Raw genomic sequence first — 41,645 nt, 5'->3', positions numbered from 1 at the left:
CGACCGTCGCACTGCTCTGCGGCGTCTCGATGATGCTGATGTCGGGTGCGTGCTCGGAAAAGAAGGCGCGGACGGAAGCGAGGCTCATCCCATCATCCTACCGAACATCCAGGCGATGACCAGCGCCGCCAGCGCCGGCACGCCGAAGACGACGAGCCCGATCGGCAATTCCTCCATCACGCTGTAGCCGGCACGGCTGACGCCGATCCAGAGATTGACCAGCGCAGCGACGAGCCAGAGCGGGATGAACAGCTTGACCGCAAACGCGATCGGATTGCCCCCGGCGATGCCGAGCCGCGGCGCCAGGACAAGCAGGACGCCGAGCAAGGCGAAGCCGCCGGCAATGACCTTGATGGTGTGCATGGGCTCAGGCCTCCTTCGGTCGCAGGGACAGGGCTTCCCAGGCTGCGACGAGCACGAGAATGGCTGTTGCCGCGAGGCTGAAGGCCAGCGGCGGCAGAACGCCCGGGAACAGCGTCAGCAAAGCCAGCAGGCCGAGCCCGACCATATGCGAGAGCGGATACCAGCCGGCCGTGACCTTCTTGAACAGCAGATTGCCGAGCAGGTAGAGGCCGGGCCCGCCAATGACGGCAATAGTGACCTTCGCCTCGGTGTGCCCGCCGGGATGGGCCAGCACGAACTCGTCGCCGACGGCGACCAGGATGATGCCGGCGACCAGCAGCAGATGGATATAGGTGTACGCGATGCGGGCGATTGCCCCGGGGTCGTGGGAATGGGCGATCCGCTCGCTGCCGCGCTCGGCGCCGATATGGAAATAGATCCACCACATCGCGATCGAGCTCAGAAATGCGTTGGCGAAGGCCAGCATATTGGCCGGGGTGGCGGCGAGCTTCGCCGCGGTCGCGCCGGTCACCAGGATGGATTCCCCGAGCGCGATGATGATGAACAGCGCACAGCGCTCGGCCAGATGGGCCCCCTCGACATTCCAGTCGCTGGTCGTCGAACGGCCGAGGCCGGGAACGCGGAAGCCGAGCGCGGGACCGGCATACTCGATGGCCAGCGCCAGCGCCCAGAGCCCGAAGCGCATCTCGCCATGCGCCAGTCCCCCAGTGATCCAGAACAGCCCGGACAGGCCGAGCCAGAGCGTGATGCGCTGAAAATTGCGGAAATTCGCCGGGCTATGGGCTCTCAGGCTCAGCATGGTGAAAATGCTGCGCCCGAGCTGCATTGCCACATAGGCGCAGGCGAAGATCAGGCCGCGCCCCTCGAAGGCTTCCGGCAGGGAGGTCGAGAGAACCAGGCCGGCGAACATCAATGCGAACAGCATCAACCGCACCGGCGTCGTCTCGGGGTCGAGCCAGTTGGTCGCCCAGCTCGTATAGACCCAGACCCACCAGACCGCGCCGAGCAGCAGCACCGCCTGGGCGAGGCCGAGCGGCGAAAAATGCTCCAGCAGCGTGTGCGAGATCTGAGTGATCGCGAAGACGAAGACGAGATCGAAGAACAGCTCGACGAACGAGACCTTGTTGTGCTGATGCGCGACGCGTTCGCGCAGCAGCGTCCGTCCTCCATGGTCCTGCGTCATGCCGCCCTCATCCCCTTGCAGGGAGAGTAGTGCCCTGTCGGGAGCGGCGTCGAGCCCCTCGTCAAGAACGCGCCGTCATCCTGGGCGACCCCGGCCACAGCACGTCATGGTCGGGCTTGCCCCGACCATCTCGTAAACCAGAGCGCTCTGGTCATGAGATTCTCAGGGCACAAGCCCGAGAATGACGCTCTCCGATGGATCCCGGATCAGCGCCGCGGAGCCTGTCCTTGGGCCGGCCGAAGGCCGGACCCGAGGGCGGCTTGTCCGGGATGACGACGTGGGCTTGCTGAGAGCTGATGCTGCCTCAGTGCCGGAAGTGGCGGTGTCCGGTGAAGACCATGGCGAGGCCGGCCTCGTCGGCGGCCTTGATGACCTCGTCATCGCGCAGCGAGCCGCCGGGCTGGATCACCGCCGTCGCGCCGGCCTCGGCCGCCGCCAGCAGGCCGTCGGCGAAGGGGAAGAAGGCGTCCGAGGCGACGACAGAGCCCTTGGCCAGGCTCTCGGTCGAACCCAATGCCTTGGCGGCCTCGCCGGCCTTCCAGGCCGCGATGCGCGAGGAATCGACCCGGCTCATCTGGCCGGCGCCGATGCCGACGGTCGCGCCGTCCTTGACGTAGACGATGGCGTTCGACTTGACATGCTTGGCGACGCGAAAGGCGAAGCGCAGATCGGCAAGTTCGGCCTCACTCGGCTGGCGCTTGGTGACGACCTTGAGCTCCATGTCGTCGACGACGGCGTTGTCGCGAGCCTGGGCGAGGAAGCCGCCCGAGACGGTACGCAGGGACAGGCCGCTGGCCCGTGGGTTCGACAAGCCGCCGGTCACCAGCAAGCGCAGATTCTTCTTCCCGGCGATGACCGCGATCGCCTCCTCATCGGCGTCGGGCGCGATGATCACTTCGGTGAGGATCTTGACGATCTCGCGGGCGGTCGCCCCGTCCAGCTTGCGATTGAAGGCGATGATCCCGCCAAAGGCCGAGACGGGGTCGCAGGCCAGAGCGCGGGCATAGGCCTCACCGAGCGTGGTGCCGGTCGCGACGCCGCAAGGGTTGGCGTGCTTGATGATGGCGCAGGCAGCCGAGATCGTCGGGTCGAATTCCGAGACGCATTCGAAGGCGGCGTCGGTGTCGTTGATGTTGTTGTAGGAGAGCTGCTTGCCCTGGAGTTGGCGTGCGGTCGCGACGCCGGGACGTTGGTCGGGGGTGCGATAGAACGCCGCCCATTGATGCGGGTTCTCGCCATAGCGCATCGTCTCGGCGAGCGCGCCGCCGAGCGCGCGATAGGCCGGCGCCGTGTCGCCGAGCTCATTGGCGAACCAGTTCGAGATCGCCGCATCATAGGCGCCGGTGCGGGCATAGGCCTTCTGGGCGAGCTTGCGGCGCAGCGTCAGCGTGGTCGCGCCCTTATGCGCCTCGAGATCGCTCAGCACGGCGGCGTAATCGGCCGGCTCGACCACGACGGCAACGTCGTTGTGGTTCTTGGCGGCGGCGCGGATCATCGCCGGCCCACCGATATCGATGTTCTCGATGCAGTCGTCATAAGGCTTACCGGCCGCGACCGTCGCCTCGAAGGGATAGAGATTGACGACGAGCAGGTCGATCGGCGCGATGCCGTGGCCGAGCATCGAGGCCTGGTGCTCGGGATGGGAGCGAATGGCGAGCAGGCCGCCATGCACCTTCGGGTGCAGCGTCTTGACGCGCCCGTCCATCATCTCGGGAAAGCCGGTCAGGTCCGAGACATCGGTCACGGGCAGGCCGGCTTCGGCGATCGCCTTGGCGGTGCCGCCGGTCGAGACCAGGGCGATCCCGAGGCGGTTCAGGGCGCGGGCGAAATCGATCAACCCGCTTTTGTCGGAGACGGAAAGGAGGGCGCGTTCGACGCGGCGAAGCTCTGTCGGCATCTGGGTTAAGTCCGGTGCTGGCTTAAAAACTGTTGCGCGCGAGCTATCATGCTGCAGCGCGCAAAGCAAAGTTCGTCGCTGTGAAAGCTCAGGCCTCGGCCGGCGGGGCGAGCGGCAATTCGACCGGAGCCGGCTCGCTGCGGAGGCGCGCGCTGCGCGGCGGGGCGGCGCTGACGCGGCTGAAACGCCAGATGATCTGCGGCGTCGCCACGGCGTCGAAATCGATGCAGAGCTGCTCGCTGCGGCGCCCGCCATCGGCCGAGGCGAGGAAGATGCTCTCCTCGATCGTCACGCGCAGGCCGCCGGCGTCGAAGGCCCAGACCTCGCCGGAGGGCAGCGCCAGCAGCGCGCCCTCACCCTCGCGGATCAGGCTCGGCTTGACGCCGGGGTGGAGATGGAAGCGCGCCACCGCCGGCAGCGTGTCGCGCTCGGTGGACAAGGCGATCTCGTCCTCGCCCACGAGCGATGCGCCGTCCTTGGCGAGCATCAATCGGCGCGTATGCACGGCGCCCAGGCTGCGGCGATAGCCGTCATGGCTTGCGACCCATTCCGGGCCGGCTTGCGTGTCCTGGCGCGCGACCCGCACATCCTGCGGGCCGGCGATGATCCGCCGTTCGCCGAGCACCAACCCGAAGGTCGCGCTGGAGCGCTCGTCGAGCGTGAGCGTCGAATGCGCCGCGGTGCTGCGCATGGCAAGGCGCAATTCCGGCGGACCGAAGCGGCTCGTGCCGCAATTGACGACGATGCGCTGGCCGGCGCTGGAGAACTCGAAGGCGAGACAGCCGGCATGCGCCTCGATCGACTGCGCGCCGCGTGGCGCCGCACCGGCATCGACCACGACGATGCTGCGGTCTCCCGACAGCCGGCTGTAGCCGGAATAGGCCGCCTGCTCGATCGGCCGGGCGCGGGCGTCGTCATAGGCGGCAAGCGTCGCCATCAGATCGGGCGGCGTCGTGCCCATGCCGTTGAACAAGGCGAGCGCGCCGTCGCCATGCCGGAACAGTCTGAGATGCGGCATCATCCGCTCGATCGCCATCAGCACGCCGCGCGGCGGCTCCAGCCCGCGCGCCGCGAAGGTCTCGCGTAGCGGCAGGAGATCGAGCAGAAGCTCGATCAATTGCCGGGGATTGCGGCTGAGATGCCCGCCATCGGGCAGAATCTGGTGATCGAGTTCGTCGGAGAGCGCCAGATCATAGCGCCGGCGGCGCGCATCCTGCCCATCCAGGCAAATCGTGGCGAAGGAGACCGCGGTCAGGCATTGCAGCCTGGCCACCCCATCGACCGCGCCGGCCAGGGCCAAAGTCAGCTGGTCGGTCAGGCGCGAGATATGGCGCAGGAAGCGCTCATAGAAGGCGTGGTCGGCGCCCTCAAGCAGCAGCGGCGAATGCGACAGGAAGGAGATCAGTCGCCTCGCGGCGACATGGGGGCGGCGCGAGACCTCGTTACGGTCGCGCTTCCTGGCAATGAAATCCTCGACCAGAGCGCGCGCATTGGCGCGTGCAATCGCGGTGTCGGCGGAGCGCATATGGCGCAGCCAGCCGAAGCCATGCAGCGTCTCGGCCCAGGCATCGCTCGGCGGTGCGCTATCGAAGGGCGATTCGCCATGGGTGCGCAAGGTGCGGCCGGCGAAGGCGTAATAGCCGGAATAGATGTCGCCTGCCGTCGTCGGGTCGGCGGTGCGCAAATCATGCGGCGCAAATAAAAGCCGTGTCGCGGGGGCTCTGCCGAACGGCCAAGCCTTGCGCGCCGCGCCGACGAGGTGGCCACGGGTCCGCCGCGCCGCCCGTCCGATCGCAGCCCGGGCAAGTCCTCGTCGCTCAGACCAGCCGCTCAATGCCCACGCACGCCCCGTCCCCGCGCATGGCGTCCCACCATGCGAATCTCGGCTTCGTCATAGAGCATGATGCCGAAAAGGGGAAACCGGTCTTCGGCCGGCATCATGCTCTAAGCTTTTGATAAGAGGCGGATTCAGGCAACAAACAGAATCGCTTGGCGTATCTATTCGTTGTGATCCGGCTCTCGCCTGATCAGGCGGCATGCGTAAAATCCCGCCCATCCCGACAAACGGGGACCGTCATGTTTCAGCTGGTGCGGCAGGGTCCGCAGATCGCCATGGCGGTCGATCGCACCTTCCACACCGCCGATCTCGTCGGCGGTGATGGGCGAGCGCTCGAAATCAGGATTCTCCGCCAGGAAAACCTCGATCTGCTGTTCGCCCTCCTGCGGTTCGAGCGAGCAGGTGCAGTAGATCAGGCGTCCGCCGGGCTTGGTCAGGCGCGCGGCGGCTTCCAGCAGGCGCGCCTGCAGGGCGGCGAGCTTGTCGCGGTCTTCCGGCGTCTTGGTCCAGGCGACGTCGGGATGGCGGCGGATCGTGCCGGTGGCGCTGCAAGGCGCATCGAGCAGAACGGCGTCGAAGGGCTCCGCCTGCCAGAGCGCCGCGTCCTTGGTGACGATCTCGGCGCAGAGTCCGAGCCGCTCCAGATTGGCCCTGAGGCGGCGCAGGCGTGGCCCCGAACGATCGACGGCGGTGACATGGGCGCCCGCCGCGGCGATCTGGGCGGTCTTGCCGCCAGGTGCGGCGCAGAGATCGGCGATGCGCTCACCGGGCTTGGGCGCCAGCAGGCGAACAGGCAGGGCGGCTGCGGCGTCCTGCACCCACCAGGCGCCCTCATCGAAGCCGGGCAGGCCGGTGATGCTCTGGCGTTCGCGCAGACGGACCGAGCCGGTCGGCAGCAGGAGCCCGTCGAGCTTCCCGGCCCAGCCGGTCGCGTCGTCCTTGACGCTGATGTCGAGCGGCGGCTCGTCGCGATGGCTGGCGGCGATGGCGGCGGCGGTCTCTTCGCCATAGCTCTCGATCCAGCTCTCGGCGAGCCATTCCGGCGTGTCGAGGAAGGGGTCGAGCGCCTCGCTGAGGATCGCGTCGCGTTCGCGGGCGAGCCGGCGCAGCAGAGCGTTGCCGAGCGAGACATAGCGCGAGGAGCGCGCATCCTCATGGAGATGGCGGATGGCGAGATCGACGGCGGCATGGTCGGGCACGTCGAGGAAGAGAATCTGGGCTGCCGCGGCGACGAGGATCGGCTCGAAGGGGCCCGAATTGCGCGGGCTGCCGCGTTCGAGCCTGGCATTGATCGCATGCTGGATCGTGCCGAGGCGGCGGAAGGCGGTGATCGCGATGGCGCGCGCCAGCGCGGCGTCGGCGGCATCGAGCCCGAATTCCGGCGCGAGCCGCTCATAGGTCTCGTCCAGCGCGAGCCGGGCCTTGAGCACCTCGTCGATCAGCGTCGCGGCAAGGCGGCGCGCCGGCAGGCCCGGCACGGGCTCGCTTGTCTGCGCCGTGGTCTCGTTCAGTTCCGGGCTCAGATCTGCTTGCTTGATCATGTCAGCCCCAGGGACCGGGTGTGCGGTCGCTGTTCCAGGGGCTCTGGCTGGCCTGGCCGGTGAAGCCGCCGGCGCGGCCGAGGCCCATTGTGCCAACGCCCATGGCACGGGCCTGCTCCATCAGTGCGGCAATGCGACTGCCGGTGTCGGGGTGGGTCGAAAACAGGGAATCCATGCCGCGTCCGCTCAGGGGATTGATGATGAACATGTGCGCCGTAGCAGGCTTCGCCTCCGCCGTCTCGTTGGGAATATGCGCGACGCCGCCCGCGATCTTGGCCAGAGCGTCGGCCAGCCTGGCCGGATTGCCGGCGATTTCGCCGCCGAGCCGGTCGGCCTCGTATTCGCGCGAGCGCGAGATCGCCATCTGGATCACCATGGCGGCCAGCGGCGCGAGCACCGAAATCAGGATCTGGACGATGAGCCCGGGGCGGTTCTCGCGCGAGCCGAAGAACATGCCGAAGGTGGTGAGCGAGGAGATCGCGCCGGCCATGGTCGCGGTGATCGTCATGGTCAGCGTGTCGTGGTTCTTGATGTGGGCGAGCTCATGCGCCATCACGCCGGCCAGCTCCTCATAGGTCAGCGTGCGCAGGATGCCGGTCGTCGCGGCGACGGCGGCGTTCTGCGGATTGCGGCCGGTGGCGAAGGCGTTGGGCTGGTCCTCCTGGATCAGATAGACGCGCGGCATCGGCATGTTGGCGCGGGCGGCGAGGTCGCGGACCATGCCATACAGCTCGGGTGCGCTCGCTTCATCGACTTCCTGCGCATTATGGGCGGCGAGCGCCAGCCTGTCGGAATTCCAGTAGCTGAAGAGATTGGTCGCAGCCGCGATGGCGAGCGCCACCAGCATGCCGCCCGGGCCGCCCAGCAGATAGCCGACCACGGCGAAGAGCGCGGTGAGGCCAGCCATCAGCATGAAGGTGCGGACGTAGTTCATCATGGCTCCCTTGCGGATCATGCGGGCCAGAGGCGCTGCGCCCCTCCCGCGATGCGGATTCCTGCCTTATGTGGTGAAGTGGATGCCGATCCTGCAAGAGATGATGCCGCCAATGACCGAAAAGCCCGTCGACCAGCTCCCCGCCACCGCGCAGGAAGCCACGCCTGCCAAGCCGCTTTCGCCGGCGGCGCAGCGCGCCCTTGCGGAGGCGCAGGCGCGGCGCGCCGAGATCGACGCCCACGCGACTGAGGTCGCCCGGGACAAGGAGATCAATGGCCGCGGCGGCCTGGAGCCGGCGCGCTACAATGATTGGGAGGTGAAGGGGATCGCGAGCGATTTCTGAGGATGCGCCAGAACGCACTCTCGATGACGCGTAGTTGCCAATTCGCGCCGCTGCGGCCAAAGACGACGTCCATATGTCACGGATTTCTCGGATGAACAGCGACGACAAGCGTCTCGCCGCGTTGCGGCGGCTTTTGACCGAGGCGCATCAGAAGCTCGGGCTCAAGCTCGGCTTCCGGCTCTGGGACGGCTCGCATGTGCCGGCCGACTGGCCGCAGAGCGGGCTGGCCATCGCCATCCGCGACCCCGGCGTCGTCGCCGCGCTGCTGCGCAAGCCCAAGCTCGACACGCTTTTGAACCTCCACGTCACCGACCGGATTTCGCTGCTCAACGGCTCGATCTTCGATCTCGCGGCGGCGCGGCCGGAGGGCAAGGTCGGCAGGCTGGCGCGCGGCATTTCGAAGGCGGCCGCCTTCGATGTCGTCCGCCGCTTCCTGTTTGCGCCGGGTGAGGCGCCGAGCGCCGTGGCCCATATCAAGGGCGACGAGATCGCTCGCGATGGCGCACCTGCCACCAACAAGGCCAATATCGCCTATCACTACGACGTCTCGAACGCCTTCTACCGGCTCTTCCTTGATGAGGAGATGGTCTACACCTGCGCCTACTTCACGGAGGATCATGGCGATCTCGAGCGCGCCCAGCGCGACAAGCTCGACATGATCTGCCGCAAGCTGCGGCTGAAACCCGGCGACCGCCTGCTCGATATCGGCTGCGGCTGGGGCGCGCTGATCTGCCATGCCGCGCAACATTACGGTGTCGAGGCGCATGGCGTGACGCTGGCCGAGGAGCAGCTGGCCCTGGCGCGCGAGAAAGTGGCGCGGCTCGGCCTCGAGGGGAAGGTCACGCTCCATCTCAAGGATTTCACCCAGATGGAGGGCGAGTTCGACAAGATCTCGTCGATCGGCATGTTCGAGCATGTCGGCATCGCCAACCACCCGGCCTATTTCAAGGCGGTGAACCGGCTCTTGCGCCCGCGCGGCTTGTATCTGCACCACACGATCTCGCGCCGCGCCAAGAAGACCGAGAAGGCTTTCAACAAGATGCCCGCGGAATACCGTGCTCTGGTGCGCTACATCTTCCCCGGCGGCGAGCTCGACCATCTCGGCATGTCGATCGCCAATCTCGAGCGAAACGGCTTCGAGGTGCATGATGTCGAGGGCTGGCGTGAGCACTACCAGCGCACGACGCGGCTCTGGTGGGAGCGGCTGGAGGCCCGCAAGGCCGAGGCCGAGGCCGAGATCGGCCCCGAGCGCACCCGGATGTGGCTGCTTTATCTCGCCGGCTGCTCGCTGGCGTTCGAGCGCGGCGGCGCGCTGGTCAACCAGACGCTGGTCTCCAAGCGCCGCAAGGGCGCCTCGGGACTGCCGCTGACGCGTGAGGATCTGTATTCGCGGGCAGGCTGAGATCATGGCCGGTCTTGGGCCGGCCGTCTCCCCGTCGCCCGTCTCGCCGTGAAATGGCCGGCGCGAGGCCGGCCGCGACGCGGCTGGCGCGTTACTTCTTCACGAAGAGATCCAGCTTTCCGTAATGCTCGGCCAGCAGATAGTAGAAGGTCAGGCGCGACTTGGTCTTGTCGGCCTTCATATGCTCGCATGCCGCCTTGATCGAGGCGTCGAGATCGGCGGTCTTCAGGCCGAGCTTCTTCTTCAGAAAATTCTCGCGAACGCGATCCAGCTCGGCAGGGTCGGAGCAGGCGACGTAGCGCGTGTCGGCCTTGCCCATGACGAGGGCGTAGGATTTCGACATTCCGGCAAACGCCGCCTCATTCAACGGCTTCTTGGCGAATTTCTTGACGTCAGCGAGATGATCCATCTGTAGCCCCTTGTGAGCCCGGCGCTTGCGCGCTTGGCGTGTGTCTGATGTCGAGCGGGCAAACGTTAACGCGCTTTTTTGTCGCAGGCGAGGGGCGAAAAAGCCGTGGCTGGGCTTTTTCCATGTTGCGCCGCATCAATCATGGGCCCCTCGCTCTGCGTGGGCGATATGTCCGTTGTCGCTCCAGGACGGGTTGAGGTGCGGCTCCTGGAATGCTGCGATGCAATGCGCATGAACTCGGCGCATGAACCGGAGATTGCAGACCGATGAAGCCGACGATCCTGATGGCGCCGCGCATGCCCGCGCGCCTCGTCGAGCGCCTGCAGGAGCGCTATGTGCTGCTGGGCCCAATGGAGCGTTCCACGCCCGACGCCCTGCCGGAGGGAGCCGAGGCCGCGCAGGCGCTGCTCACCATGGGTTCGCTGAAGACCGACGCCGCGCTGATCGATGCGCTGCCGAAGCTCGGATTGATCTCCTGCTACGGCACGGGCATCGAGGGGGTCGACCGGGCCTGTGCGAAGGCACGCGGCATCAGGCTGTGCAATGCCGCCGACGCCAATGCGACGAGCGTCGCCGAATTCGCCATGGGCCTGCTGCTGGCCTCCGCCCGCCAGATCGGCGCCGCCGAGCGTTTCGTGCGGGCCGGGCGCTGGCAGGGCAATTCGATCGAGCGCATGGCCAATGTGCCGGGTTTGGCCGGTCGTAAGCTCGGAATCTATGGGCTGGGGGCCATCGGCGCCCGCATCGCCAGCCGCGCGGCCGCCTTCGACATGACGATCGGCTATCACAACCGTTCGCAGCGGCCGGAGCTGCCCTATCTCTATCACGACAGCCTGCTCGGGCTCGCAAGCTGGGCCGATATGCTGATCGTCGCGGTGCGCGCTAGCATCGAGACCCGCCACGCCATCAACGCGCAGGTGCTGCGCGCGCTCGGGCCGGAGGGCCATCTCATCAACATCTCGCGCGGCATCGCGGTCGATGAGGAGGCCCTGTGCGAGGCCCTGGAGACGAAGCTGATCGCGGGTGCGGCGCTGGATGTCTACGAGCACGAGCCGCAGGTGCCCGATCGGCTCAAGGTGCTCGAGAACGTCGTGCTGACGCCGCATATCGCCGCCAATGCGGAATCGGCTCAGCTTGCCCAGCAGGATCTGCTGGTCGGCAATCTGGAGGCCTATTTCGCGGGCAAGCCGCTGCTCTCGCCGGTCGCGCTGTAAGGCTTTCAACTTTCAGAAGCGATTATGTTTTTTCGCATTCGGGCGGCGGAACCGTCCGAATGCGACCTGATCAGGGCAGGACGACGACGGGCGTGCCCATGCGGACGCGCTGGTAGAGATCGACGACATCCTCGTTATGCATGCGAAAGCAGCCATAGGAGGCGAAGGTGCCGACCGTCTTGGGCATATTGGTGCCATGGATCGCATATTCGCCGCCCGGTCCGAGCCCGATGACGCGCGCGCCCATCGGGTTGCGCGGCGAGCCGCCGGGGATGACGTCGGGCAGGTTCGGGTTGTCGCGCTTGACCGAGGCGGGCGGGCTCCAGGCCGGATCGACCTGCAATTCCTCGACATATTTGACGCCGCGCCATTGCTTGCCGGCCTTGCCGACGGCGATCTGGTAGCGGATCGCGGTGCCCGGCGCGTTGACGAAATAGAGCCGGCGCTCGGCCGTGCGGATCACGATCGTGCCGGGCAGGTAGCGCGCATCGGGCGCCTCGACGAGGTCGCGCGCCAGCGCCGGCCGGCTGGCGAAGGCGATGAAGAGCAGCGGCATGGCCGCGGCGAAGAGCAGGGCGATCGGAGTATGGCGTCTGGTCACGATTGAACCTCCCGCAATCCAGGTTGCGGCAGATCTCGCGCGGCGCCGGTGAATCAGCGGTTGAGCGATATGGTGAAGCCTGGATTCAGGATGAATCGTGGGTGAACTGCTCGGATTCCACGACTTGCGAGCCTACTGGAATCTTAACGCTCACCTTCAGGCCTGGCCCGAAATGAAGCCGAAGATTTCAATGGCTCGGTCTTGATCACCTACGCGTCGTCATTCCGGACGCAGCGAAGCGGAGATCCGGAATCCATCGTAGAGTTCGATGGCCTCCGATGGATTCCGGATCTGCGCCGCTAAAGCGGCTTGTCCGGAATGACGGCGTGGGGGATGGCAAGCGGCTGGAGATACTTGATAGCGCTCGATCCATTTCGGATCAGCCTCTCAGGATGAGGGCGGCACGGCAGTCCCGGGCAGTCCTTCAGCTCCGCAGCGCCTTCATCCGCTCCAATGCGGCGTCGATGTCACTCTCCGACAGCGCCAGGCCGAAGCCGAAACGCAGCACGTCGCCGCGATGGTCGGTGGCGATATCGAGCTTCGCCAATGCGGCCTCAAATGCCGCAGCGGCGGGCGTCCTGAAGGCCAGGAAATTGCCGTGACCGGCGGGGTCGTGCAGCGGCGTGATGATAGCGTCGTGGCTGAGCCCGGGGAGGTCCAGCGCATCGAGCCCGGCGAGGAAGCGCTGCATCAGGGCAATTGCATGCGCGTGGATGCGCGCGGCATCGAGCGCCTCCGCCTGCATCCAGTCGAGCACGGCGCGCATGCGGTAGAGGCCGGATGGGTCGAAGGTCGCGCCGAGGAAGCGCCCGCCATCGGTGGGGTAGCCGACGCTGCTGCCGGCCGGCGCTGCGAGCGCCCCGAAGGCTGCAAACCAGCCGGTGTCACGCGGGCGCGGGCCAAAGCCCGGCGGGCAATGCATGAAGCAGCTGCCCTCGCCGGCCATGGCGTATTTATAGCCGCCTGCGATGTAGAAGGCGCGCTCAGCGATGGTGGAAAGGTCTGTCGGCAAAGCGAGATAGCCGTGATAGCCGTCGATGGCGATGAAGGTCTCGGGCGAGGGCACGGCACCGACGAGAGCGGCGAGATCGCCGCTGGTCGCGCCGGAATTGAACAGGACCTGGCTGAGATAGATCAGGTCGTGCCCGCCGGCTGCGATCGCCGCCCTGAGCCGTTCAGGCAGGCTCGACAAGGGTTCGGCCGCGACCTCCTCCAGCGTGATCAGCCCCGCTTCGGCCAGCCGCGAGAGCTGCCGCCGCGCGGTGTGGAACTCTGCCCCGGTGGTCAATATGCGGGGCAGCCTCGCCGTCGGCAGGCAGGAGAGCAGGCGGCGCAGGAATTCATGCGTGTTGGGCGCAAAAGCGATCGTCGCCGGATCGGGCAAGGCGAGATGCCGGGCGATGCCGGCCTGGACTGCCGGAATGATCTCGCCGAAGACGACATCCCATTTGTCGCCGGCGCGCTGTGCCGCATCCAGCCACGCCATCCCCTGCGCCGCGAAGGTGACGTCGGGCCAGTCATGATGGCTGTGCGCGGCGAGGTTGATGCGCTCGCGGGCGGCGCCGCGAAAGCGCAGGAAATGCTGCGTCCAGTCGCCTGCCCCCGCCATCAGGCCGCCCCGTAGCTGAAGCCCATGCGCCGCCGCAAGGCGTCGGGCAGGGCCGGCAGGTCGCGCGGGCCGAGCAGATAGGTCGAGAGGTGGAAGAGATCGATGAAGATGCGGTGCTTCTCCGCCGTCGCCTTGAGATAGCCGGAGCCCGATGAGCCGCCGGTGCCGGGCCTGACGCCGATCATGCGTTCGACCATCAAGGCATGGCGCAGGCGCCAGAGCGTCAGGCTCTCATCGATGTCCATCAGCGCCTGCAGCAGCCGGAAGGGCAGTTGCAGCACCGGCATGTCGCGATAGAGCGAGATGAACAGGGCCGCTTCGATGGCACGAGCCGACATCCGCCAGGTCGAGGTCGTGGCGTCGGGCTCGAACAGGGCCCGGAAGCGGGCGAGAGCCTGCTCGATCGCGGCCGCATCGGCCTGCCGCTGCGGCTCGGGCAAGGCGGGGTCTGCGCTGATGCTGGTGGCGTCGCGCTGCAGCGCGGCGATCACCGCGGCCCGGTAGCTCTCGCGAAAGCTGTAGTCGCCCAGCGCCACGAAGGGCGTGCGCGCCAGCCAGGCGTCGAGCTGTGAGAGCAGCGAGGGATTTGTGTCCGCGCTCAGCTTGTCGCGGTCTTCCGGCGCGAGCCGCTCGCGCATGCTCTGCTCGTCGATGCGGATGCGGGCGTCGTCATGCAGGCCGAGCCGCGCCTCGATCAATCGGAACTGCACGGACTGGAAGCCGGAGGCCGGCGTCAGCAAGTCTCGGAACTCGAGGAAGCCTGCCGGCGTCATCGTCTCCAGCACATCGAGCTGCCCGACCAGCAGCTTCAGGATCTCGTGGATGCGGCTGAGCCCGGCATTGATGCGGCCGAGATGCTCGTCGGCGACCGTGCGCGCCGCGAAATCGGCCTGGATCCGGTCGAGCTCGTGCAGGATCTGCCGGAACCAGAGCTCATAGGCCTGGTGGACGATGATGAAGAGCATCTCGTCATGCGCCGGCGCGCCGGTCTTCAGGCTTTCCGGCTCCTGGCAGGAGAGCAGCCGGTCGACCTGGAGATAGCTGCCATAGGACAGTCTGCGGGGCGCTTCCGACATGATCTCAGTCCCGATTCCAGAACTCCAATATTTTAAGCTTAAAATAATGCAGCCACGCGATCAAGACGGACTCGCCGGCGCAATCGCGCCCGCCTCGCGGATTCGTGACAGCCGCCAGGGGCCGAGCGACACCTCACCCGCCCGCTGACAGGTTCTGGCAGCGCGCGGGATTAAACCTCGCGCCAAGCCGTCTCATGGAACGGGCGCGCCGTGTCGGCGTTGCCTGCAGGAGACGCGAAGCCCTGAGAGGATTTGCGATGACTATACGCGCCATGGTTTTGTCCGCTCCCACGGCTTCCGTGGCTGATTTCACGCGCTTCAGCACGCTGCAGGATTGGCGGCGGCAGATCGCCGATCTCTATGCGCAGGTGAGGGCGCTACCGCCGCAGGCCGGCTGGCAGCAGTGGCGGGCGGCGCGCGACAGGCTGTTTCGCGAGCATCCGCAATCGCCTTTGGCGCCGGAGAGGCGAGCCGAATTCACTGGCATCGCCTGTTTCCCCTATGATCCTGTCCTGCGTTTCGAGGTTGGCCTCGTGCCTGCCGTCGATCGCGAGGCGATTCCGGTCGAGGCCGGCAAGGATGGGCTGATGAGGCTCGTTCCCTACGCGTCGACCGATGGTTTGGCGGGCCCGCTCGGCCGCGAGCTGACGCTGTACTGGATCGCGGGCTATGGCGGCGGCACCTTCCTGCCCTTCGGCGATGCCAGCAATGGCTGCGACACATTCGCTGGCGGCCGCTATCTGCTCGACACGATCAAGAGCGCCGATCTCGGCGCGAAGCCGGATGGTCGGCTGATCCTCGATTTTAATTTCGCCTATTACCCGTCCTGCGCCTATTCCGAAGCCTGGGTCTGTCCGCTCTCTCCTCACGAGAACCGTCTTGCCGTGCCGATTCGCGGCGGCGAGCGCAATCGCATCGATTGAATCGGTCCTGAAAGCCGGGAGCGAAGGAGGTTTTCGGAATTGGCCCTGAAGACGGCGGCAGACCCCAGCCGCTCCGTTTCCGAACGATGATGACGCTAGGGTAGACTTTCCCAAATTTCGCCGGTGGCACTCATTTTATGCACGTTTTCCGAGCAAAACGGCGCGATTTCGCCTAACGCAGCGTCAAATTTCGCCATTTTTTGGCCACGGACTTGACAGAGAGCCCTGTTCTCTCTGGGGCATGCTTCCGTGGTCGTTCGCCTGCATAAGAATTAGTTAACCATGAAGGCGCACCGTGTCTCGGGCAGAGCTGTGTTCCGTGATCAGACCTCCTGATCCGCTGACGGCTGCGTCCTCTCGTCGTGACCTCCGGGAAGCCAGCGGCGATGACCTGTCCGATATCCCGAGCATGGATGTGGATATGGCCACGCACCTGATCCTCGAGCGGACGGCGTTCCCGGTCGGCGTCGCGCCGTCGGCGCCTGCCGAGGAGATCGCGGCCGAGGACTCTGCCGCCTCCCGGGCCGGATTGGCCTCGGGGCTGATGCTGGCCCTGCGCTTCGTCCAGGCACGGTTTCTCTCCGTCTGGGGCCTGCTTGCGGCCGCGGCCTTGTGCCCGGCGCAGGTCTTCGCCGATTTCGCGCTGTTTTCGGCGCTCGCCAATTTTATCTCGATCGCGACGCTGCTGCGTTTCGAGGCGGTGTTCTTCCAGAGCAGCGACCAGGACAGGCTGGCGCGGGCGTTCCGGCTGGCGCTTTCGGCAGGGGGCGCCTTCCTCACTGTGGCCGCACTGGCCATCGCCGTGGCGGGCGCGGCCGGCTGGGTGGTCGCGACCTATGGGGCCTTGTTCCTGGTGTCGCTCGCCGGGCGGGCGGTGATCCGGCTGGTCTCTTCGGAGGCGACGGCGGAAGGGGATTTTGCCGCGATCGGCAACAGCAATGTCGTTCAGGCGCTGGTCCAGCCCGGCATGATGGTCCTGCTGATCTGGCCGTTGGGCGCAACCTCGGTCGCGCTGTTCGCTGCCGACGCGATCGGCCATGTCGTCTCGGCCTGCTATCTGGTCTGGCGCCGGCGCGCGGCGCTGGCGGGTCTGGTGCGGCGCGAAGCCTGGTCACGGCTCGAGCTGAGCGAATCGGCGAGCCGCTGGCGCACCGCGCCGCGTTTCCTCTTGCCCTCCGCGCTCCTGTCCTTCGGCTTCATGGTGGCGCCGCTGCTCGCCTTGCCCTATGCGAGCAACCCACTGCTGGCGGCCCATGTCGCGCTGGCGATGCGCCTGCTCGAGGTGCCGACCCAGATGTTCTCCGCGGTCTCGGTGCCGCTCGTGCTGTCGAGCCTGCGTGCGCGCGCCGCCGAGAGCCGGCAATCCTGGGTCCGTTTCGTGACGCTTGGCCTGATGGCCGCGGCGGCGGCGCTGTTTGCCGCCATCGCCTTCGTCGCCATCGGTGCCGATGCTGTGCTGCTGGACGGCACGCAATGGGAGGGCGTTGGCGAGACCGTCGCGATCATGGCGCTGTTCTATGGCGGCATCGCGCTGGTCACGCCCCTGCACGAGATCGCTTCGCTCTCGCGCTATCCGCGCCGCCAGGTCCTCACCAACGCCGTCGCGCTCCTGGCCGCCGGGCTCGTCATGGCCTGGTTCGGCACTTTGTCGCTGGCGCTGCTCGGCGCGATCGGCCTGGTCTCGCTGGCGCGGATGCTGGCGCATGTCCAGTTCGCCTGGACACGCTTCGGCGTGGACGGGTTTGCCGTCGCACGGGGATGAGCGCTTCCAAAAGTCGAGAGCATTGCTCTTGCGAAAAACCGGTACCCACTTTTTCGCGCAAGGCTCTAGGCTCGGCTATTCCCGCCGGATCAGCCTGTCGGCGATCAGCGAGGACAGGAAGCCCGGCTTGAATTCTCGCTCCAGCCGGTCGGGGTCGTAGTCTTTCGCGACCCAATCGAGGAAGGGCATGCCCTTGGCGTGGCCCTCGCGGCGATAGGCTTCGAAGAAAGCGTCGAGAATCCCGGTCTTGGCGAAGCGGAAATGGCCGTAGCGCAGCGAGAGCTGGCGGGTCGCTTCCTCAAGCGGCCGCTCCTCATGGATCAGCAGATAGAGCGCCGCGAAGAAGCCGGCGCGGTCGGCGCCCGATTTGCAATGCACCAGCGCAGGCTCCGTCAGGCCGGCGAAGAAGGCCTTGGCGCCCAGGATGGTCTCGCGTTCGGGCGCGCCGCGCGAGCGCAGCACGAAGTCGACCAGGGTGATGCCGTGGCGTTCGCAGGCCTCGCGCTGCAATGGCCAGGAGCCGTGCTCGCGCCCGCCGCGCAGATTGACGATGGTCTTGACGCCTTCGCGCGCGAATTTCGCGATCTGGCCCGGCGCAGGCTGGGCCGCGCGCCAGAGCTGTGGTGTGACGCGATGGGCGTTGAGATAGGCGAGCCGGAAGATGCCGTGATCGACCAGCAGCATATTGGCCCAGGCGCGCAGGCGGTCGGCTTTGCCGCCGATCGGCCGGTCCCAGCGTGCGATGCGGGCCATGCGGCGCGCATAACGGTCCTCGTCGGGGCGCAAGCGGTTCAGCAAGGACGGGTCTCGCGGGTGCTGGTCTGATCGATCTTCATAGCGCGCCCGATACCAGTGCCGGGCGCGCGGTGCAAATATCGGGTCTATCGCGAGGTGCGGCTGGGCCTGGATGTAGCGAGCGAGAGGGCCAGCGCGCGAGTCTTGGGCGCACGGCGCGACTCGGCTAGGGATAGGGCCATGGTCTCCTCCTCACCCGCGCGATTGCTCGCCGAGCTGACGCTGACCCGCTCGGCCGTCGAGGCGCTGGCGGCGGAAGGGCCGGCGCTGCTCGTGGGTTGCGATATCGAGGGCGTCGATCTCGCTGGCCTCAACCTGGCCGGCTGGGCGTTTGAGCGCTGCCTGCTGCGCCGGACCAGCTTCAAGGGCGCCCGCCTCGACGGCTCGCGCTGGTCGGGCTGTCGGGGCGCTTTCGCCGATTTCAGCGGCTGCACCCTGACCGAGGCGGTCTTTCAAGCCGGCGACTTCAACAATGCGAGCTTTCGGCGCTCGCTGCTGGCTTCCGCGGCTTTCCGGAGCTGCAAGCTGACGGGAGCGGATGTGTCCGAGGCCAAGACATTGGGCGCGAGTTTCGAGGAGACGCTGTTGGTTGCCGCGAAGCTGCCGGGTTTCTCCTTTCGGAAGATGCGGCTGCAGCGGCTCGATTTCAGCCAGGCCGATCTCAGGAAAGCCGATTTTCGCGAAGCGGTGCTGGAGGATTGCAGCCTGCGCGACGCCAACCTCACCGGCGCTCGCTTCGAAGGTGCCGATTTGCGCGGCGCGGATCTCGGCGGCTTGCGGCTCGGCGATGCCGCGTTGTTCCGCGGCGCGACGATTTCACGGCAGCAGGCCGGGCAGATGCTGGCCGAACTCGGCCTTAGGGTGAGCTGAGCCGGACCCGGCTTCTAATCTCGACTTGGATTTTTGCGTCCAAACCCGCATAAGACCCGCCGGTTTCCATCTCCACAGGTCAAGACTTATGCGCCTCGACGCCATTTCCATCGGCAAGAACCCTCCCGACGAAGTCAACGTCGTCATCGAAGTGGCCATCGGCGGGGAGCCGATCAAATACGAGATGGACAAGGAGGCGGGCACGCTCTTCGTCGACCGTTTCCTCTATACGCCGATGCGCTATCCCGGGAATTACGGCTTCATCCCGCATACGCTGTCCGAGGATGGCGATCCCTGCGACGTGCTGGTCGCCAACACCCGCCCGCTGATCCCCGGCTCCTATATCGCCGTGCGGCCGATCGGCGTGATGATGATGGAGGACGAGGCCGGCGGCGACGAGAAGATCATCGCCGTGCCGGTGCCCAAGCTGACCAAGCGCTACGAGAACGTGCACAACTACACCGATCTGCCGAAGATCACGCTCGACCAGATCCAGCACTTCTTCGAGCACTACAAGGATCTCGAGCCCGGCAAATGGGTGAAGCTCACCGGCTGGGGCGACGCCGCCAAGGCCAAGCAGCTCATCCTCGAGGCGATGGATCGCGCCAAGGCGGCGAAGAAGGCGTAAAACCCTTCTCCCCACCAAGATCGGGCTTGCCCGATCTTGGCAAAGCTTATGCCCATGTCGGAAACATCCGACATGGGTGGGAGAAGGTGTCTGCGGAGCAGACGGATGAGGAGAGGGTCGCGTTAGCGGCCCTTTTTCTTTTGTGGATGAGGGACTTCCCTCATCCGTCAGCACTTCGTGCTGCCACCTTCTCCCAGCCATCTCGGGCTTGCCCGAGATGGGCAACCCAAAGTGTCAAAGTCGGCAACAGCCGACTTTGATGGGGGAGAAGGATCAGGCCCCGATCGCCTCGCCCAGCGCCACCACGCGCTTGGCCATCTCGGCATGCAGCCGCTCGACCATGCGGCCGTCGAGCTGGATCGCGCCCTTGTCGGCGTTCTCCGGCTGATCGAAGGCGGTGATGATCGCCCTCGCCCGCGAGAGTTCGATGTCGTCGGGTGCGAAGACCGCGTTGGCGGTCGCGACCTGGCCGGGATGGATCAGCGTCTTGCCGTCGAAGCCGAGATCGCGGCCCTGCTCGCATTCCGCCGTGAAGCCGGCCTCGTCCTTGAGGTCGTTATAGACGCCGTCGACGATGTCGATGCCATAGGCGCGGGCGGCGAGGATCGCCGTCGCCAGCCAGGGCAGCATCGGCGCGCGGCCGGGCACGAAGCGGGCGCGCGTCTCCTTGGCGAGGTCGTTGGTGCCCATCACGAAACAGGCCAGCCGCGTCCGGCGGTCCTGCACTGCGCGTGCGATGCGCTCGGCGTCGAGGATGGCGAGCGGCGTCTCGATCATCGCCCAGATGCGGATCTCGGGGGCGGCCCAGAGGCCGTCGAGCAAGGTGCCGATCTGCTGCAAGGTTTCGGGCGAGGAGACTTTCGGGATCAGGATGGCATCGGGCCTGGCCTCTGCGGCGGCGGCAAGATCGGCCGCGAACCAGGGTGTCTCGAGGCCGTTGGTGCGGATCACGAGCTCGCGCCGGCCATAGCCGCCGGCCTTCACGGCGGCGCAGACCTGGGCGCGGGCGGTCTCCTTGGCGTCGGGCGCGACGGCGTCTTCGAGGTCGAGGATCAGGGCGTCGGCAGCGATCTCACGGGCCTTCTCGAGCGCGCGGGCGTTGGAGCCGGGCATGTAGAGGACGCTGCGGCGTGGGCGGATTGTGGTCATGGCATTCTCTCAAATCTAACGCGGGACTCGCGCGAAAGGCCGGTTATCGCTGTTTCGCATCCAGCTCGGGCGGCATTGTCGCCGCTCTTCGCTGCACTGCACACTAGACGCGACGCACATGCAACGTCAGTTCTGCAAAAGGCGGATGCGGGAGGGCGCGCGGATGGCGTGGATCGCGGGGGTGGATGGCTGCAAGGCGGGCTGGATCGCAGCGCTTGTCGACACTGCCGCCCAGGAGCCGCCCTCGCTGCGCGTGGTTTCGAAACTGGCCGATCTGTTCGCCGGTGAAGACCCGCCGACGATCCTGGCCGTGGACATGCCGATCGGGTTGCCGGACCGGGTTTCCGGTGCGGGGCGGGGGCCCGAGCGCCTCGTCAGGCCGCTGCTGGGCGAGCGGCAATCCTCGGTGTTCTCGATTCCGGCGCGGTCTGCCGTCTATTGCGCGGATTATCGCGAGGCCTGTCGGTTGGCGCTCGAAACCTCGGAGCCGCCGCGAAAGGTCTCCAAGCAGGGCTTCCATCTGTTTCCGCGGATCCGCGAGATCGACACCCTGCTCAGGACGGAGCCCACGCTTCGGGAGCGCATCTTCGAGGTCCATCCCGAGCTCGCCTTCCGCACCATGCGCGGCGCGCCGCTGACGCAGCCCAAAAAGATCAAGGGCGTGATCAATCCCCTCGGCATGGCCGAGCGCCGGGCACTCTTGATCGCGGCAGGGCTGCCGGCTGCGATCGTCGAGGCCCGTCCGCCGAAAGGTGCTGGCGCCGATGACGCGCTCGATGCGCTTGCCGCTTTGGTCGTCGCCCAGCACATCCTGGCCGGGCGTGGAGCGCCCTTTCCCGATCCGCCGGGACGCGATAGCCATGGGCTCCCCATCGCGATCTGGAGCTTTGCGCCGGCTCGCTGTCCTTCCCCTAAAGACCTGCCTACACAGGACACCGTCATGACCGATCGCCCCGTGCCGCGCCCGATGATCGAGGCGGCTGCAGACCGCATTGCCGGCCATGCCCGCGTCACGCCCGTGATGCGGCTCGGGGCCGGCGCTTTCGGCTCGCCGGCGGCGATCTCGCTGAAGCTCGAATGCCTGCAGCATGCCGGCTCGTTCAAGACGCGCGGCGCCTTCAACAACCTGCTCTCACTGCCGGTGCCGGCGGCGGGCGTCGCGGCCGCCTCGGGCGGCAATCACGGGGCGGCGGTGGCCTATGCGGCGCGCGAGCGCGGCGTCAAGGCGACGATCTTCGTGCCCGAGATCTCGCCTGCCGCCAAGATCGAGGCGATCCGCCGCTTCGGCGCCGAAGTCGTCATCGGCGGCGCGCAATATGATGATGCGCAGGCGGCCTGCGACCGTTTCGTCGCGGAAACCGGCGCGCTCAAGATCCATCCCTTCGCGGCGAAGGAAACCATTGCCGGCCAGGGCACGCTCGGGCGCGAATGGCAGCTCCAGGAGCCCGATCTCGACACGGTTCTGGTTGCGGTCGGCGGCGGCGGTTTGATTTCGGGCATCGCTGCCTGGTTCGCCGGGAGCAAGGTCAAGGTCGTCGGTGTCGAGCCCGCCGGCTCGCGCGCCTTGCAGGCGGCGCTGGAGGCGAAGGGGCCGGTCGAGGTCAAGGTCGCCTCGGTTGCGGCCGATTCGCTCGGCGCGCGCAATGTCGGCCCGCTGGTCTATGAGGTCTGCAAGGACGCAGTCGACCATGTCGCGCTGGTGCCCGACGAGGCGATCACCCAGGCGCAGGGCACGCTCTGGCGCGATTTCCGGCTGGCGGTGGAGCCCGGCGGCGCCGCGGCGCTGGGTGCGCTGCTCTGCGGGGCCTACAAGCCTGCGCCGGGCGAGCGGCTCGGCGTGCTGGTCTGCGGTGCGAATGTGGATTTGGGGAAGCTTGGTGCGTTGGTGGGGTGAGGCGTCGGCCCCTGGACCAGTGCCGTGGAAGCCTTTGCCTTTGCGAGCGTTGCGGCAGCGGCGAAGGGCACGGAAAACCCTTCTCCCACCCATCTCGGGCTTGCCCGAGATGGGCAACCCAAAGTGTCAAAGTCGGCAACAGCCGACTTTGATGCGGGAGGGTGGCTCGGCGAAGCCGAGACGGATGAGGGGGGCGCTGTGAGCTCTCCGCCTCGCTGAACACGAGGCCAACCGGACAGGGCACGGCGCCCCCTCATCCGGCGCTGCGCGCCACCTTCTCCCGCGAGGGGAGAAGGTGCGTGTACCCGACGGCTTGGGACTGGACGCCTCGCCATGCGGCAGCGCACACTCGGCCGAGTCCATTCAAGCGTGAGCCCCATGTCAGAGCCCGTCGCGAAAACCAATCCTGGCCGCTTCTTCGAGGATTTCAACCTCGGCGAGACCATCGTGCACGCGACGCCGCGCACGGTCACGAGCGGCGACGTCTCGCTCTACACGGCGCTTTATGGCCCGCGTTTCGCGGTGCAATCCTCCGATGCCTTCGCCAAAGCGCTGGGCTATCCCGCCGCTCCGATCGACGATCTGCTCGTCTTCCACATCGTCTTCGGCAAGACGGTGCCCGACATCTCGCTGAACGCGATCGCCAATCTCGGCTATGCCGATGGGCGCTTCCTGAGGCCGGTCTTTCCCGGCGATACGCTCTCGACCACCTCGGAGGTGATCGGGCTGAAGCAGACCTCGGCCGGCGACGCCGGCATCGTCTATGTCCGCTCCATCGGTCGCAACCAACAGGCCGAGATCGTGCTGAGCTATGCGCGCTGGGTGCTGGTGCGCAAGCGCCAGCCGGGCACGCCGGCTCATGCCGAGCAGGTGCCGGAGCTGCCCAAGGCGGTGTTGCCGGAGGAGCTCGGCCAGGGCTGCCCGGCGATCGAGCTTACGGCCTATGACGACGCGCTGGCGGGCTCGCCCTTCCGCTGGGGCGCTTATGCGGCCGGCGAACAGATCGACCATATCGACGGCATGACGGTGGAGGAGGCCGAGCACCAGATCGCGACCCGGCTCTACCAGAACACCGCGAAGGTGCATTTCGACGCCTATAGCGCGCGCGAGAGTCGCTTCGGCAAGCGATTGATCTATGGCGGGCATGTCATCAGCCTGGCGCGGGCCCTGTCCTTCAACGGCCTGGGCAACGCCTTCCACATCGCCGCGATCAATGGCGGGCGCCATGTCTCGCCGCTCTTCGCGGGCGACACGGTCTTCGCCTGGAGCCAGGTGCTGGAGGCCGCCGAATTGCCCGGTCGCAGCGATGTCGGCGCGCTGCGGCTGCGCCTGATCGCGACGAAGAACCGGCCCTGCGGCGAGTTTCCGCTCCAGCATGGCGACCAGTATGATGACGGCATCATCCTCGACTTCGATTATTGGGCGTTGCTGCCGCGCTGAGGCTTTGCGGCTCGCCGGAATGAGAGCTAGGAGTGTCGCGGCGCGTCCGCGCCCAGCGAAAAGTTACAGATTTCGATTTCTGTAACTTCGTATCCCGCATGCCGCATTGCAGCGCGGGACCGGTTTCGTTACAGAGCCAATCACTCTAGAACGATCCCAAATGGATAAACGCCCGCTGATGGGCGGCAGAGTCGGAGAGTGAATTTGGCCGAGGTCAAACAGGCGGCGCGCCCGCTTTCGCCGCATCTGCAGATTTACCGCTGGTCCTGGACCATGGCGATGTCGATCGCGCATCGCGTCACCGGCTGTGCGCTCTATGCCGGCACCGTGCTGATCGCGGCCTGGCTCGTGGCCGCCGCTTCGGGGCCTGCCGCCTTCGAGACCGCGCAATGGATTGCGGGCTCGATCCTCGGACGGCTGGTGCTGTTCGGCTATTCCTTCGCGCTGCTGCACCACATGGTCGGGGGCCTCCGGCATTTCATCTGGGACATGGGCTATGGCTATGAGCCGGAAACCCGGATGAACATGGCGAAATACAGCGGCGTCGTTTCGGGCGGGCTCACTCTGCTCGTCTGGATCCTCGCCTACGCCCTGCGCTGAGGAGCATCATCATGCAGTCCAACTCCTCCATGCGTACCCCGCTCGGCCGCGTTCGCGGTCTGGGTTCCGCCAAATCCGGCACCGGGCATTTCTGGCTCCAGCGCGTCACGGCGGTGGCCAATGTCGTGCTGACGGTGATCTTCCTCGGCATCGTGATCTCGCTCTTCGGCAAGCCCTATCCGGCGGCGATGGCGACGCTGTCGCATCCGCTGGTCGCGATCCTGATGCTGCTCTTCGTCCTCTCGGGCGTGGTGCATATGCGGATCGGCATGCAGGTCGTCATCGAGGATTACATCCATGGCGAGGGCCTCAAGATCGCCGCCGTGATGGCCAACACCTTCTTCGCGATCGCGATCGGCGCCGCTTGCGTCTTCGCGGTGCTGAAGCTCTCGTTTGGAGGCTGATCCGATGGCGATCACCAAAGCCCGTTCGACCGCGACCTATGCCGGTCAGGCCTATCCGATCACCGACCACACCTTCGACGTCGTCGTGGTGGGCGCCGGCGGCGCCGGCCTTCGCGCCACCGTCGGCTGCTCGCAGGCCGGCCTGCGCACGGCCTGCATCTCGAAAGTGTTCCCGACACGCTCGCATACGGTTGCGGCCCAGGGCGGCGTTGCCGCCTCGCTCGGCAATATGGGCAAGGACACCTGGCAGTGGCACATGTACGACACCGTCAAGGGGTCGGACTGGCTCGGCGACCAGGACGCCATCGAATATCTCGTGCGCAACGCGCCGGCTGCGGTCTATGAGCTCGAGCATTGGGGCGTGCCGTTCTCGCGCACCGAGAGCGGCAAGATCTATCAGCGGCCTTTCGGCGGCATGACCACCGAATTCGGCGAGGGCCCGCCGGCCCAGCGCACCTGCGCCGCCGCCGACCGCACTGGCCACGCCATGTTGCACACGCTCTACGGCCAGGCGCTGCGCTACAACACCGAGTTCTTCATCGAATATTTCGCCATCGACCTGATCATGGACGAGGACGGTCATTGCCGTGGCGTGATCGCGCTGAAGCTCGATGACGGCACGATCCATCGCTTCCGCTCGCAGCAGACGATCCTGGCGACGGGCGGCTATGGCCGCGCCTATTTCTCCGCGACCTCGGCCCATACCTGCACCGGCGATGGCGGCGGCATGGTGCTGCGCGCCGGCCTGCCACTGCAGGACATGGAGTTCGTGCAGTTCCACCCGACCGGCATCTATGGCGCGGGCTGCCTGATCACCGAGGGCGCGCGCGGCGAGGGCGGCTACCTGACCAATTCCGAGGGCGAGCGCTTCATGGAGCGCTACGCTCCTTCGGCCAAGGACCTTGCCTCGCGCGACGTCGTCTCACGCTCGATGACCATGGAGATCCGTGGCGGGCGCGGCGTCGGCAAGAACAAGGACCATATCTACCTGCATCTCGACCATCTCGACCCGAAGATCCTGCATGAGCGCCTGCCGGGTATCTCGGAGAGCGCCAAGATCTTTGCTGGCGTCGACGTCACCCGCGAGCCGATCCCGGTCCTGCCGACGGTGCATTACAACATGGGCGGCATCCCGACGAACTTCCATGGTGAGGTTCTGACCAAGGTCGACGGCAATCCCGACACGGTGGTGCCGGGCCTGATGGCGATCGGCGAGGCGGCCTGCGTTTCCGTGCACGGCGCCAACCGTCTTGGCTCGAACTCGCTGATCGACCTCGTCGTCTTCGGCCGTGCCGCGGGCTTGCGCTGCGCCGAGACGGTGACGGCAGGCGAGAAGCAGCCGGAATTGCCGAAGAACTCGGCCGATCTCGCGCTGATCCGCCTGGACAAGTACCGCAACGCCTCGGGCGGCACCTCGACCGCCGAACTGCGCGGGCGCATGCAGAAGACCATGCAGGATAATTGCGCGGTCTACCGCACTGGCGAGACGCTGGAAGAGGGCCACAAGCTGATCCACGAGGTCTGGGGCGGCATCACCGACATCGCCACCACCGACCGTTCGCTGATCTGGAATTCCGATCTCGTCGAGACGCTGGAATTCGACAATCTGATCACCCAGGCGGTCGTCACCATGGATTCGGCGCTGAACCGTCCGGAAAGCCGCGGCGCGCATGCCCGTGAGGATTACCCGAACCGCGACGACAAGGACTGGATGAAGCACACCCTGTCCTGGATCGACGACGAGAAGCGCAGCGTCACGCTCGACGACCGCCCGGTGCACACCTACACGCTCTCGAACGACATCGAGTACATCAAGCCCAAGGCGCGGGTGTATTGAGGACGTAGGAGACGGCATCATGGGACAGTTGGCGATCAACGACAGGCTCCTCAACCAAGTCACCGCCGAGGCGAAAGCCCGGGGAGTGTCGCCGACGACTCTTGTCGAGAGCTTGCTCGCCACGTCTCTTCGAGGTGCCGTGCATCGCGCTGATCTGAAGGCTCGGCTCAAGGCTGTCGCGGCCATGACCCCGCAAGGTGTCGCGCAGACTGATTCGGTCGTGCTCGTGCGTCAGGACCGCGACAGTTGATCGTCGTGGACACGTCTGTTGCAGCTAAATGGGTCGTGCAAGAGGCTGGGAGCGAGCAAGCGCTGGCTCTGCTTGACCGAGACGAACCATTGGTCGCACCGGATCGGATGATTCCCGAACTGGTCAGCGTGCTTCGTCGCAAATGCAAGGCCGGTCAGATTTCCGAGGCGCAGTTCTTGAAGGGCATCGAGGAAGCGTTGGGTGCGCTTGATCGCATTGTCCCCTCGAGCGAGGTCGCATTTGATGCTGCCCTTCTGTCGCTCGAGTTCGATCATTCGCCTTATGATTGCTTCTTCTTAGCGACCGCTCTCGGGCGCGGCGTCTTTGTGACCGCTGATAATGTGTTTGAGCGCAAATGCATCGATCGCGGATATGGCAAGCTCGTCGTGTCTCTCGCTGACATCGGGAGAGGGCGTTTGGACGCGCTGCTCGCTTTCGAGAGCGTCGAACAGGAGGCGCTGGGCTCGATACGCAGGCTGACACCGCTGCTCAAGAAGACGTTCGATGTGCTTCAGGAAGAAGCGCGCAGACACCAGGACGGTCGCTTTGCTTTCCTCGCTTCGGAGGACCTTGCAGCAGGTTTCTCATCCCCAGCCTACCGAAGCCTGGAAATGACGATATCGAAATTGCCGTCGGAGCAGCGAGCGTTTCTCCTGGCTTTGGGTTGGCTCGGCAGAGGTTATTATAGTGGCTCGGACTGGCCCCACCTGCTGGCGAACGCGAAAGCCGGGTCGCTGCCAGACGATTTTAAACAGCATCGCTCTTACATCATGGCGCAGATGAATGCCGTTCCGGACGGGCTGGCGAAGTTGCGAGCCCACTACGGTATTCAGGAATAGGCGGAAATCTCCGATGGCCGAATTCAATCTCCCGCAGAACTCCCGCCTGACCGAAGGCAAGGCCTGGCCGAAGCCGGCCGGGGCCGCGAAGCTGACCGAGTTCAAGGTCTATCGCTGGAACCCGGATACCGGCGAAAACCCGCGCACCGACACCTATTTCGTCGACCGCGAGGATTGCGGGCCGATGGTTCTGGATGCGCTGATCTGGATCAAGTCCAAGATCGACCCGACGCTGACCTTCCGGCGCTCCTGCCGCGAGGGCATCTGCGGTTCCTGCGCCATGAACATGGATGGCAAGAACGGCCTCGCCTGCACCACCGGCATCGACGAATGCACCGGGCATGGCAAGAGCGCGGGCAAGGTCGCGATCTACCCGCTGCCGCATATGCCCGTGATCAAGGACCTCGTCCCTGACCTGACCCGCTTCTACGCCCAGCATGCCTCGATCGAGCCCTGGCTCAAGACGACGACACCGGCGCCGGAGAAGGAATGGGCGCAAGGGAAAGAGGACCGCGAGAAGCTCGACGGGCTCTATGAGTGCATTCTCTGCGCCTGCTGCTCGACCTCCTGCCCGAGCTATTGGTGGAATGGCGACCGCTATCTCGGTCCTGCCGCCTTGCTGCAGGCCTATCGCTGGCTGATCGACTCGCGCGACGAATCGACCGGCGAGCGCCTCGACAATCTGGAAGACCCCTTCCGGCTCTATCGCTGCCACACCATCATGAACTGCGCCAATGCCTGCCCGAAGGGCCTGAACCCGGCCAAGGCGATTGCGGAGGTCAAGAAGATGATGGTGGCGCGCCAGGTCTGAGCCGGCGCGCATGCTACTGGCGCGGCCGTCTGACGCGACGGCCTGCGCTTCCGGTGCTCACGGACAAAAGTCCGCTGCGCTCCGGTTCTCGGCCGCCACGCCAGCCGACTCACGCCAGCGCATTCGCGCTCGCCTCAGCGGCGGGCGTCATTTGATGTTGGAACCGACATTCCCGTCATTGCGAGCGCAGCGAAGCAATCCAGAAGGGCTCGCTCGACGGCTCCTAGATTGCTTCGCTGCGCTCGCAATGACGATCAGCGAATATACCGCCCCGGCGAAAACGGCTTGGGATCTGCCGGCGGCGTCTCGCCGCAGATCATGGTGGCGATGATTTCGCCCGTGATCGGGCCGGTGGAGAAGCCGATATGCTGGTTGCCGAAAGCGAGCCAGAGGCCGGGATGGCGCGGTGCTTCGCCGATCATCGGCAGTGAATCCGGCAGTGTCGGCCGGCAGCCGCGCCAGGTCTCGCCGACGACCTCCTCAAGCGGAAATGCCTCGCGGGCGCTCACTGTGGCCTGGTCGATCTGGCGGTGGTTGTCGGGCGCGTCGCGCAGGCTGAGATCGACGCCGCTGGTGATGCGGTGGCCCTGTTCCATCGGCGCCATGAAATAGGCCCCGTCGACATCATAGACCGGCCGCGACAGGGCGGCGCCTGCCTCGGGCCGCAGATGGCGGTGATAGCCGCGCTCGACATCGAGCCTGGAGTTCAGTCCAAGCGGCGCGAGCAGGTCGCCGCTCCAGGGCCCGAGCGCGAGGATGGCGAGATCGGCCTCGTAGAGCCCCTTGTCGGTTTCAGCCTGCCAGCCATCGCCGTTGCGCCTGAGCGCGCGGATTTCGGCCTGCTCGATCCTGCCGCCGCGCTGGGCGAAGAGCGCGGCATAGGCGGCCGTCACGGCGCCGGGTGAATCGACCGAGGCGTTGGAGGGGGTCAAGAGCCCGGCCGGGAAGATCGGCTTCAGCGCAGGCTCCAGTGCCGAGATGCCCTGGCGGTCGAGCACCTCCGAGGCGATGCCGTGCCGCTTCAGGAAATCATGCTCGGCCTGGGCTGCGGCGTGGCCGTCCTCACCACGCCAGAGTTTCAGCGTGCCGGTCTCGCGCAGGCGATGCGAGACGCCCGCCGCCGCCATCAATTCGCGATGGCGGGCGACGGTGCTCGCCGTCAGCGAATCCAAGGCGGCGATGCGGGCGGCGGCCTGCGAGGGCCTCGCTTCCCAGAGAAAGCGCAGCAGCCAACTGGGCCGCGTCAGCGCGCGGCGCCAGTCGAGATTGAGGGCAGGATGGGTGTTGCCGAGATAGCTCGTCAGCTTCGACCAGAGGCCGGGATTGTTCAGCGGCACGATCGAGGAGCGCGCCAGCACGCCGGCATTGCCGTAGGAGGTCTCCTGGCCGGGGGCACGCCGGTCGAGCAGCGTCACGGTGAAGCCGCGCTTCTGCAAAGCGAGCGCGCAGGAAACGCCGACCATGCCGGCGCCGAGGACGATGACTTTGCGATTCACGACAGGATCTGGCGATTCATGACAGGATTGGGCGATTCACGAGAGGCTCAAATCCGCTTCTGCCGGCTGTTTCAGCCAATGGTCGAGGAAGCCGTCGAGCCAGGCCCGGATGGCGGGGTCGTACTGATACCAGCCTTCGAGATGCAGATGGCGCAATTGCGCGCCGGGCATCAGGGTGCGTTCATGGCCGCGGATCGACCAGCGGCACATCATCGCCGGGGTGACCTCGGGGTGGAACTGGATGCCATAGACCTTGCTCCCGGCCCGGATCGCCTGCACCGGGAAATCGCCGCCGGTGGCGAGGCATTGCGCCCCGCTGGGACAATCGAAGCCGTCGCGGTGCCATTGATAGACGGTTTCAGGCCAGGTGAAGCCGGCCTCATCCGCATGACAGCGCCCGGCCGGCGTCTGGTCGAGCCGGTAATAGCCCACTTCGGCGCGGCCCTCGCCATGGGTGTAGACCCTGGCCCCGAGATGCTTGGCCATCATCTGGGCGCCGAGGCAGATGCCGAGGAAGGGCGCGTCTTCCTTCAGGCAGGTGCCGATCCAGTCGATCTCGGTCTTGATGAAATCGTCGGTATCATTGGCCCCCATCGGCCCGCCAAAAATCACCGCGCCGGCGTGGCCGCGCATCGTTTGCGGCAGCGGGTCGCCATAGCGCGGCTTGCGGATGTCGAGCGCATGGCCGCGCGCCTGCAGCAGGCGGCCGACGCGACCGGGCGTCGAATGCTCCTGATGCAGCACGATGAGGACCGGTTTGAGAGCCGGCAGGGTGCGTCGGGCTGCGAGGGGCGAGCGTGTGGGGCGGGCGGCGCGGAAACGAAGGGACTGATCGTTCATCACGAGGTTTTCGGTCGCTGGCGCGCGGTCAGGGGAGGAAGATGTGCGCACCGCGATGCCATATCCGGAGAATGCGGTTCCAATCGGGACGAGGCAAGCAAATTGTAAGCCATGTCCGGCATGGACATGGCTGGTATGCGGCAGTGGCGATCAGGGCATGACCCGGTCCGTCGCTACCGTCGATGTAAATAGGCTTGACATTGCGGGTGCCGTTAGGCAAATGAGAATGAACGTTCATTCTCATTTGATCGACATAACGTGACATCCATCGCTGCCCCGCCTCCGGACGGCTCCCTCTCGGAGCGCCATATCCGTATTCTCGACGCTGCCGAGAGCGTCTTCGCGCGCGCTGGTTTCCATGCCGCGACGATGCACGACGTCGCGGTCGAGGCCGGCATGAGCCCGGGCAATCTCTATCGCTATTTCGCCTCCAAGGACGCGATTATCGCCGGCATGGCCGAGCGCGACCGGGCCCAGATCGCGGCCGACTTCACCCAGCTCGACCCGGCCGGTGCGGTACTCGACCAGCTCGAGGACCTCGGCCGGCGCCATATGATCCAGAAGCCGCGCGAGAAGGCGATCATCGCCCTGCAGATCTGGGCCGAAGCCGCGCGCAACCCGGCAATGGCCAGCATGTGTGCCGATATCGACGAGACGGTGATCGGCGGGCTCGTCGCCGCCATCTCTGGGGCCAAGGCGAGCGGCGAATTGCCAGCCAATCTCGACGATGCCCGCTTCCTGCAGGCGATCTTCATGATGGCCGACGGCTTCTTCTGCCGGCGCGCCGTCGATCCGCAATTCGACGCTGCTGCGGGGGCGGACACGCTGTTCGCCGCCATGCGCGGGCTGGCGCAGGTGCTGCTGCTGCCCGAGCCGGACGAGGCCCGACCATGATTGCCGGTTCTGCCATGATCAAACCCGTTTCCGCTGCGAAAGTCCGCCCAATGTCCCGTCTTCTCCCCGTTTCGCTGCTGGCGCTCGCTCTCGGCTGGGCTGCGCCGCTGCAGGCGCAGGCACAGGCGCAGAGTCCGGCTCAGCCGGCGCCTGGCGCCGGGCCGTCCGTCACGATCACCAAGGCGAAGATCAGCGAGATCGTGCAGAGCGTCGTCGTGTCCGGCTCGATGATCGCGCGCGACGAGGTTCTGGTCTCGCCGGAACTCGACGGCGTGCAGGTCGTCGAGCTGGTGGCCGAGGAAGGCGACAAGGTCGCTGCCGGGCAGGTTCTGGCGCGCCTGTCGCGGACGACGCTGGAGGTGCAGAAGGCCCAGAACGACGCGCAGATCGCGCGCGCCGAGGCGGCGATCGCCCAGTCCAATGCGCAGATCGTCGAGGCCGAGGCCAATCTCGTCCAGGCCCGCAACGCCTTCGACCGCACCAAGACCCTGCGCGAGAGCGGCAATGCCAGCAACGAGACCTATGACCAGCGCGACGCGGCCGCCCGCTCGGCCAGCGCGCGGTTGAACTCGTCCCGGCAGGCGCTGGCGATCTCGACAGCCGATCTGGCCCTGGCTAAGGCGCAGGGGCGCGACATCGAGGTCAAGCTGGGCCGCACCGAGATCAGGGCGCCGACGGCGGGCATCATCAGCAAGCGCTATGCAAGGCTCGGCGCGATGGTGGCCATGGCCGCGACCGACCCGCTGTTCCGCATCATCGCCGATGGCGCGATCGAGCTTCAGGCGGATGTCGCCGAGGTCGAATTGCCGGGCCTCAAGCTCGGCCAGCCGGTTGCGGTGACGCCGGCGGGCGCAAGCGTGGCCCTGGCGGGCGAGATCCGGCTGATCGCGCCCGAGGTCGACAAGCAGTCGCGGCTCGGCCGCGTGCGCGTCGCGCTCAAGGGCAATCCGCCGGTCGCGATCGGCTCCTTTGCGCGCGGTTTGATTGAGACCGGCCGCAAGAACGCGGTGACGCTGCCCTTGTCGGCGATCACCTATGCCCGCTCGGGCGCGACGGTGCAGAGCGTCAGCGACGGCAAGGTGACGACCAAGAAGGTCCAGCTCGGCCTGGCCGGCGATGGCCGCGCCGAGATCGTCTCCGGCATTACTGAGGGCGAGAGCGTCGTGGCGCGGGCCGGCACCTTCGTGCGTGACGGCGACGTCATCACGCCGGTCGCGACGAACTGACGGAGACGATCGTGGATATCAATTTCTCCGCCTGGTCGATCCGAAAGCCGGTTCCCGCGATCCTGCTCTTCGTCGTGCTCTGCGTGCTCGGGCTGCTCTCCTTCTCGAAGCTGCCGGTGACGCGCTTTCCCAATATCGACGTGCCGCTGGTCTCGGTCACGGTGACCCAGTCGGGCGCCGCGCCCGCCGAGCTGGAAAGCCAGATCAGCAAGCGCGTCGAGGATGCGGTCGCCAACATCACCGGCGTCAAGCATGTGATGTCGACGCTGACCGACGGCGCCTCGGTTTCGGTGATCGAGTTCCGGCTCGAGACCAACACCGACCGGGCCGTCAACGACGTCAAGGATGCGATCGCCAAGATCAGGGCCGATCTGCCGCGCACCATCGATGAACCGATCATCCAGCGCATCGATGTCGAGGGCCAGTCGATCATGACCTTCGGCGCGTCTTCGCCGGGCATGACGCTGGAGCAGATCTCCTGGCATGTCGACGATGTCGTCGCGCGCGAATTGCAGGGCCTCAAGGGCGTCGGCCGGATCGACCGCTTCGGCGGCGTCGATCGCGAGATCCGCATCTCGCTCGATCCCGACCGCTTGCTGGCGCTGGGCACCACGGCAGGCGAGGTCAACCGCCAGATCCGCGCCACCAATGTCGATCTCGCCGGCGGGCGCGGCGAGGTCGGCGGGCAGGAGCAGGCGATCCGCACGCTCGCCAGCGCGCGCAGCGTGGCGGAGCTCGCCGAATCCAAGATCACGCTGACCGGCGGCCGCGAGGTGCGGTTGAAGGAACTCGGCCGCGTCGAGGATTCGAATTCCGAGCCGCGCTCCTTCGGACGGCTCGACAAGATGCCGGTCGTCTCCTTCGCGGTGTTCCGCTCGAAGGGTTCGAGCGAATTATCGGTCAAGGATGTCGTCGCGGCGCGCGTCGCCGAGCTCAACAAGCGCTACCCCGACATCGTGATCAAGCCGATCGACGACGCCGTCGCCTATACCTACGGCAACTACAAGGCGGCGATGGAGACGCTGATCGAGGGCGCGGCGCTGGCCGTGCTCGTCGTCTTCCTGTTCCTGCGCAACTGGCGCGCCACGCTGATCACGGCGATCGCGCTGCCGCTCTCGGCCATCCCGACCTTCTGGGCGATGGAGCTGATGGGCTTTTCGCTCAACCTCGTCAGCCTGCTCGGCATCACGCTGGTCACCGGCATCCTGGTCGATGACGCTATCGTCGAGATCGAGAACATCGTCCGGCATATGAAGATGGGCAAATCGCCCTATCGCGCCGCGATGGAGGCGGCCGACGAGATCGGGCTCGCCGTCATCGCGATCACGCTGACGATCGTGGCGATCTTCGCGCCGGTCTCGTTCATGGGCGGCGTGGCCGGCCAGTATTTCCGCCAGTTCGGCCTCACCGTCGCGGTCGCGGTGCTGTTCTCGCTGCTCGTCGCGCGGCTGATCACGCCGATGATGGCGGCCTATCTGATGAAGCCGGTGAAGCATACCGAGCCCAAGGACGGCATCGTGATGGGGGCCTATGTCGGCCTGCTGCGCGGCACGCTGGCCAGGCGCGAAATCCCTGTGCTGCCGCGCTTCGACGGTTCGGGCCGCTGGCGCAAGCTGCCGCTCAACATGGCCTATGTCACGCTGCTGATCGGCTTCGGCTTCCTCTTCGCCTCGATCAAGGCAACCGGGCTGCTGCCGACCGGCTTCATTCCCGACGAGGACACCTCGCGTGTCGTCGCCTCAGTCGAACTGCCGCCGGGCTCGACGCTGGAGGATACCCGCGTCGCGACCGATCTGATCGTCGACCGCCTGCGCACGATTCCTGAGGTGACGCAGGTCTTCGTGCTCGGCGGCTCCTCGCCGACCGGCCAGCGCGAGGTCCGGCGCGCTGCCGTGACGATCAAGCTCCTGCCCAAGGCCGAGCGCAAGGCGCGCCAGAAGGACCTCAAGGTCGTCATCGCCGAGAGGCTCGCCGGCGTGCCCGACACCCGCGCCTGGTATGTCAATGAGCGCGGCGAGCGCGAAATGGCCTTCTCGATCCTGTCCAAGGATGGCGCTGCGCTGGATGAGGCGGTGGCGCGGATCGAAAGCCGCATGCGCAAGATCGACGGCTATCTCAATGTCGCGACCTCGGGCTCGCTCAGCCGGCCGGAACTGCGCGTCACGCCCAAGCTCGAACAGGCCGCCAATCTCGGCGTCACCCCGGAATCGATCTCGGAGGCGGTGCGCGTCGCCACCATCGGCGATGTCGGGGCCAATCTCGCCAAGTTCAACGCCGGCGACCGATTGGTGCCGATCCGCGTCCAGCTCGACGAGGCCGCCCGCGCCGATATCCGCAACATCGCGGCCTTGCGCGTCACCAATGCCAACGGCGTCTCGATCCCGCTGACGGCGGTGGCCGAGATCGGCTTCGGCGAGGGGCCGAGCTCGATCGACCGCTATGACCGCGTCCGCCGGGCCGCGATCGGCGCCGATCTCAAGCGCGGCTTCGAGCTCGGCACGGCGCAGGACACCTTCCAGGAGATCGTCAAGCAGGTCGGCCTGCCCGCTGGCGTGCGCATCGCCGCGACCGGCGACGCCGAGATCCAGGGCGAGGTGGTGCAGGGCTTCATCACCGCTATGGCGACCGGCCTGATGTTGGTGTTGGCCGTGCTGATCCTACTCTTCGGCTCGGTCTTCCAGCCGATCACGATCCTGCTCTCGCTGCCGCTCTCCTTCGGCGGCGTGGTCATCGCCCTGCTCGCCACCGACAAGCCGGTTTCGATGCCGGTCTATATCGGCCTGCTCATGCTGATGGGCATCGTCACCAAGAACGCGATCATGCTGGTCGATTTCGCAGTCGAGGAGATGGCGCGCGGCAAGGACCGCCGCACCGCGCTGCTCGAGGCCGGCCGCAAGCGCGCGCGGCCGATCGTGATGACGACGATCGCGATGGCGGCGGGCATGATGCCCTCGGCTTATGGCGTCGGCGACGGCGGCGAATTCCGCGCGCCGATGGCGATCGCGGTGATCGGCGGCCTGATCGTCTCGACCGTGCTCTCGCTCGTCTTCGTGCCGTCCTTCTATGCGGTGATGGACGATCTCTCGCGCCTGACCGCCTGGGTCTTCGGCCGCTTCTTCAGCAAGCCCGAGGATGAGAGCGCCTGGGAGGCCATCGACGAACACGCCACGCCGGGCGAAGCGAGCGCCAGGGCGATGGCCAAGCTGCCGCCGCCGCGGCTGGCGGCGGAGTAACTCAGGCGGCGGCCGGCTCCGCGCCGGCCGCTCGCTTGCGCTCGACCGCGCAGCGATAGGCCTCGGTCAGCCTCGCCAGCACGGAGTCCCGTGGGCGCGGGGCGCCGAGATGGAGGAAGCGCAGCTCCTCCATGAACCGCTCCCAGAGCGCCGGGCCGCCATCGGCGAGCAATTCGGCGCGGATCGACATGTCCTCGCTCACCGGCAGGAAGCGCCGGCCCCAATCGCCCATCGCGGCGAAGACCGGCACCAGCGAAACCCCCATTTCGGTCAGGCTGTAGATCCCCTTCTGCTTGTGGGAGGCGTCGTCGCGGCGCGAGATCAGCCCGTGCCCGACCAGGCGCTTCAGCCGGTCGGCGAGGATGTTCGAGGCGATGCCCTCATCCGATTTCGTCAGGAGCTCGCGAAAATGCCGGCGATTGCCGAACATCATGTCGCGCAGGACGATCAGGCTCCAGCGATCCCCAAGGATTTCGAGCGTCAAGTTGATCGGGCAGGTCGAGCGGCCGGTCTCTTCCATGCGTCTCTCCTACGCGCTTCGCCAAAAACCGCTTGCATAATACAATCGGTTTAGCTAAAAGCCAACTGCTTGCAAAACGCAAGCGGTCAAGAGCAGCGTCGGCGGGCGCCAACAGCAGGAGGATGACATGGCCAAGGTGATCGTCTGGAACCTCGTGAGCCTCGACGGCTATTTCGAGGGCGCGAAGAAATGGGATCTCGATTTCCACAGCCTCGGCTGGGGTGAGGAGATGGAGGCGCTCAGCCACGGATTCGGCGCTAGCGCCCAGATGCTGGTCTTCGGCCGCGTCACCTATGAGGGCATGAAGGCCCATTGGACGAAGGCCGGGGACAGCGTGGTGACGCGCTTCATGAACGCCCTGCCCAAGCTCGTCGCCTCGCGCACGCTCACGGCGTCCGACTGGAACAATACGCGGGTGACGGCCGACATCGTCGGCGAGATCGCCGCGCTGCGGGCCGCGCCCGGCAAAGACATCTATGCCTTCGGCAGCGCCGAGCTGGTCGACGCGCTGCTCAAGGCGAACCAGGTCGACGAGCTGATGCTGGCGATCGTGCCGGTGCGGCTGGGCGAGGGCACGCTCTTCTTCAAGGAAGGCGGGGAACGGCAGACGATGGAGCTGTTGGAGAGCCGGCCGCTGAAGAACGGGACGGTAATCCTGCGGTATAAAGTGGGGACGGGGACCGGCGTATAAGCCGCAGGCTCTAAAGCGTCGGCGAAATGGCGGGCGAAGGCCCGCTGGACGGCACTGGCGGCGGCTGGTTCCTGCGATTGAGCATCTCGCCGCGCGAGCGGATGATCTGCGCCATGACGACATCCTGAACGCGCTGCTCGGCGGCGCGGCGGATGGCCTCCCTGTCGGCGGGGCGCGCGCCGTCGAGCTCGATGATCTCGATGGTCGCCTGCACCAGCGCATCGACATCCGCCTTGCAGAAGATCATCGCGGCCTTGGCGACGACCTCGGCCTTTTCGTCGGTGAGGAGCATCGGCCCGCCTTCCCGCCCGATGCAGGCCAGCGCCTTGGCGCGGATCAGGTCGCGGCTCTTTTCGAGAACCGCCTTCTTCTCCGCCCGGGCCTGTGCGTCGGCCTCCGATGGCCGGGGTGCATTCTGGCCGGGCGACGGGGTGACCGGCCCTCGAATGCTGGCGCTCTGGCGGGCGCATTCGACGAGGGCGGGCAGCATTTCCGAAGTCGAGGTCAAGGCGAAGGCCAGGCGCCGGTCATTCGCGACCAGCTCCAGATAGCCGCCTTGGCGAAAGGCGGTGATCAATTGCGAATCCGCGGGCATCGCGATCGTCATCAGGACCGGCGTTTTGACATCTGCGGTGACCTCGATGCGCGATGTGCGGTCGAAGACGAGCTGCAGCGCCAGTCTCTCGCCTGGCTTGAGCTTCCAGCTCGCGTGCGAAAATCCGAGCAGCCATTTGAAATCGGCCGTGATCGAGGTGAACATCCGCGTGCCGTTCTTGTAGGCGGCATTCACGGCGCAATGCGAGAATGCGCCTGTCGCATTGTCGGTGAAGGCGCCGCCCGACCAGTTTCCGACGACGATCTTGCCATAGGGCCCCGCAGCCTGCGCCATCGGCGCCAGCAGCATGGTCGAAGCCAGGAGAACTCCACGTATCATGCTCGCCTCGGCAGATATGGACCGCAAGAATGACGTCCGGCGCGGCTTATCGCAATCCCGTGATGGGGTGAATGCGAAAGGCGAGCGCTTTCGGGATCTGCGCCCAGTCGAGCGGGGGAAGACGTGGATGCTCGGAACAAGCCCGAGCATGACGAAAAGGACGCGGAAAACCCTTCTCCCCTGGCGGGAGAAGGTGGATCGGCGAAGCCGAGACGGATGAGGGGGCGCTGTAAGCTCACCGCCTTGGCCGGAACGTGACGCTAACCGGAAAGGGCACGGCGCCCCCTCATCCGGCGCTACGCGCCACCTTCTCCCGCGAGGGTAGAAGGGAAAAGGGCGTCGCGGCAGCGGCAAAAGGCGCTGGGAACCCCTCCTCCTGTTAGGAGAGGGGCAGGGGTGAGGTGTCGGCCCCCGGACCAGTTACGTGGAAACCTTGCCGTCATTGCGAGCGCAGCGAAGCAATCCATGTGTGGACGGCCCCTTATTTGCAAGATGGAAGCTGTGGTTGGTCTGGTCGCTTGCGGTCATGTGTCCGGCCTGTTTGTGCGGGGTTTCCGCTGGCCAAGATGGTTTCCGCGGCGAGGGAGCCAAACAGGATAGCGACCTGTGACGGCCACTGGATTGCGCGGCATCGCCCTCGTCGAGGATCGACCGATCCCACCATCTGCTCCTTGTCTTGCAAGCTCGGCTCGCCGGCGCGGCGGAGGTTGGTGTCCGCGCCGGGATCTCGGTCAGGCAGCGGCCGGGCAGGCCTCTGGCCGCGCGTCGCTCGTGCGATAGCGTCCGCCCCTCGCCAGGAGGGCCCAGGCGATGCGGGCGAGCTTGTTGGCGAGTGCGATCGCGGCGAGCTTGGGTGGCTTGCGGGCGAGCAGGCTCGTGAGCCAGGGCATCGGCCGCCGGGCCTTGCCGCGCCGCACCTGCCAGACGACCGCCGTCGCGCCGACCACGAGGAGGCTGCGCAAGGTCTCGTCGCCGGCCCGCGTGATCCGGCCGAGGCGGGTTTTGCCGGCGGTCGAGTGGTCCTTCGGCGTCAGTCCGATCCAGGCCGCGAAATCCCGCCCCGACCGGAAGGCTTCGGGATGGGGCGTCTTCATCACGAGCGTGGTGGCGATGATCGGGCCGATCCCCGCCACCTCGGCCAGCCGGCGCGAGGCCTCGTTCGCAAGATGCCAGGCCTTCAGCCGCACCTCGATGGCACAAAGGCGCTCTTCGAGCTCGGCGAGTTCGAGGGCGAGCTCGGCGAACATCTCTCGGGCCAGGGGCGGGATCTCCGGATCGTCCTGCACCGTCTCCAGGAGCGGGCGCACATGCGCGGCGCCTTTGGCTCCCACATGGCCGAACTCGGCCCCATAGCCCCGGATCGTGTTGGCGAGCTGCGTCCGCCGCCGCCCCAGCCGTTCCCGCATCCCGGCCAACATCAGGTCGGCCTGCTGCCCGGCGCTCTTCATCGGCACGAAGCGCATGCTCGGCCGCCCGGCCGCCTCGCACAAGGCCTCCGCATCGGCCGCGTCGTTCTTGCCACGCTTCACATAGGGCTTGGCGAGCTGCGGCGCGATCAGCCGCACATCGTGACCCATCGCCGTCAGCACCCTGGCCCAGTGATGCGAGGCCCCGCACGCCTCCAGGACCACCAACGTCGGCGGAAGACGGGCGAAGAACGCCTCCATCGCCGACCGGCTCAGCTTGCGCTTCAGCACCACTCGCTCCGCCGCGTCGACCCCGTGCAGTTGAAAAAGACGCTTCGACGTATCCAACCCAATGCGTATAACCTGATCCATGGACGGCCTCCTCAGATGGTGTTTCGACAACCTCATCTTGGCACACAGATGCCGATCGGGGGCCGTCCACCCCAACAGGAGGGCTCGCTCTACGTCCCCTAGATTGCTTCGCTGCGCTCGCAATGACGATGAAGTGGCGGTGAGGTCACGGCCAAAGCGTCAAACGGCCGACCCCTCACCCTGCCCTCTCCCTATGGGAAGGGTTCCGGCCGCACACCTCGCAATGGGGCGCGTTCTCGGCGCGGATGACGGATGGCGAGCTGGAGGTCAGGCCCTCTGCCGGCTCCTCCTCCTGCGCCCGCGGCGCTCGAAAATTCACGGTCCCGCCGATTTGGCGGAACCGTGCCAGTTGCGAAACGGCCAGCGGTCATTCGATGACGTCGACGATCCGCCGGCTGGTGGGATCGACGATCAGGACGTCGTCGCCCAGCAGCGTGTAGTGATGCCCACGCAACTGCGGATCCGCATCCACCGCTTCAGCCGGAACAGGCCGCAGCATCGTCTCGGGCGGCAGCACGGCGCCCTTCAGACCCTCGGCGCCGGTGATGTCGCCGGGCCGGGCATCGTTCATGATGATCCGGACAAGCTGGTGCCGGTCGCCGGCGGCCGCCGGCTGAGGCCGCGTGCTGGCCGTCGTCGCCGAACCGCCCTTGTCGACCACTTGGACGACGCGCCGGCTCCTCGGCTCGACGATGGCGACCTCGTCGCGTTCGGTCATGACATAGCGATAGCCGCGCCAGTTCGGGTTGCGCTCCACGATCTCCGGCGGCAGGTCGTAATAGGGCGCGTCGGCGGGCAGCATCACGCCTTCCTGGAACACCACCGTATCCGGCCGACTCCAGCGCCTGAGATCGCGCCGCTGCTCGAACACCGAATAGGTGATCTGGCTCGGGCCACGGCCGTCGCGTTCGATCACATCGACGATCCGCCGGCTACGCGGGTCGACGATCACGATCTCGCGGTCCGAAACCGTATAGCGATAGTCACGATATTCCGGCCGGATCGATGCGATGTCCCGGGGAAGGGGTTCGAGCCGGACCTGCGAAGGCAGCTCGGCTCCAACCGAGACCGACACTCCGAGGTTCTGGACGGGCCGGATCTCGTTGCGCTGGACGCGCTCGCGCACCGTATCGGCGATACGTTGCCGCGCTCCATCGTTCTGCTGCTGCTCGGCGGGCTGGGCGGTCGCCGGGGAGGTCGTCCCGCCAGTCGCCGGAGGAGCCCCTGCCGTGCCTGGCGAGGGCATGGCCGGAGCGGCGCCGGCCGGAGCCGGAGGGGCCGCAGCCGGACGCTGGGCCGCGGTGCCGGCCTGCCCGGGCGCGGGAGCCTGTCCAGAAGCCGGCGCCTGTGCCGGTGTCTCTCTTGCCGCTGGAGCCTGTCCCTGCTGCGAAGGGGCATCGGTCCTTGGCCGCTGCGTCTCGG

General features: G+C 66.6%; 38 protein-coding genes (2 of these 38 cut by a window edge). 19 read left to right on the top strand and 19 right to left on the bottom strand.

Annotated elements, in window-relative coordinates:
• The 7 genes from BHK69_RS04155 to htpX all read right to left on the bottom strand — a co-directional run.
• Positions 1-88 carry the 5' portion of a YbaK/EbsC family protein gene (locus tag BHK69_RS04155; RefSeq protein WP_069689002.1) on the bottom strand. It extends 380 nt beyond the left edge of the window, so the window shows 88 of its 468 coding nt (coding positions 1-88); it begins with the start codon at positions 86-88; the stop codon falls past the left edge of the window.
• Positions 85-363, bottom strand: a complete 279-nt coding sequence (locus BHK69_RS04150) for a hypothetical protein (protein ID WP_069689001.1) — start codon at positions 361-363, stop codon at positions 85-87. The genes BHK69_RS04155 and BHK69_RS04150 overlap by 4 nt, the downstream gene beginning before the upstream one ends.
• Before the next feature lie 4 nt (positions 364-367).
• Positions 368-1,546 carry a low temperature requirement protein A gene (locus BHK69_RS04145; protein ID WP_069689000.1) on the bottom strand — a complete coding sequence of 393 codons (1,179 nt, stop codon included), beginning with the start codon at positions 1,544-1,546 and terminating at the stop codon, positions 368-370.
• A 304-nt stretch (positions 1,547-1,850) separates the two neighbouring features.
• A complete protein-coding gene (purH, locus tag BHK69_RS04140) occupies positions 1,851-3,443 on the bottom strand; it encodes a bifunctional phosphoribosylaminoimidazolecarboxamide formyltransferase/IMP cyclohydrolase (RefSeq protein ID WP_069688999.1) in 1,593 nt (530 codons plus the stop codon).
• Between the two features lie 88 nt (positions 3,444-3,531).
• Positions 3,532-5,127, bottom strand: coding sequence for a heparinase II/III family protein (locus tag BHK69_RS04135; protein ID WP_244548393.1), 1,596 nt, complete (start codon positions 5,125-5,127; stop codon positions 3,532-3,534).
• Positions 5,128-5,441: 314 nt separating this feature from the next.
• On the bottom strand, positions 5,442-6,821 hold the full coding sequence (locus BHK69_RS04130) for an RsmB/NOP family class I SAM-dependent RNA methyltransferase (RefSeq protein ID WP_083269116.1): 1,380 nt from the start codon (positions 6,819-6,821) through the stop codon (positions 5,442-5,444).
• Position 6,822: 1 nt separating this feature from the next.
• On the bottom strand, positions 6,823-7,755 hold the full coding sequence (gene htpX / locus BHK69_RS04125; RefSeq protein ID WP_069693364.1) for a zinc metalloprotease HtpX: 933 nt from the start codon (positions 7,753-7,755) through the stop codon (positions 6,823-6,825).
• Between the two features lie 112 nt (positions 7,756-7,867).
• Between htpX and BHK69_RS04120 the strand changes: the two genes are divergently transcribed.
• On the top strand, positions 7,868-8,098 hold the full coding sequence (locus BHK69_RS04120; protein ID WP_069693363.1) for a DUF1674 domain-containing protein: 231 nt from the start codon (positions 7,868-7,870) through the stop codon (positions 8,096-8,098).
• Between the two features lie 91 nt (positions 8,099-8,189).
• Complete coding sequence (locus tag BHK69_RS04115; RefSeq protein WP_069688998.1) at positions 8,190-9,500, top strand: class I SAM-dependent methyltransferase; 1,311 nt, start codon at positions 8,190-8,192, stop codon at positions 9,498-9,500.
• Positions 9,501-9,591: 91 nt separating this feature from the next.
• Here BHK69_RS04115 and BHK69_RS04110 read toward each other — a convergent pair whose 3' ends face one another.
• Positions 9,592-9,909 (bottom strand): DUF2853 family protein, encoded by a 318-nt coding sequence (locus tag BHK69_RS04110; RefSeq protein WP_069688997.1) that lies wholly within the window; start codon positions 9,907-9,909, stop codon positions 9,592-9,594.
• 266 nt (positions 9,910-10,175) lie between these two features.
• On the opposite strand from BHK69_RS04110, the gene BHK69_RS04105 reads away from it, so the two are divergent.
• The gene (locus BHK69_RS04105) at positions 10,176-11,123 is read left to right on the top strand and encodes a 2-hydroxyacid dehydrogenase (protein ID WP_069688996.1); all 948 of its coding nucleotides are present in this window, start codon (positions 10,176-10,178) and stop codon (positions 11,121-11,123) included.
• Positions 11,124-11,193: 70 nt separating this feature from the next.
• On the opposite strand, the gene BHK69_RS04100 is transcribed toward BHK69_RS04105, so the two are convergent.
• The 3 genes from BHK69_RS04100 to BHK69_RS04090 all read right to left on the bottom strand — a co-directional run bounded on the left by BHK69_RS04100 (position 11,194) and on the right by BHK69_RS04090 (position 14,409).
• Entirely contained in the window at positions 11,194-11,679 is a 486-nt protein-coding gene (locus BHK69_RS04100) for a L,D-transpeptidase (protein WP_069693362.1), read from the bottom strand.
• A gap of 469 nt (positions 11,680-12,148) precedes the next feature.
• Positions 12,149-13,333, bottom strand: a complete 1,185-nt coding sequence (locus BHK69_RS04095; RefSeq protein WP_069688995.1) for an aminotransferase V — start codon at positions 13,331-13,333, stop codon at positions 12,149-12,151.
• Entirely contained in the window at positions 13,333-14,409 is a 1,077-nt protein-coding gene (locus BHK69_RS04090; protein WP_069688994.1) for a tryptophan 2,3-dioxygenase family protein, read from the bottom strand. Before BHK69_RS04090 ends, BHK69_RS04095 begins: the two co-directional genes overlap by 1 nt.
• 257 nt (positions 14,410-14,666) lie before the next feature.
• Between BHK69_RS04090 and BHK69_RS04085 the strand changes: the two genes are divergently transcribed.
• Both BHK69_RS04085 and BHK69_RS04080 read left to right on the top strand, forming a co-directional pair.
• On the top strand, positions 14,667-15,332 hold the full coding sequence (locus BHK69_RS04085) for a DUF1684 domain-containing protein (RefSeq protein WP_244548392.1): 666 nt from the start codon (positions 14,667-14,669) through the stop codon (positions 15,330-15,332).
• 421 nt (positions 15,333-15,753) lie between these two features.
• The gene (locus BHK69_RS04080) at positions 15,754-17,094 is read left to right on the top strand and encodes a hypothetical protein (protein WP_148663317.1); all 1,341 of its coding nucleotides are present in this window, start codon (positions 15,754-15,756) and stop codon (positions 17,092-17,094) included.
• Positions 17,095-17,169: 75 nt separating this feature from the next.
• Here BHK69_RS04080 and BHK69_RS04075 read toward each other — a convergent pair whose 3' ends face one another.
• On the bottom strand, positions 17,170-17,892 hold the full coding sequence (locus tag BHK69_RS04075) for a fused DSP-PTPase phosphatase/NAD kinase-like protein (RefSeq protein ID WP_069688991.1): 723 nt from the start codon (positions 17,890-17,892) through the stop codon (positions 17,170-17,172).
• Between the two features lie 177 nt (positions 17,893-18,069).
• Here BHK69_RS04075 and BHK69_RS04070 point away from each other — a divergent pair, with 177 nt between their 5' ends.
• Complete coding sequence (locus BHK69_RS04070; RefSeq protein WP_069688990.1) at positions 18,070-18,759, top strand: pentapeptide repeat-containing protein; 690 nt, start codon at positions 18,070-18,072, stop codon at positions 18,757-18,759.
• Between the two features lie 88 nt (positions 18,760-18,847).
• On the top strand, positions 18,848-19,387 hold the full coding sequence (gene ppa / locus BHK69_RS04065; RefSeq protein ID WP_069688989.1) for an inorganic diphosphatase: 540 nt from the start codon (positions 18,848-18,850) through the stop codon (positions 19,385-19,387).
• Between the two features lie 273 nt (positions 19,388-19,660).
• Here the strand turns inward: ppa and BHK69_RS04060 are convergent, their stop codons facing one another.
• A complete protein-coding gene (locus tag BHK69_RS04060) occupies positions 19,661-20,536 on the bottom strand; it encodes an HpcH/HpaI aldolase/citrate lyase family protein (RefSeq protein ID WP_069688988.1) in 876 nt (291 codons plus the stop codon).
• 163 nt (positions 20,537-20,699) lie between these two features.
• Between BHK69_RS04060 and BHK69_RS33480 the strand changes: the two genes are divergently transcribed.
• The 8 genes from BHK69_RS33480 to BHK69_RS04020 all read left to right on the top strand — a co-directional run bounded on the left by BHK69_RS33480 (position 20,700) and on the right by BHK69_RS04020 (position 28,611).
• Complete coding sequence (locus tag BHK69_RS33480) at positions 20,700-22,430, top strand: serine/threonine dehydratase (RefSeq protein WP_158516154.1); 1,731 nt, start codon at positions 20,700-20,702, stop codon at positions 22,428-22,430.
• Between the two features lie 378 nt (positions 22,431-22,808).
• Entirely contained in the window at positions 22,809-23,870 is a 1,062-nt protein-coding gene (locus tag BHK69_RS04050) for a MaoC family dehydratase (protein WP_069688987.1), read from the top strand.
• Positions 23,871-24,068: 198 nt separating this feature from the next.
• Entirely contained in the window at positions 24,069-24,470 is a 402-nt protein-coding gene (gene sdhC / locus BHK69_RS04045; RefSeq protein ID WP_425285547.1) for a succinate dehydrogenase, cytochrome b556 subunit, read from the top strand.
• 11 nt (positions 24,471-24,481) lie between these two features.
• Positions 24,482-24,874: a succinate dehydrogenase, hydrophobic membrane anchor protein gene (gene sdhD / locus BHK69_RS04040; RefSeq protein ID WP_069688985.1), complete on the top strand. Its 393-nt coding sequence runs from the start codon at positions 24,482-24,484 to the stop codon at positions 24,872-24,874.
• 4 nt (positions 24,875-24,878) lie between these two features.
• A complete protein-coding gene (gene sdhA, locus BHK69_RS04035) occupies positions 24,879-26,711 on the top strand; it encodes a succinate dehydrogenase flavoprotein subunit (RefSeq protein WP_069688984.1) in 1,833 nt (610 codons plus the stop codon).
• Between the two features lie 19 nt (positions 26,712-26,730).
• Complete coding sequence (locus tag BHK69_RS04030) at positions 26,731-26,961, top strand: hypothetical protein (RefSeq protein ID WP_069688983.1); 231 nt, start codon at positions 26,731-26,733, stop codon at positions 26,959-26,961.
• A 5-nt stretch (positions 26,962-26,966) separates the two neighbouring features.
• Positions 26,967-27,800 carry a PIN domain-containing protein gene (locus BHK69_RS04025; RefSeq protein ID WP_244548502.1) on the top strand — a complete coding sequence of 278 codons (834 nt, stop codon included), beginning with the start codon at positions 26,967-26,969 and terminating at the stop codon, positions 27,798-27,800.
• 13 nt (positions 27,801-27,813) lie between these two features.
• Entirely contained in the window at positions 27,814-28,611 is a 798-nt protein-coding gene (locus BHK69_RS04020; protein WP_069688981.1) for a succinate dehydrogenase iron-sulfur subunit, read from the top strand.
• Between the two features lie 254 nt (positions 28,612-28,865).
• Here the strand turns inward: BHK69_RS04020 and BHK69_RS04015 are convergent, their stop codons facing one another.
• Positions 28,866-30,107 (bottom strand): NAD(P)/FAD-dependent oxidoreductase, encoded by a 1,242-nt coding sequence (locus BHK69_RS04015; protein ID WP_083269114.1) that lies wholly within the window; start codon positions 30,105-30,107, stop codon positions 28,866-28,868.
• A 36-nt stretch (positions 30,108-30,143) separates the two neighbouring features.
• Positions 30,144-30,947: a glutamine amidotransferase gene (locus BHK69_RS04010; RefSeq protein WP_083269113.1), complete on the bottom strand. Its 804-nt coding sequence runs from the start codon at positions 30,945-30,947 to the stop codon at positions 30,144-30,146.
• 258 nt (positions 30,948-31,205) lie between these two features.
• Here BHK69_RS04010 and BHK69_RS04005 point away from each other — a divergent pair, with 258 nt between their 5' ends.
• The 3 genes from BHK69_RS04005 to BHK69_RS03995 are packed head-to-tail and all read left to right on the top strand — an operon-like array spanning position 31,206 to position 36,300.
• The gene (locus BHK69_RS04005; RefSeq protein ID WP_069688980.1) at positions 31,206-31,841 is read left to right on the top strand and encodes a TetR/AcrR family transcriptional regulator; all 636 of its coding nucleotides are present in this window, start codon (positions 31,206-31,208) and stop codon (positions 31,839-31,841) included.
• 50 nt (positions 31,842-31,891) lie between these two features.
• The gene (locus BHK69_RS04000; protein WP_069688979.1) at positions 31,892-33,067 is read left to right on the top strand and encodes an efflux RND transporter periplasmic adaptor subunit; all 1,176 of its coding nucleotides are present in this window, start codon (positions 31,892-31,894) and stop codon (positions 33,065-33,067) included.
• An 11-nt stretch (positions 33,068-33,078) separates the two neighbouring features.
• On the top strand, positions 33,079-36,300 hold the full coding sequence (locus tag BHK69_RS03995; protein ID WP_069688978.1) for an efflux RND transporter permease subunit: 3,222 nt from the start codon (positions 33,079-33,081) through the stop codon (positions 36,298-36,300).
• Position 36,301: 1 nt separating this feature from the next.
• Here the strand turns inward: BHK69_RS03995 and BHK69_RS03990 are convergent, their stop codons facing one another.
• Complete coding sequence (locus BHK69_RS03990; RefSeq protein ID WP_069688977.1) at positions 36,302-36,820, bottom strand: winged helix-turn-helix transcriptional regulator; 519 nt, start codon at positions 36,818-36,820, stop codon at positions 36,302-36,304.
• 127 nt (positions 36,821-36,947) lie between these two features.
• On the opposite strand from BHK69_RS03990, the gene BHK69_RS03985 reads away from it, so the two are divergent.
• On the top strand, positions 36,948-37,511 hold the full coding sequence (locus BHK69_RS03985; protein WP_069688976.1) for a dihydrofolate reductase family protein: 564 nt from the start codon (positions 36,948-36,950) through the stop codon (positions 37,509-37,511).
• Positions 37,512-37,521: 10 nt separating this feature from the next.
• Here BHK69_RS03985 and BHK69_RS03980 read toward each other — a convergent pair whose 3' ends face one another.
• The 3 genes from BHK69_RS03980 to BHK69_RS03970 all read right to left on the bottom strand — a co-directional run.
• Entirely contained in the window at positions 37,522-38,445 is a 924-nt protein-coding gene (locus BHK69_RS03980) for a hypothetical protein (RefSeq protein ID WP_148663315.1), read from the bottom strand.
• 731 nt (positions 38,446-39,176) lie between these two features.
• Positions 39,177-40,223 carry an IS110 family RNA-guided transposase gene (locus BHK69_RS03975; RefSeq protein ID WP_069688974.1) on the bottom strand — a complete coding sequence of 349 codons (1,047 nt, stop codon included), beginning with the start codon at positions 40,221-40,223 and terminating at the stop codon, positions 39,177-39,179.
• 367 nt (positions 40,224-40,590) lie between these two features.
• On the bottom strand, positions 40,591-41,645 hold the 3' portion of the coding sequence (locus tag BHK69_RS03970; RefSeq protein ID WP_148663314.1) for a DUF1236 domain-containing protein. 472 nt of this gene lie beyond the right edge of the window; the window shows 1,055 of its 1,527 coding nt (coding positions 473-1,527); its start codon lies off the right edge, out of view — the gene reads right to left on this strand; it ends in the stop codon at positions 40,591-40,593.

The organism is Bosea vaviloviae, from assembly GCF_001741865.1.
Classification (GTDB): Bacteria; Pseudomonadota; Alphaproteobacteria; order Rhizobiales; family Beijerinckiaceae; genus Allobosea; species Allobosea vaviloviae.
The sequence above is the reverse complement of the archived record's forward strand: the minus strand, read 5'-3'. Positions and strand labels throughout refer to the sequence as shown.

Bases quoted from the DNA above. Each gene is read 5' to 3' on its own strand.
- BHK69_RS04150 (WP_069689001.1), bottom strand. From the start codon at position 363: ATGCACACCATCAAGGTCATTGCCGGCGGCTTCGCCTTGCTCGGCGTC.
- BHK69_RS04145 (WP_069689000.1), bottom strand. From the start codon at position 1,546: ATGACGCAGGACCATGGAGGACGGACGCTGCTGCGCGAACGCGTCGCG.
- purH (WP_069688999.1), bottom strand. From the start codon at position 3,443: ATGCCGACAGAGCTTCGCCGCGTCGAACGCGCCCTCCTTTCCGTCTCC.
- BHK69_RS04130 (WP_083269116.1), bottom strand. From the start codon at position 6,821: ATGATCAAGCAAGCAGATCTGAGCCCGGAACTGAACGAGACCACGGCG.
- htpX (WP_069693364.1), bottom strand. From the start codon at position 7,755: ATGAACTACGTCCGCACCTTCATGCTGATGGCTGGCCTCACCGCGCTC.
- BHK69_RS04120 (WP_069693363.1), top strand. From the start codon at position 7,868: ATGACCGAAAAGCCCGTCGACCAGCTCCCCGCCACCGCGCAGGAAGCC.
- BHK69_RS04115 (WP_069688998.1), top strand. From the start codon at position 8,190: ATGAACAGCGACGACAAGCGTCTCGCCGCGTTGCGGCGGCTTTTGACC.
- BHK69_RS04110 (WP_069688997.1), bottom strand. From the start codon at position 9,909: ATGGATCATCTCGCTGACGTCAAGAAATTCGCCAAGAAGCCGTTGAAT.
- BHK69_RS04105 (WP_069688996.1), top strand. From the start codon at position 10,176: ATGAAGCCGACGATCCTGATGGCGCCGCGCATGCCCGCGCGCCTCGTC.
- BHK69_RS04100 (WP_069693362.1), bottom strand. From the start codon at position 11,679: ATGCCGCTGCTCTTCATCGCCTTCGCCAGCCGGCCGGCGCTGGCGCGC.
- BHK69_RS04095 (WP_069688995.1), bottom strand. From the start codon at position 13,333: ATGGCGGGGGCAGGCGACTGGACGCAGCATTTCCTGCGCTTTCGCGGC.
- BHK69_RS04090 (WP_069688994.1), bottom strand. From the start codon at position 14,409: ATGTCGGAAGCGCCCCGCAGACTGTCCTATGGCAGCTATCTCCAGGTC.
- BHK69_RS04085 (WP_244548392.1), top strand. From the start codon at position 14,667: ATGACTATACGCGCCATGGTTTTGTCCGCTCCCACGGCTTCCGTGGCT.
- BHK69_RS04080 (WP_148663317.1), top strand. From the start codon at position 15,754: ATGGCCACGCACCTGATCCTCGAGCGGACGGCGTTCCCGGTCGGCGTC.
- BHK69_RS04070 (WP_069688990.1), top strand. From the start codon at position 18,070: ATGGTCTCCTCCTCACCCGCGCGATTGCTCGCCGAGCTGACGCTGACC.
- ppa (WP_069688989.1), top strand. From the start codon at position 18,848: ATGCGCCTCGACGCCATTTCCATCGGCAAGAACCCTCCCGACGAAGTC.
- BHK69_RS04060 (WP_069688988.1), bottom strand. From the start codon at position 20,536: ATGACCACAATCCGCCCACGCCGCAGCGTCCTCTACATGCCCGGCTCC.
- BHK69_RS33480 (WP_158516154.1), top strand. From the start codon at position 20,700: ATGGCGTGGATCGCGGGGGTGGATGGCTGCAAGGCGGGCTGGATCGCA.
- BHK69_RS04050 (WP_069688987.1), top strand. From the start codon at position 22,809: ATGTCAGAGCCCGTCGCGAAAACCAATCCTGGCCGCTTCTTCGAGGAT.
- sdhD (WP_069688985.1), top strand. From the start codon at position 24,482: ATGCAGTCCAACTCCTCCATGCGTACCCCGCTCGGCCGCGTTCGCGGT.
- sdhA (WP_069688984.1), top strand. From the start codon at position 24,879: ATGGCGATCACCAAAGCCCGTTCGACCGCGACCTATGCCGGTCAGGCC.
- BHK69_RS04030 (WP_069688983.1), top strand. From the start codon at position 26,731: ATGGGACAGTTGGCGATCAACGACAGGCTCCTCAACCAAGTCACCGCC.
- BHK69_RS04020 (WP_069688981.1), top strand. From the start codon at position 27,814: ATGGCCGAATTCAATCTCCCGCAGAACTCCCGCCTGACCGAAGGCAAG.
- BHK69_RS04010 (WP_083269113.1), bottom strand. From the start codon at position 30,947: ATGAACGATCAGTCCCTTCGTTTCCGCGCCGCCCGCCCCACACGCTCG.
- BHK69_RS04000 (WP_069688979.1), top strand. From the start codon at position 31,892: ATGTCCCGTCTTCTCCCCGTTTCGCTGCTGGCGCTCGCTCTCGGCTGG.
- BHK69_RS03990 (WP_069688977.1), bottom strand. From the start codon at position 36,820: ATGGAAGAGACCGGCCGCTCGACCTGCCCGATCAACTTGACGCTCGAA.
- BHK69_RS03985 (WP_069688976.1), top strand. From the start codon at position 36,948: ATGGCCAAGGTGATCGTCTGGAACCTCGTGAGCCTCGACGGCTATTTC.
- BHK69_RS03980 (WP_148663315.1), bottom strand. From the start codon at position 38,445: ATGATACGTGGAGTTCTCCTGGCTTCGACCATGCTGCTGGCGCCGATG.
- BHK69_RS03975 (WP_069688974.1), bottom strand. From the start codon at position 40,223: ATGGATCAGGTTATACGCATTGGGTTGGATACGTCGAAGCGTCTTTTT.